Here is a 56793-nt window from a genome sequence, read left to right on the forward strand (position 1 = left end):
CCTCTCCCGCTTGCGGGAGAGGGGCCGGGGGAGAGGGCGGCGTTTGCAAGAGCGGGTCCGCCAAGTAACGATTGGTAGCCGTGTGGAGCGCCCCAAGGGCGGGCCACACCGTCCCGCGATGCGAAGCGAGCCGTGTGGGTGTACCGGCCGTATGGGGCGCCTCGGGATCCGGCGGAAAGAGCGGAAAAGAGGGACCCATGTTTGAGTATCGCCTTAAGGCGATGCGAGTTTGGGTCCCGGCCGCTCTTTTCGCCGGATCCCGAGGGGGTGTCGCCCCATCCGGCGCGCCTTTTTTGCCTACTTTTTTGGCAAGACAAAAAAGTAGGTCGCCCCCCGCAGGGGGGTGAAACCGCCTTTGACTTTAGGCTTTTGAAGTTGAAGTTGAAGTTGAAGTTGAAGTTGAAGTTGAATTTAAGCCCTCCTGAAGCCAGAGATCCTTTGACTTAACCCAAAACACCCCAATATCCCCCGGTACCCAGAGCCAAACCAAATTCCGCCAAACGGCAAAGAAACCACCCACCCCCAAACCGGCTCCAACAAGCCAAGCCCCCGAACAACCCTGTATCCCCATCATGCCCATCTTCCCCACCCTCCCTGAATGGCTATCCCATCTCGAATCCGCCCATCCGGTGGGCATCGACATGGGCCTGGCGCGTATCACCCGCGTCAAGGAAGCCCTGGGGCTGCGCATTGATGCCGTGGTGTTCACCGTCGGCGGCACCAACGGCAAGGGCTCCACCTGCGCCATGCTGGAGCGCATCCTGCTGGAGGCCGGCTACAAGGTGGGTTGCCATACCTCGCCGCACCTGATTTCGTTTAACGAGCGCGCCCGCATCAATGGCGAGTTCGCTACCGATGCGCAACTGCTGCCGCATTTCGAGGCGGTGGAGCGCGCGCGCACCAGCTTTGCCGATCCGGTGAGCCTGACGTATTTCGAGTTCACCACGCTGGCGATCATCCATGCCTTCGCCGCGGCAGGGCTCGACGCGATGATCCTGGAGGTGGGGCTGGGCGGCCGGTTGGACGCGGTGAACGTGATCGATACCGATTGCGCCATCTTGACCAGCGTGGACATCGACCATACGCAGTACCTGGGCGACACGCGCGAAAAGATCGGCTACGAGAAGGCCGGTATCTTCCGTCCCGGCGTGCCGGCCATCGTGGCGGACCCGATGCCGCCGAAGTCGGTGATCGAGCATGCCGAGGCCATCGGCGCGGACCTCTGGCTGGTGGGCCGGGATTTCCAGCATCAGGCTGCCAAGGGCCAGGAGCGCCAGCAGTGGGACTGGAGCGGCCGCGAGCGCAAGCTCAACGGGCTGGGTTATCCGGCCCTGCGAGGCGCCAATCAGTTGCTCAACGCCTCGGCCGCGCTGGCGGCGCTGCAGGCCATGCGTCCGCGCCTGCCGGTCAGCGCGCAGGAAGTGCGCAAYGGGCTGGCCTTCGTCGAACTGCCGGGGCGCTTCCAGGTCATGCCGGGACGCCCGGCGGTGATCCTGGATGTGGCGCACAATCCGCACGCAGCCGCCACGCTGGGGCAGAACCTCGAGAACATGGGCTTCTTCCGCTACACCTATGCGGTGTTCGGCGCGATGGAGGACAAGGATATCGCCGGCGTACTGCGCCATCTGGCCGACAAGGTCGACCACTGGTGCCTGTGCGACCTGCCGACGCCGCGTGCGGCCAGCGCGGCGGATCTGCTGGAGAAGCTGGAGGAGGGCGGTTTCCATCCCGGCCCCGATGCTACGGCGGCCTGCTTTCCCAGCCCGGAGGCGGCTTACCGGGATGCCCTCGGCAGAGCGACCGAGGATGATAGAATTCTGGTCTTCGGATCGTTCTACACCGTGGCGGGCGTGATGGCATATCGCGCTACCCGGGCAAATTGAGTCGCGCGGCCGCCGGGCAGTTTTCCGGGGCTAACACCGGGGCAAATCGCCGCGCAATCTGAGCGACAATTTCAACGGCCGGTTTCCGGCCGTCGCACCGAACCAATCTATGGGCCTGCTTTCGCTGTTTTCTTCCCGCAAGGGCAACGCCCCGGCACCGGAGCGCACTCGCCGCTCGCGTTCGGATCCGGGTGCAGGCATCGCTTCGTCGCGACGCCTGGCCGAGGAGTACGCAGACGACACGCTCGACCCGGAATTCCCGCAGAAGCAGCGGGCGCGCCGGCGCCTGATCGGCGCCGTGGTGCTGACGGCAGCTGCCGTCATCGTGCTGCCGATCGTATTCGAGACCCAGCCAAGGCCAGTCGTCGACAATATCTCGGTAAAGATCGATGGTGGCCCGGGCGGGGCCGGCGGCAAGGTGAAGCCCGATGCCCGCAAGGCGGATCCGTTGCCGCCCGCGCCGCAATCCAGGCTCGACAGCCAGGCGCTCGATGCCGGCGAGGAACTGGTTGCCGATGCGGCACCGGCCAAGCCTGCCGTCGCGGCAGCGGCGCCTGCCGAGAAGGCCGCGGACAAACCGGTTGTCCGCGCGGATGCCAAGCCCGGCAGCGGCAAGTTCCTGGTATTGATCGGCGCCTTTTCCTCCGAGGTAAAGGCCAAGGAGTGGCTGAGCAAGCTCAAGGCGGGCAAAGTGCCGGCCTACATCGAGAAAAAGACACTGGCCGACGGCGAGCGCGTGCTCTTGCGTGCCGGCCCTTTTTCGGATCGCGATGCGGCTGATGCCGCCGAAAAGCGAGTGCGCGCCGTGGGCCTGACCGCCAAGGTGGTCGAACAGTAATGCCAAGGGCGGGCTGGACCAAACGCCAGCCGCCATACCGGGGCACCGGGGACACCGTATTACGCATGCAGCCGACTTTTTTCGATTACAGCGTTGTTTTCATCCTGATTGCCTCAGGCCTGATCGGCGTGTTGCGCGGGCTGGTGCGAGAGGTGCTCTCGCTGATCGGCTGGGTGGTGGCGTTCCTGGTGGCCTACCATTTCGCGGGTACCGCGGCAGGCTGGATTCCCGAATCGGTACCGGGCGGTCAGCTGGCGCGCAGCGCACTGGGCTTCGGGGTGCTGTTCATCGGCACCGTGATTGCTGCGGCACTTGCCGGTACGGTGTTGGGCCAGTTGCTCGAAAGTACCGGGCTCAAGCCCGCCGACCGCGGCCTTGGGCTGGTGTTCGGGCTTGTGCGCGGCGCACTGGTGGTGATGTTCGTGGTGACTCTGGCCGGGCTCACCAAGCTGCCCGAGGAGGCGTTCTGGCGCGATGCGCTGTCCCGGCCCTACGTGATGGAGGCGATGGAGTCGCTGCGGCCGTGGCTGCCGCCCGAAGTCGCCAAATACGTCAAGACATGACATGAGGCCGGGCAGACCGTCCGGCTGGTAGTACGCAGGCTCTGCCCTACAGGGTGGGGCCGCCCCGATTCAAACGCCTTTCCTGGGAGCTTGGCATGTGCGGTATCGTCGGTGTGGTTTCCTCCACGCCCGTTAACCAATTGATTTACGACAGCCTGCTGCTGTTGCAACACCGCGGACAGGATGCAGCCGGCATCGCTACCGCAAATGGCAGCACCTTCCACATGCACAAGGCCAATGGCCTGGTGCGCGACGTGTTTCGCACGCGCAATATGCGCGGCCTGCCCGGTGCCGCCGGCATCGGCCAGGTGCGTTACCCCACCGCCGGTTCGGCCTCGAGCGAGGAAGAAGCCCAACCGTTCTATGTCAACGCGCCTTACGGCGTGATCCTGGCCCATAACGGCAACCTCACCAACTGGAAGCAGTTGCACGAGGAACTGTTCAGCCGCGACCGCCGCCACATCAACACGCACTCCGATACCGAAGTGCTGCTCAACGTGCTGGCTGACGAGCTGCAACGCGCCAGCAGCGGCCTTGCGCTGGACCCGGCCACGATCTTCAAGGCCGTGGCGGGCATGCACCGCCGTGTGCGTGGCTCGTACGCCATTGCTGCGCAGATCGCCGGCTACGGCATGCTGGCCGTGCGCGATCCGTTCGGTATCCGTCCGCTATGCCTGGGCAGCGTGGAAACGCCGACCGGCAAGGAATGGATGGTGGCATCGGAGTCGGTGGCACTCGAAGGCATCGGCTACAAGCTCGAGCGCGACGTGGCGCCCGGCGAGGCCATCTTCATCGACCTCGACGGCAATCTCTACACCCAGCAGTGCGCCGATAACCCGGTGCTGACGCCGTGTATCTTCGAGTACGTCTACCTGGCACGCCCGGATTCGTGCATCGATGGCGTGCCGGTGTACGACGCGCGCCTGCGCATGGGCGATTACCTTGCCGAAAAGATTCGCACCGAAGTCTCCGCGGGCGATATCGACGTGGTGATGCCGATCCCCGATTCTAGCCGTCCGGCCGCCATGCAGGTGGCCAACAAGCTGGGCGTGAACTATCGCGAGGGCTTCTTCAAGAACCGCTATATCGGCCGCACCTTCATCATGCCCGGCCAGGCGGTGCGCAAGAAGTCGGTGCGCCAGAAGCTCAACGCCATGGGTGTGGAGTTCAAGGGCAAGAACGTGCTGATCGTGGACGATTCCATCGTGCGCGGCACTACCTCTTTCGAAATCGTGCAGATGGCCCGTGACGCCGGCGCCAACAAGGTGATCTTCGCCTCGGCCGCGCCGCCGGTGAAGTTCCCCAATGTGTACGGCATCGATATGCCCACGCGCAGCGAGCTGGTCGCCTACGGCCGCAGCCACGAAGAGATCGCCAGGATCATCGGCGCCGACAAGCTGGTCTACCAGGATGTCGAAGCGATGAAGCAGGCGGTGCGCGACATCAACCCGGCGCTGAAGGACTTCGATGCATCGTGCTTCGATGGCCGCTACATCACCGGCGATATCGACGAAGCCTACCTGGAGCGCCTGGAAACCGCGCGCAGCCAGGCCGATCGCGACGGCACCGGTGGCCTCGGTGACGGCGAGCGCTCGCAGCTGCACTTGCAGCGCTCGGGCGGTAACGAGTAAGACGCGGCGCACCCGCGGCATACCCGCGGAGTTGACGCAGGGCGGGGCCCGGCCGTAACATTGCCGGGCGTCGATTTGATTGTCAGCTTGCGGACGCGGGTCCTGCCGGAGTTTGGTTCTTATCCCGGAACAGGAAATTGCCCGTCACAGGGAAATGCCCGAAACAGCTAAAGCGGAACACCGGCTTACCGGTTGTGCGCAGCAAAGGCACAATGGCAAGCCGGCTTCCCGCCGCAGCGCGGGGCCTATCCCCAGAACACAAGCAGCCCGTCGATTCGGCCCCCGGCCAATGATCGTACGGGCTTTTTTATTGCTGCCGCCAGTGCGCGGCCAGGCTCACCTCTTACACAGATAACCGCGCGGGTACTACCGCCTCCCCATCATGAACGAACCGCTTCCTCTCGACTCCCTCGACATCGATACGCTCGGCGTGCGCGCCGGCACCATGCGCAGCGAGTTCATGGAGCACTCGGAGGCGATGTACCTGACCTCCAGCTTCTGCTTCAACAGCGCTGCCGAGGCCGCCGAACGCTTCGCCAATTCGGAAACGGGATTTACGTACTCGCGATTCACCAATCCCACCGTGGCCATGTTCCAGAGCCGCCTGGCCGCGCTGGAAGGGGCCGAGGCCTGCATGGCGACCGCGTCCGGAATGAGCGCGATCATGTCGGTGGTGATGTCGTCGATGCAGGCGGGCGACCACCTGGTCAGCTCGCGCGCCATCTTCGGCTCGACCATGACGCTGTTCTCCAATATCTTCGCCAAGTTTGGCGTCGAGACGACCTTCGTCGATGGCACCGACCTGGCGGCTTGGCGCGCGGCGGTCAAGCCGAACACCAAGTTGTTCTTCCTGGAGACGCCGTCCAACCCGTTGACCGAAGTGGCCGACATTGCCGCGGTGGCGGACATCGCCCACAACGCTGGCGCGCTGCTGGTGGTGGATAACTGCTTCTGTTCGCCGGCCCTGCAGCAGCCGATGAAGTTCGGCGCCGACATCGTGGTGCACTCGGCCACCAAGCATATCGATGGGCAGGGCCGCGTGCTGGGCGGCGCGGTGCTAGGCACGCACGATTTCATCATGGGCAAGGTTTTTCCCTTCGTGCGCACGGCCGGCCCCACACTGTCGGCCTTCAATGCGTGGGTGCTGCTAAAGGGCATGGAAACGCTGGCGATCCGCATGGAACGCCACAGCGCCAGCGCGCTGGCGCTGGCCGAGTTCCTGGAGTCGCATCCGGCCGTGGCGCGCGTGTATCACCCGGCGCTGAAATCCCATCCGCAGTATGAAGTCGCCCAGCGCCAGCAGAGCGGCGGCGGTGCCATCGTGTCGTTCGAACTCAAGGGCGAGACGCCGGAGCAGCAGCGCGCCAATGCCTGGCGCGTGATCGACAACACCCGCCTGTGCTCGATCACCGGCAACCTTGGCGACACGCGTACCACCGTGACCCATCCCTACACCACCACGCATGCACGCGTCAGCCCGGAAGCCAAGGCCGCGGCGGGCATCGGCGAAGGGCTGATCCGGCTGGCGGTGGGGCTGGAGTCGGTGGCGGACCTGAAGGCAGACCTGCTGCGCGGCCTGCAGGACTGAGGCAGCCACGGCTGCCGCGATGGCGGCCGTGGCGATAGCAGATAGGCAAGGGCCGCCCAGGCGCCTTGGCGCGCCGGCGCCGCTGCTGTCCACTGGTGAATGCGAGGCGGCCCCGCCAATGCGACAGGATGGCGGTGACCGGCTGGGATGGCAGGACGTTCCCCGGCCGGCGTTCAGCGCAGCAAGCGCCGGCGTAGCAGCATCAGCGCGACCACCAGGGCCACTGCCGCGTAAGCGCCGAGCACAATCAGGTGCAGCGCCAGGTTGTCGATTGGACGCCCGAGCATGATGGGGCGGATCAGGGCCACCGCGTGCGCCAGTGGCAGCACCTGGGTGGCGGCTTGCGCCCCCGCGGGCAATTGCTCCAACGGGAAGAATACGCCGGAAAGCAGCAGCATCGGCGTCATCACCAGCGTCTGGTAGAACATGAAGAAGTCGTAGCTGGGCGCAAGCGCGGTGACGATCATGGCCAGGCTGGCGAACGCGATGCCGGCCAGCACGATCACGGGCAACGCCAGCAGCGCTCCCGGCAACCGCGCATAGCCGAGCGCGCCCGCCACCAGCATGATGGCAAGGCCCGACAGCACGGCTTTGCTGGCGGCCCACATGATCTCGCCCAGGACCACATCGCCCAGTGTCAGTGGCGCGTGCATGATGGCTTCCCAGGTGCGCTGCACATGCATGCGCGAGAAGGCGGAATACATGGACTCGAAGCTCGCCGACATCATTACGCTCGACGCCGTGGTGCCGGCCGCGAGGAAGGCGATGTAGGGCACGCCGTTGACCTGCCCGACCAGCAGGCCAAGACCGAGGCCGAGGCCGAACAGGTAGATCATCGGATCGGCCAGGTTGCCGATCATGGAGGGGATCGCCAGCTTCTTCCACACCATGAAGTTGCGGTACCAGACCATGGTCCAGTTGCGCATGTTCATCGGCAGCAGCGGCTGCGGGTAATGCTGCCGCTGCATGGGGGCATGCCGCGGCGCGGCGGCGGCCGGCGCGGCTGCGGGGCGGGGGTCTTGTTCGCTCATGTTCAGTCCGTTGTCGGTCCCGGGTCAGTCGCGCATCTCGCGGCCAGTCAGCTTGAGGAAGACGTCTTCCAGGTTGGCGGGTCGATGCAGGTAACGCACGCCGGTCCGGCCATGCAGGGCGGCCAGCAGCGGCGCCGGTTCCTTCACATAGCAGAACAGCGTCTCGCCGCTCATCTCGGTACGCGTTGCGAGCGGGTGCAGTTCGCCGCGCAAGGGGGCGAGGTTGTCGCCATACACTTCCACCACATCGCAGCCGATCTGGCTGTCGATCAATTCATGCGGCTTGCCTTCGGCGATCTTGCGGCCGCTGTCGATTACGCACAGGTAGTTGCACAGGCGCTCGGCCTCCTCCATGAAGTGCGTGGTCAGCAGGATGGTCTTGCCGCTGGCCAGCAGCGACTTGAGGCGTTCCCAGATCAGGTGGCGCGCCTGGGGGTCGAGCCCGGTGGTGGGCTCGTCCATCACCAGCAGGTCGGGGTCGTTGATCAGCGCGCGCGCCACCGTCAGGCGCCGGCGCATGCCGCCCGAGAGGTCCCGCACTTGCGCCCCGGCACGGCTTTCGAGCCGTGCGAACTCCAGCAGTGCGGGCACGCGGCGTTCGATTTCGGCGCGCTCCAGGCCGAAGTAGCGGCCAAAGATGCGCAGGTTCTCCACCACGGTGAAGTCGGGGTCGAGGTTGTCGAACTGCGGTACCACGCCCACGCGCATGCGGGCCTGCGGCGCGCGCTCCGGAATTGGCTCGCCGCATAGCGTGAGCGTCCCCGAGGCCGGCGTGGTCAGGCCCAGCAGCAGGCGCAGCGTGGTGGTCTTGCCGGCCCCGTTCGGGCCCAGCAGGCCGAAGCACTGGCCGCGTTGCACGCTCAGGCTGAGATCGTCGACCACGACCGTTTCGCCGTATTGCTTGCTTACATTGCGTAGTTCGAGAATGGCAGTCAAGGCAGGAACGAGGGTGAGGTGCGCCACGGGCGCAATATCCGCCATTATGCAGGCAGTGGCGCGGATGCTTTGTGGCGCATTGCAGCAAGAATTCGCGGATGCGGTTATCTTGCCGGTTCGCTGCCGCAGCGCATGGCCAGGGAACTGGCCGAGAGGGCAGGAGCGCAAGACAACGAACCGAAGCAAACCATGGAGACAAGACAATGAGTGCGCAAGACACACTGGCCCAGTGGCAGGAAGCTGAGCGCGTCGCGCGTGCGCGGCTGGGCGAGCCCGGCGTGGCGACGCTGGCGCAGTTGAGCGAGCGTGCCGGGCTGCAGTTTTTCGAGGATATGATGGCCGGCAAGCTGCCGGGCGCGCCGATCGCGCAACTGATGGACTTCGTCCCTGTGGAGTTCGAGGCAGGGCGCTTCGTATTCCAGGGCACACCCGGCGCGCAGCATTACAACCCGATCGGTAGCGTGCACGGCGGCTACGCCGCGACCTTGCTCGATTCCTGCGTGGGTTGCGCTGTCCACACCATGTTGCCGGCGGGCAAGGGCTATACCACCCTGGAACTGAAGGTGAATTATGTGCGCCCGCTGACTACCAAGACCGGTCCGATCCGCGCGGAGGGCAAGGTCATCAGCCTGACCACGCAGATCGGCATTGCCGAGGGCCGCATCATCGACACGCAGGGTAAGCTGTACGCTTACGCCACCACAACCTGCCTGGTATTCCCAATGCCGGCAGGCTGATGCGGGCAACAGCTACGCATGAATGCAAGGGGGGGCAAGGCGGAAGGGAATAGCACCATGCGCTAAAGACGTACGCATGCATTTCGCCGGCCGTACTCGATCCTGGCGGAAAGATGGGCAGGGCGGTATCAGGGCCGGTCGACGAATGTCGGGCCCGTTAAGGGCCCGACAGCCAACGGCGCTGCTAAAACGACAAAATCCGCCAGGCGTGGCTGGCGGATTTTATGCAGCCGGCGGCAGATCGCGTCTGAGCGCGTTCGCCGCTTGCGGTGCCGAAATCAGTACATCTTCTTCGGCAGCATCTGCATGCGCAGACGCTTGCGAAGGCGCGATTCCGCGGCTTTCTTCTTGCGCTTGCGCTCGGTCGTGGGCTTCTCGTAAGCGGTACGGCTCTTGAGTTCAACGATCAGGCCGGTCTGGAGGATGGCCCTACGGAAACGMCGCATTGCAACTTCAACGGGYTCACCSGGTTTCAAGACGATCTTAGTCAATTCTGTCCTTTAGCATTGCCGCAAAGCGGCGGGTTCAAACGGGGGAAACATTGGCCGCTTCAGGACCCTTCTTGCCCTGTTGCGACTGGTATTGCACTCGCTGGTTATCTTGCAGCGGAGCACCCCCGCGAACCTGAGAGATGTGGACGAACAAGTCCTTGCCACCAGCGTCCGGGGTGATGAAGCCAAAACCCTTCTGGGCGTTGAAGAACTTGACGGTACCAGTTTCCATGGAAAAATCCTTTTTTGAGCGCAAAGAATGCGCCCACTTGCTTTTACACGTTTACGTAAACGCTGTCAAGAAAGCTTGCTGAAAACGCTTTGCAAATCCACGAGAGTGGCGTATAGTACGCCCCTCTGACGCGGGGTGGAGCAGTTGGCAGCTCGTCGGGCTCATAACCCGAAGGTCGCAGGTTCAAGTCCTGCCCCCGCAACCAGGCGATATTCTACTCAAAAGTCCGCCAGTAGTCCGGCGGGCTTTTTTGTTTTGCGTGCCTGCGCCTTTTGCGTCACCGGGACGTCTACACGTATCAGTCAGTGCTAACAAGTGCCAACAGGCGCCATCAGGCGCCATCAGGCACAGACCATCGCCAGCCAGCCCGCCGCCGCACAGGCGCCCACCCAGGAAAGCACCACGGCCGCGATCGTCGACCACTTCATGGGCGGCCTTCCGCAGGCGAGGGATTTGTGGGTTCCGGACGTTTCATTACGCATCTCCTCAAGCCCCTTCAAGCCGCCTGCGCGCTGACGGCAACGGCTGGCTCATCCATGGCGGGCAACGTGATCACGAATCGCGCCCCCCCTGCACTGCCGCTGTCCAGCCCGACCTGGCCGCCATGCAGCAGCGCGATGCGCCGCACGATGGCCAGCCCCAGGCCGAAGCCGCCCGTGTGCCGATTGCGGCTGGAATCCGGCCGATGGAAAGGCTCGAAAATGCGGGCGCGTTCCTCCGGCACCACGCCGGGCCCGTCGTCCTCCACCGTCAGGCACAGGGTGCCAGCGGCATCCGTCTCGGCGCGCAACTGGATGGCGCTGCGCGCATAGCGGGTGGCGTTGCGGCACAGGTTGAGGAGCGCCCGCGCCACCTGCCGAGGATCGCAGACGTGGTGTGGCAGGGGACCACTGGCGAGCACGGACAGGGTCAGCTTGTGGTCGGCCACCTCGTTGGCGACGCTGGCCGCCACGCTGTCGATCAGCTCGCCGACCGAAACCCGCATCAGCATCATCGGGGCCGCACCCTGCTCGAGCTGGCCGAGCGTCAGCAACTCGGTGACCAGTTCATCAAGCTCGCGCACGTCGCGGCGCAGGTCTTCCAGGCGCTGGGCCTGACGTGCCTGCTCTTCCTCGCCGGCGCCGGCCGACTGCAACAGCGCAATGCCAAATTCAAGCCGGGCGATCGGTGTCTTCAGCTCGTGCGAGATGCCGTGCATCATTTCCCGCTGGTGCACGATCGACGCTTCGATCTGCTCCGCCATTTCATTGAATTGCATTGCCAGCTCCGAGATATTGGAGCGCCTGGGCAGGTCGGCGCGGGTTGACAGCTTGCCGCGGCCGAAATCCCTGGCCGCCTGCTGCAGCTTGTCCAGGTCGCGCCAGTGGTACCAGACCCATGCCACGATCGAGAGCAGCGTGGCGAAAGCAATCAATGCATAGGCCACCACGTCGACGTTGGTGTTGTCCACGTCCACGCTGTGCGCATGCAGTACCTGCCCGTCGCGCAGCGGCAGGTAATAGTCCTTGGCATCGTAGCTCAGCACCAGCTTGCCGTCGGCGATATCCTGGCGCTGGCGCGCATCCAGCCGGCTCAGTTCGGCGGCGTCGGCCAGCTTGAACCGTTCGAGCGCATGCGCCTGGAGCTTTTCCAGCGCGCCCTTGCGCAACTCGCCCGGGTGCTGGGCGAGGTATTCGGACAGGACGAACGCATAACCCTGACGATTCACGCGTTCGCTCTCGGTGAATTGCTCGTGGAACAGCGGAATGAAGGTGTAGTTGATGGCGACCACCGCCGCGGCGGCAGCCAGCATCACCAGCAAATAGAGCTTCAGTAGCGAGCGGACCATTCATTCCTCCCATGCCGATGGGCTGAACAAGTAGCCGCGGCCCCAGATGGTCTTGATCTTGTGCGGCTCGGGCGAAGCGTCCTCGAAGCGGCGGCGCAGCCGGGAGATGCCAGAGTCGACGGTCCGGTCGATGCCGTCGAATTCGATGCCGCGCAGCTCCTTGAGGATGTCGTCGCGGCTCAGTACGGTGCCGGCGGCGCGTGCCAGGATCAGCAGCAGGTTGAACTCGGTGGTCTTCAGGTCCACTTCCTGTCCGCGCCAGGTGACCTGCCGGTTAGGCGGTGAAATCACCAGCGCGCCGAATACTAGTTCGTGGTCCCTTTGCATTGGCGTGGCGGGCACGGCGACCCGCTCGGCGGCGGCGCGCCGCAGCAGGGCGCGGGCCCGCGCTACCAGCAGCCTGGGCTCGATGGGCTTGACCACATAGTCGTCGGCGCCGATCTCCAGCCCCGCCACCTGGTCGTAGGTGTCCACGCGCGCAGTCAGGATCAGCACGGGCACGCGCGAGAAGGCGCGAATGCCGCGGCAGACTTCCATGCCGTCCATGTGGGGGAGCATCAGATCGAGGATGACCAGGGCGGGCCGGTGGGCCTGGACGGCCGCTACCGCGATATCGCCGCGCCGCACCACCTCCACCGTGAACTCGTAATTGCTCAGGTACTCGCTGACAAGTTGCGCAAGGCGGTCATCGTCCTCGACCAGCAATACCTTGTACTTGGCCATGGCGTCGTTCATGACAGGCTTCCCAGGGGCCGAAAAACGCCGATTCTATCCGGCCAGCGGCCCGCGTTGGGGGCCGGAGACGCTTCCGGACAAATTTGCACATTTGAACAAGATTTCGCTCTATTTCAGGACAGACATCGCGGCGTGCCGTCCCTAATCTGCGTGCTTCGACATCAAGGCGGAGCATCGGTGGAACAGCAAACAAGACAACAGGGGCAAGCGCCAGGCAAGCCAGCGCGTTTCGGCATGAGTCCGGTCAACTACGCCTTCTGAGGAGAGCGCCATGATGTGGGATTGGCACGCCAGCCCGGCAGCGCGGGATCTTGCTGTCCGGCCGCATGTCTGCGACATACGCCTGCCCGGCGTCGACAGCCTGTTACTGACCGGCGCCACCGGCTTTATCGGCGGCAATGTGATGGTGGCCGCCATCAATGCCGGCCTTGCGCGGCGCTTGCTCTGCCTGGTGCGGGGCAGCGATACGGCAGACGCGCTGGCACGCCTGCGCGAGAACGCCGTCCAGTGCGGCCTGCTGCGCAGCCGCGTGAACTGGCTCACGGAGGATAACGTGCTGCTCGGCGCGCTGGACAGCGATTTCCCGCCCGCCGTCGTGGCTCGGCTGTCAGGTGTCTCGCAGGTGATCAACTGCGCGGCGATGGCCTCGTTCTCGACAGACCCGCAGGTCACGCGCATCAACGTGCGAGACACGCTGCGCTTTGCCTCTCGCTTTGCCGGCAGTACCGCCCTGCGGCGTTTTGTCCATGTCGGTACCGCGATGGCTTGCGGCACGCAGCGCGGTACCAGGGTTTCGGAGCAGGATGCCGGGCATGACGACACCAGCCACCTGGTGCCCTACACGCGCAGCAAGCAGGAAGTGGAGGTGCTGCTGCGCCGAAGCCTGCCGGACCTGCCGCTGGTGGTGGCGCGGCCCTCCATCGTGGTCGGGCACACCGTGCTGGGCACGCAGCCGTCGGCCAGCATCTTCTGGCTGTTCCGGATCATCCACCAGGCGCGCCGCTATACCGCCGGCCCGCATACCCGCATCGACGTGATCTCGGCGGACGACTGCGCGCAGGCCTTGTTGCGGCTGGCGGTCAAGCCCGGCCTGCGCTTCGATGCCTACCATCTTTCTGCGGGCGCGCGCGCACCGACCATCGCGCAGGTGGTAGCCGCCATGGATGAGGCCGCCGCGAGCGAGGACGCGCCGGCTTACCGCAAGTGCCCGGCCAGCGAGCTTCCGGCCCTGGCGCTGGATGTGGCGCGTACCGAGCGCATCAGCAACCGCCGCCTGATCGAACGTGCCCTGCGGCTGTATGCGGGCTTTGCCGAACTCGGCTATGTGTTCGACAACCGGCGCATCCGGGAGGAGATCAATTTCGAGCCGTTGTCGATTACCGATTACGTCAGCGAGTGCATGCGTACCTCGCGCGGGGTTGGCATCCTTGAACAAATGAGCTGGGACTTCAAGTCATGATTGCCGCGCGCTCCACGTTCGTCATGCTCTGGTGACGTGATTCAGGCGGTACTTGTCTGCGGCGGCTGCGTTTCGCCAACCCGGCTTCGCCGACTGCTTCAACTGTCGAACCTGCCCGGCACGCCGCCCGTGGCGTGCCGTACGATGCGGCGCCTGTAGAAGTGTTACTCTTTTGAGTGATACCCAACAGGAGATCACCGTGAGCCGCAAAACCCCCATCGAGCGCTATCGGAACATCGGTATCAGCGCGCACATCGACGCCGGCAAGACCACCACCACCGAGCGCATCCTGTTCTACACCGGGGTCAATCACAAGATCGGCGAGGTCCATGACGGTGCGGCTACCATGGACTGGATGGAGCAGGAGCAGGAGCGCGGCATCACCATCACCTCGGCCGCCACCACGGCGTTCTGGAAGGGGATGGCCGGCAATTATCCTGAACATCGCATCAATATCATCGACACTCCCGGACACGTGGACTTCACCATCGAGGTGGAGCGTTCCATGCGCGTGCTCGATGGCGCCTGCATGGTCTACGACGCGGTGGGCGGCGTGCAGCCCCAGTCGGAAACCGTCTGGCGCCAGGCGAACAAGTACAAGGTGCCGCGTATCGCCTTCGTCAACAAGATGGATCGCGTCGGCGCGGATTTCTTCCGGGTGCGATCGCAGATTGCCGACCGGCTCAAGGGCACGCCGGTGCCGATCCAGGTGCCGATCGGCGCCGAGGATGGTTTCCAGGGCGTGATCGACCTGGTCAAGATGAAGGCCACCGTCTGGGACGACACCAGCCAGGGGCTTCACTTCGAGTATCGCGAGGTACCGCCCGAACTGCTGGAGGTCGCCAGGGAATGGCGCGAGAAGATGGTCGAGGCCGCGGCGGAGGCCAGCGATGAACTCCTGCACAAATACCTCGGCGGCGAGCCGCTGACGGAAGACGAGATCAAGGCTGCCCTGCGCAAGCGCACCGTCGCCAACGAGATCGTGCCGATGCTGTGCGGCAGCGCTTTCAAGAACAAGGGCGTGCAGACGCTGCTCGACGCGGTGATCGACTACTTGCCGTCGCCGGCGGACGTGCCCGCGATTCTCGGCCACACCGTGGACGACAAGGAGGCGGAGCGCCATCCCAATGACGACGAACCGTTCGCCGCCCTGGCATTCAAGATCATGACCGACCCCTTCGTCGGGCAACTGATCTTCTTCCGCGTCTACTCTGGCGTGGTGAATTCGGGCGACACGGTGTACAACCCGCTCAAGGAAAAGAAGGAGCGGCTCGGGCGCATCCTGCAGATGCATGCCAACGTGCGCAGCGAAATCAAGGAAGTGCGCGCGGGCGATATTGCCGCGGCGGTCGGGCTCAAGGAGGCCACCACCGGCGACACCCTGTGCGACCCCGACCATGTGATCATCCTTGAGCGCATGAGCTTCCCGGATCCGGTGATCTCCCAGGCGGTCGAGCCCAAGACCAAGGCCGACCAGGAAAAGATGGGCCTGGCGCTGAATCGCCTGGCGCAGGAAGACCCGTCGTTCCGCGTGCATACCGATGAGGAATCGGGCCAGACCATTATCTCGGGTATGGGCGAGTTGCACCTTGAGATCCTGGTGGACCGGATGCGGCGCGAGTTCGGCGTGGAGGCATCGGTCGGCAAGCCGCAGGTGGCATATCGTGAGACCATCAAGCAGGCAGCGAAGGACGTCGAAGGCAAGTTCGTCAAGCAGTCAGGCGGGCGCGGCCAGTATGGCCACGTGGTGCTCGATCTGGAGCCGCAGGCGCCGGGCAAGGGCTACGAGTTTGTCGACGCCATCAAGGGCGGGGTGGTGCCGCGCGAATTCATTCCCGCCGTCGACAAGGGCATCCGCGAAACGCTGGCATCGGGCGTGCTGGCCGGCTACCCGGTGGTGGACGTGAAAGCCACGCTGGTATTCGGCTCCTATCACGACGTCGATTCGAACGAGAATGCCTTCCGTATGGCGGGCTCGATGGCATTCAAGGAAGGCATGCGCCGCGCCAAGCCGATCCTGCTCGAGCCGATGATGTCGGTGGAAGTGGAAACGCCGGAAGAATTCACCGGCAACGTGATGGGCGACCTGTCCTCGCGCCGGGGCATCGTGCATGGCATGGAGGATATCGCGGGCGGCGGCGGCAAGCTGGTGCGCGCGGAGGTGCCGCTGGCCACCATGTTTGGCTACTCGACGTCGCTGCGTTCGCTGACCCAGGGGCGCGCCACTTACACGATGGAATTCAAGCACTACACGGAAGCACCGGCGAGCGTGGCCGAAGCGGTCATCAACAGCCGGCACACGCGCTAGCTTGCGGTGGCCCATTGCCCCCTGGGAGGCTGTGCGGGGCAATGGGATCGATGCGCCGTCTTTCGCTTGCCGCTTGTGCCGCAGGCTTGAAATGGCGCGTGTCATTTGCGGCCGTCCATGCGGCCGGTTTGGATTTGCCGCGGGCAAGCCGCGGCAAGGTCGGGGCGGCCCATGTGTCACGCCCTGCGCAGCCGCGCGCCTCGCGGCATCCGTCCGACTCGATGGGAGAGTGCGATGGCTAAGCATTTGTTTCCTCAATTTCCCGCCGATGAGCAACGCGAGGTTGTAACCCTCTGCGAACGGCTCGGCTTCGCTCCGGAAGACTTCGAGATCAAGGACGAGGGTTCCGAGCCGGCCAATGGCGGCGTGAGGCGGCGGCAGGTCAGTGTCCGGCGGCTGGCGACGGAGGCCCAGAGCATGTATGACGCAAGCGAGGGTCCGGGCTGGATCGGGGAGTTCGAGAGCGACCTCGAGTGCGGCTTGTTCGGGCAGGCACCGAGGCAGGCGCGGGCATAGCCACCGCAGGCTCGCGCGCCGCATCTGTTGGCGAGGGCACAGACGCGTGTGGGGCGGATGGCGCATAAAGGGCGCTTCGGGCAGTGGGGAGACTGCAATGAAGCGCATGATCCGGATTGGGCTGTGGTCGTTGACGGGCGTCTGCGTCCTGGCGGCGGGCGTGGTGCTGGTGGGCGTGCTGGCAGGGGAGCGAAAGGGCGCGCGCATCGTGAGCGTGCCCGTCGTGTCCCTGGCTTATCGCGACGATGCCCAGGCGCTGGCGAGAGGCAAGTACCTGTATGAATCGCGGGGTTGCATGGATTGCCACGGCGCCAGCGGCAAGGGCCGTGTCTTTATCGACGATCCTGGCGGCCTGTATGTGCGCGCGCCCAACTTGACCAGCGGCAGCGCCGTCATCGGGCGCTATCGGGAAGCGGATTGGGTGCGGGCTATCCGCCATGGCGTGGCCCCGTCGGGGCGAGCTCTGATGGTGATGCCAAGCGAGGACTACAACCGCCTCAGTGATGACGACCTGGGTGCGCTTGTTGCCTATGTCCGCAGCTTGCCGCCGCTGCCGGGCGAGGTGGCGGAGGTGCGGCTCCCATGGATGGTCCGGGCGTTATATGGGTTTGGCCTCGTCAAGGATGCCGCCGAGAAGATCGATCATGGGTTGCCGCCCGCGCGGCCGATGACCGCTACGGTATCGCCGGAGTACGGCGCTTACGTGGCGAATGCCTGCCTCGGCTGCCACGGCGCAGGCTTGCGCGGCGGCAAGATCCCCGGGGCGCCGCCAGACTGGCCGCCGGCCGCCGACCTGACTCCCGCGGGCAGTGCGATGGCGCGCTATGACGCGCCGGAGAAGTTCGTCGGCATGATGCGCAGCGGCTTGCGTCCGGACGGGTCGCCGGTCAGCCGGGTCATGCCGTTCGATTCGTTTGGGCGCATGGACGATGTCGACCTGGGCGCTCTCTACCTGCATTTGAAGGCGCTGCCAGCGCAGAGTGCGAGCCGCTGAGCGCGGCGCCGGGAGGGGATTCCCGCGGTACAAATGGCGCCGTAAAAATGGAAAAGGCCCGCAATTTCTTGCGGGCCTTTCACATTCTTTGGCTCCCCGAGCTGGGCTCGAACCAGCGACCTGCGGATTAACAGTCCGTCGCTCTACCAACTGAGCTATCAGGGAACAGCTGAGAAAAGGATTGTAACCAGTTTCTCTTTTATTCGTCAACATCTGTGCAGTAATTTTTTACTGCCGGTGCTGCGAAACTTCTGGTTCCACCCCGGTGATCTGAGGCAGGGCCACATTATAGGTGGTGTTTTGGGTCTGTGCCATAAAAAATCGCCCCGGAGGGCGATTTTTTTGACGCTTGCTGCGTCCACCTGCGCGGCGCGGCGCCCGGCTTAGTCGAACACCGGCGAATCGACGCCGAGGATCTTGTGCAGCTTCGGCGAGGTAGTGGTGTACTGCATGTGGATCTTCTTCTCGGGGAAGATATAAGGCGCGGCGCCAAAGGCGGCCAGCGCGGCCTCGTGGAAGCCCGAGAGGATCAGCTTCTTCTTGCCGGGGTAGGTATTGATATCGCCTACCGCGAAGATGCCGGGGATGTTCGTCTCGAACTTCTCCGTGTCCACCTTGATCTGCTTGCGCTCAAGGTCCAGGCCCCACTCCGCAATGGGTCCGAGCTTGGGCGACAGGCCGAAGAACACCAGCAGGTCGTCCAGCGGCAGGCGGCGCGTGACGCCGTCTGCGCCCGTCACCTTGATCTCGGTCAGCAGGCCATCCTTTTCCTCGTAGCCACTGATCTGGCCCACGACGAATTGCATCTCCATCTGCTCGCACAATTCCTTCATCTTGGCGACGGAGGCGGGCGCGGCGCGGAAGCCGTCGCGGCGATGGATCATCACCACCGACTCGGCCTTGCCGGCCAGGTCCAGCGTCCAGTCCAGCGCGGAGTCTCCGCCGCCGACGATGACGAGGTTGCGGCCGTGGAAACGGCTCGGATCCTTGACGCGGTAGAACAGCTGCTTGCCGTCGAACTTGTCGATGCCATCCACCTTGACCGTGCGCGGCTGGAACGAGCCCACGCCCGCGGCGATGAAGATGGTCCTGGTGATGAAGCGGGTTCCCAGCGAGGTCTCGACGAAGAAGCGGCCGTCTTCGCGGCGCTCCACCACGGCGACTTCCTGGCCCAGGTGGAAGGTCGGCTCAAACGGCTCGATCTGCTTGAGCAGGTTGTCGGTCAGATCCTGGCCGGTGCAGATGGGCACGGCCGGGATGTCGTAGATGGGCTTGTCCGGGTAGAGCTCCACGCACTGGCCGCCGACCACCTTGAGGGAGTCGATCACGTGCGCCTTGATTTCGAGCAGGCCCAGTTCGAAAACCTGGAAGAGTCCGACCGGGCCGGCGCCGACGATCAGCGCGTCGATTTCCAGCGGCTGGCCGCCGCCGCCGTTGCCTGTGGCAACGTGGTGGGTGGCGTCGGCAACGGGGTTGGGGATACTCAAGTCCATATTCGTCCTGATACGTTGTGGGGCACAGGCGTGCCCGGCATTACGGGAAAGCGCGTGGGTGGGGACGGCTTTCTGACCTGTCTTTTTTAGGTCTTTTCAGCGCTGCAGGTATTGCAGCTTTTCGGCTGTGTCCTTCCATTCCTCGGCTTCGGCCAGCGGCGCCTTGGTCTTGGTGATGGACGGCCAGTTGCGAGCCAGTTCGGCGTTCAGGTCGATGAACTGCTGCTGGTCGGCCGGCACGTCTTCTTCGGCGTAGATCGCGTTGACCGGGCATTCCGCCACGCACACCGCGCAATCGATACACTCATCCGGGTCGATGGCGAGGAAGTTGGGGCCTTCGCGGAAACAATCGACCGGACACACGTCAACGCAGTCGGTATAGCGGCAACGGATGCAGGATTCGGTGACAACGTGAGTCATTTCGGTTCCAGAAAAACGGGATCGGCTTCGATGGGAATGTTGTTAGGCCTGTTGTGCCGTGCTCGTCACGCCGGTGGGGTTTCCAGTGGGTTCACCATACGCGGCGCGAGCGCTGGCCGTGGCCTTTCAAAGACCGATATTGTAGCTGAGCCTTTCCGCAAGGGTAGCGGCTCTATATAGCCGGATAAGATAGTTTTCTTATTTCTTTATGTGCATTTGATCCAAGACAGCCAGGGATGCACCCGCTAATGTGCTCTTCTGGCCGTTGCCGCGACGGCGTTGTAAGCTGGACGGGCCTGCGCGCGCGGTATCGCCGCGCGCTTACCTGAGGAGTGCGCCATGCCAATATCAGTCCGGGAGCTGCCGCGCGGCAGCCGTTCGAGCCGTATGGCGGCCGCCTTGCTTTGCCTGGCGGCGCTGGCCATGTCAGCCGCGCATGCGCAGACGCTGGCAAAGGCCGGCCCGCCGGATAGCGTGGTGGCCCGCCTGATGGCCTGGCGCATGATGAGCGACCAGCCAGTCTCGCTCACCTCGCTGGCCCGTTTCGACTGGGATGATTTCGGCGTGGTGATCGAACCCGCTGGGGAGGTCATGGCCAACTGCGGCCAGGCCGGTTTCCTGCCATGCGACGCCGAGCTGCAGCCGGAGCGCGGCGCGCCGGTCCAGGTACTGGTATTCCGCCGCGGATCCGAGCGGGTCTACCAGGAGCGCATTACAGCCCGCTCGGCGGCCTTCGCGGAGCCGCTTCCCGCCGCCGTGCCCCGGGCGCAGGCGACGCTGGTCGGCTGCCCAGGCTACCGCGGGCAAGTCTTGTGGTGCCTGCGCGGCAGCGCCCGTGGCCGTCAGCCCGATCCTTTTCTTGACGGCGCATGATCCGGCCATCGCCCGCCGCACTTTCGGTTAGCATGTCGCACTGACTCGGCACTGCCGTCTGGCCCGACATGATCATTACCTCATTGCTCGACACCGATCTGTACAAGTTCACCATGATGCAGGTGGTGCTGCATCACTTCCCCGCCGCACAGGTCGAATACCGCTTCAAGTGCCGCAACGTGGGGGTCGACCTGACCCCTTACGTGGACGAGATCCGCGACGAGGTGGCGCAGTTGTGCCAGCTTCGCTTTACGCCGGAGGAACTCCAGTACCTGCGCGAGTTGCGCTTCATCAAGAGCGATTTCGTCGACTTCCTCGGCCTGTTCCACCTGAACGAGAAATACGTAAACATCGCGCCCGCCGCCCCCGGCAGCGGCGAGATCGAGATCACCATCCGCGGGCCCTGGCTGCATACCATCCTGTTCGAGGTGCCGTTGCTGGCCATCGTCAACGAGGTCTATTTCCGCCGCACCCAGCCGCAACCGGACTGGGCCGAAGGGCGCCGGCGCCTGGAAGACAAGCTGGCCTTGCTGAAGATGCCGGCCCACGCCGACTGCGTGATTGCCGACTACGGCTCGCGCCGCCGCTTCTCGCGCGACTGGCAGGAAGAGGTGTTGCAGACCATGCGCAGGGTGCTGGGCCCGCAACTGGCCGGCACCAGCAATGTTCATTTCGCGCGCATGCACAACTTGACCCCGTTGGGCACCATGGCGCATGAATACCTGCAGGCCTGCCAGGCACTGGGGCCGCGCCTGCGAGATTCGCAGGTGTTCGCGCTCGAGGTCTGGGCCAAGGAGTACCGCGGCGACCTCGGCGTCGCGCTGTCCGACACCTACGGCTTCGATGCCTTCCTGCGCGACTTCGATCTCTATTTCTGCAAGCTGTTCGACGGCGTGCGCCACGATTCGGGTGATCCCTTTGCCTGGGGCGAGCGCATGCTGGCGCATTACGCCGCCAGCCGCGTCGACCCGCTGGGCAAGACGCTGATCTTCAGCGACAGCCTCGACATCCCACGCGTAATCGAGCTGTGCGAGCGCTTCGGCGGACGCTGCCGGCTGGCGTTCGGGGTGGGCACCAACCTGACCAACGATCTCGGCTACACGCCGCTGCAAATCGTGATCAAGATGACGCGCTGCAATGGACAGCCGGTAGCCAAGCTGTCCGATACGCCCGAGAAGACCATGTGCGATGACCCGGCCTACCTGACGTACCTGCGGCACGTGTTCGGCGTCCAGGCGCCAGCCTGACTGTGCGAAGCCATCTGATTCCCACGCATCCAACCCTCGGACATATCGGAAAGCAAGCCATGGATACCACTTCCGCCCGCGATCGTATCTTTGCCCGTATCCGCGCCGCACAGGGCCGCGCCCCCGGGGTCAGCAACGGCGAGCGCGCGGCGGTAGCCGATTACCTCGCGCGCCATCCCGCCGGTCCCCGGCCGCCGGCGCCGGCGCAGCGCATCGAAGCCTTCCAGGAACAGGCGCAGAAAATGGCTTCCACGGTCGAGCGGGTGGCCGCGCTGGCCGATGTGCCGGCCGCTGCGTCGCGTTACCTGGACAGCCTGGGCCTGCTGCGTCGCGCTGTCGCCTGGGATAGCCTGGGCGCGCTGGACTGGCATGCGCAGGGATTGGCGGTGGAGTGCCGCCCGCCGGTACGCGATGTCCAGGCCGATCACGACCACGGTGACATGGTCGGCATCACCGGCTGCTTTTGCGCGATTGCCGAGACCGGTTCGCTGATGCTGCTGTCCGGTCCGCAGACGTTCGCTTCGGCCGCGCTGCTGCCGGAGACGCATATCGCGGTGGTGCCGGCCTCCCGCATCGTCGACGGGATGGAAGATGCGTTCGCGCTGATGCGCAGCGAGCGCGGGGAGTTGCCCCGTGCTACCAACATCATCAGCGGCCCTTCGCGCACCGGCGACATCGAGCAAACCATCGTGCTGGGCGCGCACGGGCCTTACCGTGTGCACGTGATCCTCGTCGAGCGGGACTGAGCAGCTTCCCGCCCGCACCAGCGATCGCTCCGAGCCGCAGGGGCAGGGCGGCCGAAATGGGCTGAATCCTGCGGCGATTGCTTTACACTTGAGGGCCTCGCCGCGTGCCCGTGGCCCGCTGGGCGGGCTGAGCGGGCTCGTGCGCTTTCTCCGCCCGCGGCTGCTGCCAGTCTCGGGTGCAGCCATCCGAAACAAGGAGATCCCGCCCGATGCGACGTGCCCTAGCACTGCTGCCACCGCTACCTTCGCTGGCCCTGCTGTTGCTCACCCTTCTGCCCAATCTTGCCAGCGCCGCCGATCTCGAAGGCGCCACGCTGTCGCCGATGTGGGCCTTGCCGTTTGCCGGCACATTGCTGTCGATCGCGCTGTTCCCTCTGATCGCGCCGCGTTTCTGGCACCACCATTACGGCAAGATCATCGCCGGCTGGGCACTGGTGTTCCTGGTACCGTTCGCGCAGGCATTTGGTGTGCATGCCGCGGCCGCCAACGCCGTGCATGCGCTGCTGTCCGAGTACATTCCCTTTATCGCGCTGATCGCCGCGCTCTACATCGTGGCCGGCGGCATCTGCGTGCGCGGCAACCTGCACGGCACGCCGCGCCTGAACACCGGCCTGCTCGCACTCGGTACCGCGCTTGCCAGCCTGATGGGCACCACCGGCGCCGCCATGCTGCTGATCCGGCCATTGCTGCGCGCCAACGACAACCGCAGGCATGTGGCGCACGTGGTGGTGTTCTTTATCTTCCTGGCAGCCAATGCGGGCGGCGCGCTGACGCCGCTGGGCGATCCGCCGCTGTTCCTGGGATTCCTCAAGGGCGTGGACTTCTTCTGGACCCTGCGCAATATCCTGCCCGAGACGCTCTTTGTCTGCGGGGCGCTGCTGGTGATCTTCTATTTCGTCGATCGCTACTACTACCTGAACAAGGAAGAGGAGCTGCCGGCGGCGGCCGATCCCACGCCGGACTCGCCGGGCGTCCGCATCGAGGGCAAGCGTAATTTCGTGCTGCTGCTGGCGGTGGTGGGGCTGGTGCTGATGAGCGGGCTGTGGAAACCAGGCATCGAGTTCGACGTGATGGGAACCCACGTCGGCCTGCAGACGGTGGTGCGCGACGTGATGCTGGTGGCGGTGGCGCTGGTGTCCCTGTTGATCACGCCTGTCACCGCGCGCACCGGCAACGAGTTCAACTGGGARCCGATCCTGGAAGTSGGCAAGCTGTTCGCCGGCATCTTCCTTACCATCATCCCGGTGATCGCCATGCTCAAGGCTGGCACGGACGGCGCCTTCGCCGGCGTGATCCGTCTGGTGAGCGACGCGGGCGGCCAGCCCATCGACAGCATGTATTTCTGGGCCACGGGCATCCTGTCGTCCTTCCTGGACAATGCGCCGACCTACCTGGTGTTCTTCAATACGGCCGGCGGCGACCCGGCCACGCTGATGACGCGCAACGCTTCGACGCTGGCGGCGATCTCGGCCGGCGCGGTGTTCATGGGCGCCAATACCTATATCGGCAACGCGCCCAACCTGATGGTCAAGGCGATTGCCGAAAGCCGCGGTGTGCGCATGCCCAGCTTCTTCGGCTATATGCTGTGGTCGATCTGCGTGCTGGTGCCGCTGTTCCTGGTGATGACCTTTATCTTCTTCCGCGTGTGAGCATGACCAAGCCTTCCATCCTCGTAACCCGCGCCGTCTTTCCGGAAGTGATCGACCGGCTCGCGCAATATTTCGACGTCGACAGCAACCAGCAGGACGTGGCGCTCGATGGCGCCGCGCTCAGGCAACGCCTCGTGGGCAAGTCCGGCGTGCTGGCCAATGCCGCGGATCGTATCGATGGCGAACTGGTGGCCGGACTGCCGGCGCTGCGCGCGGTCTGCAATATGGCCGTCGGCTACAACAACCTCGATGTGCCGGCACTGACCGCCGCCGGCATCGTGGCGACCAACACGCCCGATGTACTGACGGAAACCACCGCCGATTTTGGCTGGGCCCTGCTGATGGCCACTGCGCGCCGCGTGACCGAATCCGAGCACTGGCTGCGCGCCGGCAAGTGGGAGCGGTGGAGCTACGACATGTTCCTCGGCATGGACCTGTACCGCAGCACGCTCGGCATCCTTGGCATGGGCCGCATCGGCCAGGCGCTGGCGCGCCGCGCTGCGGGGTTTGGCATGTCCGTGCTSTATCACAACCGCAGCCRSCTGCCGGMGGAGACCGAGYGCGCGCTCAATGCGCGCTAYGTCAGCAAGACGGAATTGCTTGCGCAATCCGATCACCTGCTGCTGGTGCTGCCGTATAGCGCGCAGAGCCATCACAGCATCGGCGCCGCCGAACTGACGCAAATGAAGCCGTCGGCCACGCTGGTCAACCTGGCACGCGGCGGCGTGGTAGACGACGCCGCGCTGGCCGAGGCGCTGCGCGAGCGCCGCATCTTCGCCGCGGGCCTCGACGTGTTCGAAGGCGAGCCGCAGGTCCATCCCGGCCTGCTGACCGTGCCTAACGTTGTGCTGACCCCGCACATTGCCAGCGCCTCGGAGAAGACCCGTCGCGCCATGGCGGATCTCGCCGCCGATAACCTGATCGCTGCGCTCAATGCAGGCCCGCAGGCAGGCCGTCCGCCTTCATTGATCAATCCCGAGGTGATGGCGCACCGCCGCTGATCCTCTCGCTGCACKCGTCGTGCCGCCTGCGCGCTGGTCTCTCCAGCTTGCCGGCGCGGCACGGCTTTTTGCGTACTTCAGACTTTCATGACCCTGATTCCCCTTTTGACCCTGGCTCTTGCGCTGGTAGCCGTGCTGCTGCTGGCGGTGCTGTTGCTGCGGCCACGCGTTGCACCGGAGACCGCCAGCCTGGAACTGCTGCGCCAGCTCGCCGAACTGCGAGCCGAAGGCGCGCGCGGCAATGAGCGCCTGGAGCGCGAATTGCGCACGGAGGTCACGGAGAGCGCGCGCGTCGGCCGCGGCGAGGCCGGCCAGCAGATGATGCGTTTCCAGCAGACGTTGTCTTCGCAACTCACCAGCATCGCCACGCTGCAGAACAACCAGATCGACATGTTCGCGCAGCAGCTTGCCAAGCTGACCGAGTCCAATGTCCAGCAACTGGAGCAGGTCAGGCAAAGCCTGCTGCAGCAGGGCCAGCAGGCACGTGACGAGCAGGGCAGCGCGCTGCGCCGCTTTGGCGACATGCTGCAGCAGCAGCTGGCGCAAATGTCCGAAGGCAACGAGCGCCGCCTGGGCGAAGTGCGCACCACGCTGGAACAGCGGCTCAAGGAAATCGAGGCGAATAACTCGGCCAAGCTCGAGGAAATGCGCCGCACCGTCGACGAGAAGCTGCACGCCACGCTCGAACAGCGGCTTGGCGAATCCTTCAAGCTGGTGTCGGACCGGCTCGAACAGGTACATCGCGGACTGGGCGAAATGCAGGCGCTGGCGCAAGGCGTGGGCGATCTCAAGCGGGTGCTGACCAACGTGAAATCGCGCGGGACCTGGGGCGAAGTGCAACTGGAGATGCTGCTCGAGCAGATGCTGACTGCCGAGCAATRCGCCAAGAACGTCGAGACGGTCCGCAATACCGGGGCGCGTGTGGAGTTCGCGATTCGCCTGCCGGGCAAGGATGCCGCCGGCGGGCAGGTTTGGCTGCCAATCGACGCCAAGTTTCCGAAGGAGCAATACGAACGCCTGCTCGACGCACAGGAGCGTGGCGATGTCGACGGCGTGGCCCTGGCAGGGCGCGAGCTGGAAGTGGCGATCAAGCGCGAGGCACAGACGATTTCCGAGAAATATGTATCGCCGCCTGCCACCACTGACTTCGCCATCCTCTTCCTGCCCACTGAGGGTTTGTACGCCGAGGTCTTGCGGAGGCCCGGGCTGGCGGACCTGCTGCAACGCAATTACCGCGTGACGGTAGCGGGGCCGACCACGCTGGCCGCCCTGCTCAACAGCCTGCAGATGGGATTTCGTACACTCGCGCTCGAGCGCCGCTCAAGCGAAGTGTGGGAGGTGCTCGGCGCGGTCAAGACCGAGTTCGGCAAGTTTGGCGATGTCCTGGCCAAGACCCGGGACACGCTGGAGCGTGCCGCCCGCAACATCGAGCAGGCCGAAGTGCGCACGCGCCAGATGGAGCGCAAGCTGCGCACGGTGGAGGCTCTGCCGGGAGAAAACGCGCAAGCGTTGCTCGGCCTTGCTGCCGTGCCGGACGAAGCGGCGCAAGAACGTCAAGAGGGTGAAGCGGGCTGAGGAGCGGGGAGGCCGGTGGCGCCGCAGATTGAAAAAAAGCGCATCGAATCGATGCGCTTTTTTACTTTGGGAGCAGGCAACTCAGGGCAGGTCCCGAATCGTCACCTCGATGCCGCCGAAACGCGCGGCCACCCAGTTGTAGGCCTTGCAGGCCAGCCAGAGCAGGCCGAAGCCGATCAGCGCATTGAGAATCAGTGCCGTGAAGACGGTGATGCCGGGCAGGTCGCCATAGCGGATGAAAGCCACGAACARCCCAAGCGAGACGATGGGTACCGAAAAGCACAGGTACACGAGCACGAGCGCGCGGGCGGTTTTGACCGGGTGGAGGTAGGCAATCTCCTGATTCATGACAGCTTGGGTAGTAGCAAAGTAATGTTGCGCAAGTGTATCGGTTGGGGGAGGCGGCGCATAGTCCGGCACTCGCGGGGTAAGGAAAACCGCCGATCTGCTTGCTAAACGCCGGCAAAACTGCTGCGCAAAAACGACACAAAGGTGCGGCCAACGTACCGTGGCAAGCTTTACAGCAGCCCGTCGAACAGCATGACTTCCACCTCGTCGCCGGCCGCCACCATGTCTTGCTCGTGGCCGAGCACGATAAAGCAATTGGCCTCGCTCATCGAGCGCAGCACGCCCGAGCCCTGCTGGCCGGTAATGCTCACTTGCCAGCCGCCATCCGGCGCTGGGGCCAGGATGCCGCGCTGGTACTCGGTGCGGCCTGGCTTCTTGCGGATCGGCTGCGCGCTGCGCACGCGCATCAGCGGCAGGGGCGCCACTTTCGCACCCATTTGCCGGTGCAGCGCAGCCCGCACAAAGTGATAGAACGTCACCATCACCGCCACCGGATTGCCCGGCAGGCCGAACAGCAACGCCTCGCGGCCATGGGAGACGATGCGGCCGAAGGCCATCGGCCGGCCTGGGCGCATGGCGATCTTCCAGAAGGTCACATCACCCAGCTGGGCCATGATCTGCTTGGTGTAGTCGGCTTCGCCCACCGACACGCCGCCGGACGTAATGACCGCATCGGCGTTTTCGCAAGCGGAGCGAAACGCCGCCTCGAGGGCTTCGGGGTCGTCCCGTACCACGCCCATGTCGATCAGGTCCACGTTGAGCCGCCGCAGCATGCCATGCAGCGTATAGCGGTTGGAGTCGTAGACGCAGCCGGCGTCGAGCGGCTCGCCGATCGAGCGCAACTCGTCTCCGGTGGAGAAGAAGGCCACGCGCAGGCGGCGGCACACCTTGACCTCGGCAACGCCCAGCGAAGCCAGCAGCCCGAGGTCCGCCGGTTGCAGGATGCGTCCGGCGGCCAGCGCCGGCTGGCCGATGGCGAGGTCTTCGCCTCGCAGGCGGCGGTTGTCGCCGGCACGCACCGCGCGGGCGTCAAAGCGAACCTGTTCGCCATGCGCCTCGACGAATTCCTGGGGAATCACGGTATCGCAGCCGGCCGGCATGATGGCGCCCGTCATGATGCGTACCGCCTGCCCGCGCGCGACCGGCTGCTCGCATGCTGTGCCGGCGAAGGCGCTGCCGACCACCGTCAGCGTGATATCGCCGCCGGCGGCAAGATCGCCGCTGGCAAACGCATAACCGTCCATGGCGGAGTTATCGTGCGCCGGGACGTCCAGCGTGGAGATGATGTCCTCGGCGAGCACGCGGTCGAGCGCCGAGCGGATGGCGAGCTGCTCGGTCCCACGTACGGGCTCGACCACCTCGCCGATGATCTGGTTGGCCTGCGCCACCGGCAACGCGCCGGGATCGTAGTCGGACAGGCAGGAAATGACGGAATGTAGTGATGGCATGGACCGTTCCCGGGGCAGCGGCCTGGCTTGGTTGTTCAGCGCGCTTCCAGCGTGCGCAACTCGTCCAGGGTATTGATATTGGCGAAGGCGCCGGCGTCGTCGAACAGGACTTCGGCCAGGCGATGAGAGGCGGCCCAGGTTTCGATCTTGCGGCCGCCGCCGTTGAGGAAAGCCAGCAGGCTATCGTGCGCGGTGACCGGCATCAGGCAAAACACCGGCTGGGCTTGCCGGCGGCCGTCCGCGTCGATGGTAACCGGGATGGCCATCTCCGCGCCTTGCTCGTCGATCGCGCTCGCCAGGCGCGCAGCCAGGTCGCTCGGCAGGAAAGGCGAATCGCAGGGGGCGCTCAGCATCCAGCCCGTCTGGCATTGCTCCAGCCCGGCCAGCATGCCGGCCAGGGGACCGGCGAAGTCCGGCACCGAATCGGTGACCACGGGCACGCCGAAGGACTCATACGCGGCCAGATTGCGGTTAGCGTTGATCAGCATGCCGCCCGTCTGCGGCGACAGGCGCATCAGCGTATGCATCGCCATGGGCGCGCCGCGGAAGGGCTGCAGGCCCTTGTCGGTGCCGGCCATGCGGCTGCCCCTGCCGCCGGCCAGGATCAGGCCGGTAATGTCGTCGCGTGAAATCATCGGAATACGGAATAGGTTGGTGGTTTGGCCGGCGCGGCTGCGGGGCGGTTGTGGTCAACCGCCGATATAAGACATTTCGATCTTGTTCTCGGCACGTGCCTGCCGCACCGCGGGATCGCTGCGCAGCTCGGAGTAACGATCGGTGCGCGCCTGCCAGACCCCGGCGATGGCATTGGAGATTTCCAGGTCGCTGTGGCCGCCGCGCAGCAGCGCGCGCAGGTCGTAGCCTTCGGTGGCGAACAGGCACAGGTAGAGCCGGCCTTCGGTCGACAGGCGGATACGGCTGCAGTCCCCGCAGAAGGCGTGGGTCACGCTGGAGATCACGCCGATCTCGCCGGCGCCGTCGCGGTAACGCCAGCGCTCGGCAGTCTCGCCGCTGTAGTTGGCGGGGATGGCTTCGAGTGCGAAGGCTTCATCGATGCGGCGCACCACCTCGGCGGAGGGCAGCACCTCATTCATCTGCCAATGGTTGCTGGCACCCACGTCCATGAATTCGATAAAGCGCACGATGATGCCGCTGCCGCGGAAATGCGCGGCCATCGGCACGATCTCGGCGTCGTTGGTGCCGCGCTTGACTACCATATTGACCTTGAGCGGCGCCAGGCCGACAGCCTGGGCGGTCTCGATGCCGTCCAGCACGTCGCGTACCGCGAAGTCGACATCGTTCATGCGGCGGAAGGTGGCGTCGTCGATGGCGTCCAGGCTCACGCTCACGCGCGACAGGCCCGCGTCGCGCAACGAGCGCGCCTTGCGGGCAAGCAGCGAAGCATTGGTGGTGAGGGTGAGGTCGAGCGGCTTGCCCGAAACCGTCTCGATGCGCGCGAGCATCTCCACCAGCTTCTCGATGTTCTTGCGCAACAGCGGCTCTCCGCCCGTCAGGCGGATCTTCTCCACGCCGTGCGCAACGAACAGGCGGGCGGCTCGCTCGATCTCCTCGAAGCTCAGCAACTCGGAATGCGGCAGGAAGGTGTAGTCCTTGTCGAACACTTCCTTGGGCATGCAAYACACGCAACGGAAATTGCAGCGGTCCGTGACCGAGATGCGCAAATCGTGCAGCGGCCTGCCGCGGGTGTCGGCAACCAGTCCGGACGGGGCGGCGAGCTCGTCCGGGATGCTGGGCGTCATCGAACGGTAGCGATGGTCGCGCAGATCGAAAATGGGAATGACGGATTCGGTCATGGCCTGGGACGTGGCAATGCGGTGACGGGCGGCTTTGGCGCGGTCGCGTGGGGGCAAGYAGCGCCCGTTCGGGGCACCATCGTGGCGGTGCCATCTAATTGTCATTCTAGCCGAGCCGGGCATGGTAGCGCCGGCGTCACCATGCGCAGGACCTGGAAATACGCGGGCGAGCCTCGCCGATCCGGCGCGGACACGAAAAAAGGGACGGCTGCGCCGTCCCTTTCCCTGGTACCCGCGAGGGTGCCGTTTACTTCTGTTGCGTCGCAGCCGCGTTATCGCCGGCGGTCTCGACCAGAATCATCGGACCTTCCGGCAGCGGCGGCAGGGGCTTGCGCTCCCGCACGACGCGCGGTGCCGGGGGGATGCTGGCGGCCGCTTCCTGCGCGGCGCGCAGCTTGCTGACGTCGGTGTTGACCCACTCGAGACCGGCCGAAGCCAGCATCGGTTGCAGGCTTTCCACGGCCACCGGCGCGGCGGCTGCCGCTACGACGGGGGCTGCAGCCGGTACCGGGGCCGGAGCTGCGGCGGGTGCGACCACCGGCACTTCGACAGCGGGTGCCACGACAGCAGGCGCCGGTGCGGCGGGTTCCGCCACGGCGGGTGCGGGTTCGTAGGCGACCGGGCTGGCAACAGCCGCTTCGACCACCGGTTCAGGTACCGTTTCGATGACCGGTTCAGCGACCGGCGCCGATACAGGTGTTGCAACAGGCGCGACCGGCTCCGGCATCACCACCGCAGCCTCGACAGGCTGGTAGGCCGGGACGCTGGGAGCGGATTCGGCGACCACCACGGTGGTGGCTTCCACCACGACAGCTTCAGCGACAACGGCCGGTGCGGCGATTTCACGGACTTCGCCCGAGTCTTCGCTTTCACCGCTTTCGTTGGCCTGGGCGCTATCGTCACGCTCGCGGCGGTAGCGATTGCGGCCACGGCGATTGCGGCGGCGGCGTTCTTCGCCTTCGCCATTCTCGCTGCCTTCAGTAGCATCCTGCAGGTCGGTGCGAACGTTTTCGGCGTCGTCGTGCGAGGCAACCGGCGCCGCTACGGCGGGGGCTGCCACGGCGGCGGCTACCGCTGCGGTGCCAAGGGCTTCGGCCGCCAGGCTTTCGCTGGCTTCGCCTTCGCGCGGTGCGTCGCCGCGCTCACGCTGGCGGTCGCGCTGGCGCTCGCGGCGTTCCTGGTTACGGTCACGGCGGCCTTCGCCACGGCCTTCCGTACGCTCGGCAGGTGTGCCCTCGGGCTGGCGGGCCGGCTGGACTTCCAGTGCAGCCTGGCGCGGGGCGCGGCTACTACGTTCACCGCGTTCGCCTCGCTCGCCACGTTCACCTCGCGCCTCGGCGCGTTCGCCCCGTTCGGTGCGCTGTTCACCACGTTCCGCGCCGCGTTCGGCGCGCTCACCACGTTCCTGGGGTGCGCGCTGGCCGCGGCCTTGGCGCTCGCCGCGTTCGCCACCGCGTTCGCCGCGCTGGCCACGCTCGCCGCGGCCTTCGCCGCGTTCACCACGCTGGCCGCGCTCGCGACGGCTCTCCGCGCTGCGTTGTTCCGCGTCCACCGGCTTGGCCGGTTCGGCGGCGGGCGCTGCCGGCTTGGCGCCGAACAGGCTCTTGAGCCAGCCCATGAAGCCGCCGCCGACCACCGGCTGGGTGGCCGGTGCCGGACGTGCGGGAGCGGCTTCCGGGCGCGGCGCGCGCTCGGCGCGCGGTACCGAAACCGGCGCTGGCTGTTCTGGGGTAATGCCCTTGACCGCAGCTTCCTGGCGCGGCTTGGCATCTTCCTTCTTGCGGCTGCTGTAGCTGGTGTCGGCTTCCAGTTCCTTGGCGGCAGCCTCGGCCATCTTGTAGCTGGCGGTGCTGTCTTCCAGGCGCGGGTCGTCGTGACGCAGGCGCTCCAGCTTGTAGTGCGGGGTCTCGAGGTGCTTGTTGGGGATCAGCAGCACATTGACCTTGAACCGCATTTCGATCAGGTTGATGTCCTGGCGCTTCTCGTTGAGCAGGAACGCTGCCACTTCCACCGGTACCTGGCAGTGGATGGCGGCGGTGTTTTCCTTCATCCCTTCTTCCTGGATGATGCGCAGGACCTGCAGGGCGGAAGATTCGGTATCGCGGATATGGCCGGTGCCGTTGCAGCGCGGGCAAGTGATGTGCGAGCCTTCCGACAGCGACGGGCGCAGGCGCTGGCGCGACAGTTCCATCAGGCCGAAGCGGCTGATCTTGCCCATCTGCACGCGGGCGCGGTCATGGCGCAGGGCATCCTTCAGGCGCGTTTCCACGTCCTTCTGCGCCTTGCTGGCTTCCATGTCGATAAAGTCGATCACGATCAGGCCGCCCAGGTCGCGCAGGCGCAACTGGCGAGCGATTTCGTCGGCGGCTTCGAGGTTGGTGCGCAGCGCGGTTTCCTCGATGTCGGCGCCCTTGGTGGCGCGGGCCGAGTTCACGTCCACCGATACCAATGCCTCGGTATGGTCGATCACGATGGCGCCGCCCGAGGGCAACATCACCATGCGCGAGTACGCCGATTCGATCTGGTGCTCGATCTGGAAACGCGAGAAGAGGGGGACATCGTCCCGGTACTTCTTCACGCGGTTCATATTGTCGGGCATGACCACGCTCATGAAGGCGCGGGCCTGCTCGTAGATTTCGTCGGTGTCGATCAGGATCTCGCCGATATCCGGCTGGAAGTAATCGCGGATGGCGCGGATCACCAGGCTGGATTCGAGATAGATCAGCAGCGGGGCCTTGTTGTCGCCGGCGGCGCCGTCGATGGCCTTCCACAGTTGCAGCAGGTAGTTCAGGTCCCACTGGAGCTCTTCGGCCGAGCGGCCGATGCCGGCGGTGCGGGCAATGATGCTCATGCCCTCGGGCACGGTCAGCTGGCCCATGGTCTCGCGCAGTTCCTGGCGGTCCTCGCCCTCGATGCGGCGCGATACACCACCGCCGCGCGGGTTGTTGGGCATCAGCACCAGGTAGCGGCCGGCCAGCGAGATAAAGGTGGTCAGCGCCGCGCCCTTGTTGCCGCGCTCTTCCTTTTCCACCTGGACGATCAGTTCCTGGCCTTCGTGCAGCGCGTCCTGGATGCGTGCGTTGCGCACGTCCACGCCTTCCTTGAAGAAGGCGCGCGCCACTTCCTTGAAGGGCAGGAAGCCATGGCGTTCTTCGCCGTAGTTGACGAAGCAGGCCTCCAGCGACGGTTCGATACGGGTGATGACACCCTTGTAGATGTTGCCCTTGCGCTGTTCGCGCCCGGCAGCTTCGATGTCGATATCGATCAGTTTCTGACCGTCGACGATGGCGACGCGCAATTCTTCCTGCTGCGTCGCGTTAAAAAGCATGCGTTTCATCGCATTACCTCACTCAATGCCGAGGATTGCACCGGCATGCGGTGCCCGCGGCGTTCCGTGGAGCACGCGAGGGAGCGAGTGAGGGCGCGAGAATTGCCGAAAGCGCCGGCGCGCAAATGGGCGCGGCCGGCTGGGCGCGGGTGAAAGAGAGGTAACGACGTCGAAAGCGCCGTCCGCATGGTCGGAGAGAACGCCGGCAAGCTGCTCTTCGCAGCGATCCGGCGGGTTTCCGGCTGGCATGGCGGCAACGCGGGCGCAAAGGGGCGCCGTCGCATCGCGGCCGGCCGCGGAAGGCCTAGACGCGTCAAAGAGCAAGTTTGTCGTCACGGCAATGCTGCTTCGCTACCTGACATCTCCTGGCGGGCGCACCTACTACTTCTTGGAGTTCTGCGACCGGGCGCCGGTATAACTAGTCAGGCGGCGTTGGAAGCATGCCGGCGGCACCGTTTCCCGGTGCGGGCGGGACTTCTCTCACCAGAGTGGATGCCGGGAGGGCATCCACTATCAAATTCTGTTCTACCTGAACACTACATTCCCACGTGACCGCCGTCAGCGCCGAAGTTGCCTTTGGGCGACTTCCTGCGCGGGCGATACCGTGCGTGCTGCGTTTTTGCTGCCATTCACCAGCCCGGGGCTCGCGTTGTACGCAAAGAAGCCGGAGGCTGGCAGGGCTGGCGGCAACCCGAAGTGTAAAATACGACGAATCGCCTACACCTGACTTGCGCTGCCGGTCTTTGGCCGGAACAGCGAGGAAATTATATTGAAAATGAATGAGTTACGCCATCAAATTGAAAAAGAGGTGCGGCCCGCCGCGGCCGGGCCCCAGGTGGCGTACGTAACAATCGGCGACGAGGCCGATGGCCAGCGGATCGACAACTTCCTGCTGAAGCTCTCGAAAGGGGTGCCGAAGAGTCATGTCTACCGCATCCTGAGGTCGGGGGAAGTGCGGGTCAACAAGGGGCGGGTCGATGCGACTTATCGCCTGCAGCTTGGCGATGTCGTGCGGATTCCGCCCATGCGGGTCGCGACTCCGGCACCTGATGGCGGCAAATTCGTGCCGCCGGCCAGTTTCCCGGTTGTCTTCGAGGATGATTACCTGCTGGTGATCAACAAGCCTGCCGGCGTGGCCGTGCACGGCGGGTCCGGCGTGGCGTTTGGCGTGATCGAGCAGTTGCGGCGGGCGCGCCCGCAGGCCAAGTTCCTTGAACTCGTGCACCGCCTCGATCGCGAGACCTCCGGCCTGCTGGTGCTGGCGAAGAAGCGCTCGGCGCTGGTCAACCTCCATGAACAGATGCGCGGCAGCGCGCTGGACAAGCGATACTTCGCGTGCGTGGCAGGGCACTTCGAGAATGCCCGGCAGCACGTGAAGCTGCCACTATTTAAATACACCACCGCCGAGGGAGAGCGGCGGGTACGCGTGCAGGACGACGGGATTGCCTCGCATACCGTGTTCAACCGGCTTGAAGTCATGCCGGGCTTCACCCTGCTCGAGGCCGAGCTGAAGACGGGGCGGACGCACCAGATCCGGGTCCACCTGGCGCATTCCGGCTTCCCTATCCTCGGCGACGAAAAATACGGCGATTTCGCCCTGAACAAGGCGCTGGCCCGCAGCGGTGCCAATCCCGGGCTCAAGCGCATGTTCCTGCACGCGCATAGCCTGACCTTTACACATCCGGTAAGTGGTGAAATCATCACTGTCGTTGCACCCATGCCGCCGGAGTGCGAAACCTTCCTGCAGCAAGCACGTAACCAGCGCGCCCGCGACTAAGGCGCCCATGAGGAAATCAATGGCCAGGCAACGCTTCGACCTGATCGTGTTCGACTGGGATGGAACCCTGATGGATTCCACCCCGACCATCGCCAAGTGCATCCAGCTAGCCAGCCGCGACCTTGGCCTGCCGGTACCCGACGACAGCGCGGCCAGCCATGTGATCGGGCTGGGGCTCAAGGATGCGCTGTCCTATGCGGTGCCCACGCTCGATCCCGCTGACTATCCCAAGCTGGCAGAGCGCTATCGCTTCCACTTCCTGACCCGCGACGCGGAACTGGTGCTGTTCGATGGGGTTCGCGAGATGCTGGAGGCATTGCACGCAGAGCACTATTTTCTTGGCGTGGCAACGGGCAAGACCCGCGTTGGCCTGCAGCGCGCCCTGGAGGCTACCGGCCTGGTCCGTCTGTTCGACGGTACGCGCTGCGCGGACGAAACCTTTTCCAAGCCTCACCCGGCCATGCTGCAAGAGCTGGCCAGGGAACTGGGGCAGGATATGGAGCGCACGGTCATGATTGGTGATACTACCCATGACCTGCAGATGGCGGCCAATGCCGGCGCGGCAGGGATCGGTGTCGGCTATGGTGCCCACCCGGCGGACGCCTTGCGTGCAATGGCGCCGCTGCATTGCGCATCCTCGATCGCCGATCTGCAAGACTGGCTGTTGACACATGCCTGACGCGGCGGTTGCCGGCATGTCCGGGCAGCGCCGCTTATGCGCAACTGAAGACCTGGCTGAAGGCGGCGCCGGGGTGCGCTTCATGGTCGAAATGGGTGGCCGTCCTGTTGGCGCGTTTGTCGTGCGCTTCGGGGGCGGTGTCCATGGCTACCTGAACCAGTGCGCCCACGTGCCGATGGAGCTCGATTGGCAGGAGGGACAGTTTTTCGAGTCCTCGGGCCTATACTTGATGTGCGCGACACATGGCGCGATTTATGCGCCGGACAGTGGCTTGTGCCTGGGTGGGCCTTGCCGGGGCGCTTCGTTGTCGAAGCTGCGCGTCGAGGAACATGACGGCAATGTGTACTGGTTCCCGGAAAGCCCATACGAAGTCCCCGCTGGCTAGCCGGCAAGCAGACGCCGACCTATTCCTAATCAAGAGCCAACTGCATGACTGAACAGCAAAAACCGCCTCAGGACGAGTCTGGCAAGACGCCGGATCCGGCTGCTCCTACCAGCGCCGGGGCGGAGGATCGGCTGGAGACCGCTTCCCAGGCTGATTTTCCGTTGGAGCAAGACTTGCGCGCCGGGGATGCGGCCACACAAAAAGAAGCCAGCCAGCGCAAGGAGCGCCTGGCCGGCCGCGAAGTCGGGCCAGTCCCGACTGGCACGGGCTGGGAGCGGGATGTGCTGGAAAAGGTGCTGATGGCGACCTTGCGCGAGCAGCGTGCCGCGCGTCGGTGGCGGATCTTTTTCCGTTTTGTCGGGTTAGCCCTGCTGGCGCTGCTCTTCTTCACCATTTTCGACTTCAAGGGCGACGGCGGCATCGCCACTAGTGGCCGCCATACGGCAATGGTGTCGCTCGACGGCGAGATCGCCGCCGGTACGCCAGCCAGCGCTGAATCGATCAACGCCGCCTTGCAGGCTGCATTCGCCGACACCAATGCCGCGGGCATCATCCTGAAGATCAATTCTCCGGGCGGCTCACCGGTACAGGCCGGCATGATCAACGATGAAATCCGCCGCCTGCGGACCCTCTATCCGTCCAAGCCGTTTTACGTAGTGGTGGAGGAAATCTGCGCCTCGGGCGGTTACTACGTGGCGGCGGCGGCGGACAAGATTTATGTCGACAAGGCCAGCATCGTGGGTTCGATCGGCGTGCTGATGGATGGTTTCGGCTTCACCGGCCTGATGGACAAGCTTGGCGTGGAACGCCGGCTTTACACCTCCGGCGCCAACAAGGGCATGCTCGATCCCTTCTCGCCGCAAGTGCCGAGGCAGAAACAATTTGCCGAGACCATGCTCAAGCAGATCCATCAGCAGTTCATCGATGTGGTCAAGGAAGGTCGTGGCGATCGCCTGAAGGAGGACCCGGATCTTTTCTCCGGCTTGTTCTGGTCCGGCGAGCGCAGTGTCGAGTTGGGCCTGGCCGACGGGCTGGGCAACGCCGACTACGTGGCGCGGGATCTGTTCAAGGCCGAGGACATTGTGGACTACACCGTCAAGGAGAACATCGCGGAGCGGGTAGCCAAGCGCTTCGGCGCGGCGATGGGTACGGCGGCGATGAAGACCATGTTGTTTGGCTCGCACGTGCAAGCCATTCGCTAATCGGACCTACCGCAAGAAATGTGGGGCGCTTGCGCCCCACATTTCGTTTCTCCGCCTTGTCTTCAGGCCGCCAGCAGCGAGAAGATGGCCGGCCGTCTGTTCAGTTCCAGCCGCTCAGGACGCCAATCGGAAATCGGCAGGGTTACGATCGTTTCGCTCGGCAAGGTCAGGTCCACCGCGATCGACAGCAGGCTGGTGCCGGCGCAATGCTGGCGCATGGCTTCAAGCAGGGGGCCATTGCGGTAGGGTGTCTCGATCCAGACCTGGGTCTGGTGTGCCTTGCGTGAAAGCTGCTCCAGTTCGCGCAGCCGCCTGGCGCGTTCGCCAGCGTCCACCGGCAGGTAGCCGTTGAAGGCAAAGCTCTGGCCGTTCAGGCCGGACGCCATCACGGCCAGCAGGATCGAGCTCGGCCCAACCAGCGGCCGTACGCGCACACCTTTGGCATGGGCCAGCCGCACCAGGTTGGCGCCGGGATCGGCCACCGCCGGCACGCCGGCTTCGGATAGCAGGCCACCGTCGCGGCCCGCGCGGATCGGGGCCAGCAGGTCGGCCAGGGCGCCGTCGCGCGTGTTGACGTTGAGTTCGCGAATCTCGATCTGCTGGATCGGCCTGGCCAGCGGGCAGGTCTCGCCCAGCTTCTTCAGAAAAGCGCGAGCTGTCTTGGCGTTTTCCGCCACCAGGTAATCCAGCCCCGCGGCGATTTGCTGAACGCCCGCCGGAATCACGTCCGGCAGGGGATCCGTCTCGTCGCGCTTTCCCAGGGTGTTGGGGATCAAATATAGGATGCCGCTCATGCTTGGGTTCTCGTGTTTCGTCTGTGTTGTCGGCGCGCGCCGGCTGAGAGCTTAGTCCAGGAAAAAGGGGTAGCCGGCCTGGCGCAGCATGGTCGTCAGTGCAATTAGCGGCAAGCCTACCAGCGCGGTGGGATCGTCCGATTCCATGTGCGAGAGCAGGGCGATGCCCAGGCCTTCGGATTTTGCGCTGCCCGCCACGTCGTAGGGGCGCTCGATGCGTAGGTAGGCGTCCAGTTCGTGGTCGGGAAGCTCACGGAAGGTGGCGCGGGTCTGGACATCCGCTAGCTGGGCTTCACCGTTGCGGCCGTCAAGCAGGCACAGTGCGGAATGGAAAGTGACGGTACGGCCTCGCATCAACTGCAATTGTGCCAGTGCCTGCGCGTGCGAACCGGGTTTGCCGATTTGCCTGCCATCCAGCGTGGCCACTTGATCGGAGCCAATGACCAGCGCGCCTGGATGCCGTTCGGCAATGGCCTGGGCCTTGCCGCGAGAGAGCCGCAGGGCCGTGGCTTCCGGGCTTTCGCCGGTCAGCGGGCTTTCGTCGATGTCCGGCGTCGCTACCTCGAAAGGGATGCGCAGGCGCTGCAGCAATTCGCGGCGATACGGCGAACTGGAGCCTAGGATCAGGGTGGGGCGGGAGGATTGCGACATAAGTAGTTGAGCGAAAAGGGAAAGCGGCGTATGGCCGTCTTCCAAAATTTTGACCGCGGCAGAAAAATCGACGTATAATCTCGCGTTTAGCCAAGCAAGTCCGGCGCAAATCCGTGTGTATACCGGTTTTGTGCGGCGCCCGGGTCACGTTTCGATGGTGTATGCGTCGAAACAGCGGTCGAAACCGCGATGCCCGGGATGCCCCGGCAAGACGGCACGATAAGACATGACCCAGCCGATTGACCCGCGCGCGCTCGATCTCTTCGCATTTTGCCGCGCTGGTGGCGAAGCCACCGGCGAAGTCGCGGCGCGCGATTTGCCGCGCATCATAGCCGAGACCGCCGCGCATGCGCCAGTGTCGGCGCCGGACGAGGTCTTCAGCTACTCGCTCACCGGCTTTGTCGAGGAAGAAGCGAGCGAACCCGGTACGCCGGCAACGCAGCACCTTTACGTCGACCTGACCGTGAATGGCCAGGTGTGGCTGGATTGTCAGCGTTGCCTGGGGATCTATGCTCAGGCGATCGCCACGGACATGTGCTTCGAGGTGGTCGCCAGCGAGGAAGAGGCCGACGCGGCACCCATGGACGACGACGAGATTGATGTGATCGTCGGTTCCCGGCGCTTCGACCTGCTGACGCTGATTGAAGATGAAGTGCTGCTGGCCTTGCCGGTAGCTCCCAAGCATGACGTTTGCCCCACGGTTCACGAAAGCCTTGTGACCGGGGTGGACGGACAGGCGGAACCTGAAGCCGAGGTCCCGCTGGAAGAAGAAAAACGGCCTTCGCCCTTTGCGGCGCTGGCCGGCCTGAAAACGAAGCACTGAAGCCGGTTCGCCGGCATCGGGCAGCGAGTTCAAGGCACCAGGATCAGCATCCGGCCGGGCCCGGCTACGCCTCGTGCGGGATGCGTGTGTTACCATTGAAAAATTCTCGAAGGAGTCATCATGGCAGTTCAACAGAACAAGAAGTCGCCCTCCAAGCGCGGCATGCATCGCTCGCACGACCATCTGACGGCGGCAGCGCTGGCAGTGGAGCCGACCACGGGCGAGACCCACCTGCGTCACCACGTGAGCCCGAACGGCTACTATCGTGGCCGCAAGGTCATCAAGACCAAGAACGACTGACAGATCGTTCGGCGTGACTTTGCGTCTCGTACGCGCACGTTGGTAGGTCAAAAACAAAAAAGCGGCAAAATCGTTGCCGCTTTTTTGTTGCGCGCTCGCAGCGCAAGCCGTAGCGCAGGCTTCCACCAGGCCGACTTGCGCCGCTTGCTCAAGCCGAGTGCCTGGCCGAGGCCATGTACGGCGGCCGGAGGGGCGTCAGATCTCGCCCGCCGTCGAGCGCTCCGGGAGGCGGTCGGGTTGCCGCCGGCCGGTCAGGGCGATGCCTCCGGCCAGGGAGCCAGGTCTTAACGTCACGCCGACAAGCGCTTCTGCACCAGGAAACAATGACGATCAAACTAGCTATCGACTGCATGGGTGGCGATCACGGTGTCTCTGTGACGGTACCAGCGGCGATCAGTTTTCTCTCCAGCCATAGCGACGCCGAAGTGGTGCTGGTCGGCTTGCGGGAAAGCATCGAGCCTCAGCTAAAGAAGTTGCACGCGCTTGATCACCCCCGTGTGCGCATCGTGACCGCGACTGAGGTCATCACCATGGATGACCCGGTCGAGGTGGCGCTGCGCAGGAAGAAAGACTCTTCCATGCGCGTGGCCGTGACCCAGGTGAAAGAGGGCCTGGCGGGCGCCTGCATCTCGGCGGGCAATACCGGAGCGCTGATGGCGGTGTCGCGCTATGTGCTCAAGACGCTCGAGGGCATCGAGCGTCCGGCGATTGCCACCACCATTCCCAATGAGCAGGGCTGGGGCACCACGGTGCTCGATCTCGGTGCCAACGCCGATTGCGAGCCCGAGCACCTGCTGCAATTCGCGCGCATGGCAGAGGCCATGGTTGCCGTGGTGGATCATAAGGAACGTCCCAGCGTCGGCCTGCTGAACATTGGCGAGGAAGTGATCAAGGGCAACGATGTGGTGAAGCGTGCCGGCGAACTGCTGCGCGCTTCGGAACTCAACTTCTACGGCAACGTGGAAGGCAACGACATCTTCAAGGGCACCACCGATATCGTCGTGTGCGATGGCTTCGTCGGCAACGTCGCGCTGAAGAGCAGCGAAGGGCTGGCCAAGATGATCGCCAACATGATCAAGGAAGAATTCACGCGTTCGTGGTTCACCAAGCTGCTGGCGGTCCTGGCTTTGCCGGTGCTCAAGCGGTTGTCCCGGCGCCTGGACCCGGCGCGCTACAACGGCGCTTCCCTGCTCGGTCTGCGCGGGCTGGTCATCAAAAGTCATGGTTCCGCCGACGCGCACGCTTTTGAGTGGGCTATCAAACGCGGGTATGATGCGGCCAGGAATGGTGTGATCGAACGCACCATTCAGGCTTTCGCCAACAAGTCAGGTAACAGCACTCCGGCTACCGGCCCGCAGTCAGGCGCCGAGGATTCCAGTCCAAGCCCGCACGCCGCCTGAGGTCTTGATGTAGATGCCGCGGGCGACGACCCGCGGCCAGACGATCGATCCGACATTACATGACAAGCTACGCAAAAATCATCGGGACCGGGAGCTATTTGCCTCCGCGGCGCGTCACTAACCAAGATATCGCGGCGCAACTGGCTGAGAAGGGCATCGAGACCAGCGACGAATGGATCTTTTCGCGCAGTGGCATCTCGGCCCGCCATTGGGCCGAGCCGGATGTCACCAGCAGCGACCTCGCCGTCAAGGCGGCGGAGCGTGCGCTGGAAGCTGCCGGCATCGATCGCCAGAGCATCGACCTGATCATCGTTGCCACTTCCACACCCGATTTCGTCTTCCCCAGCACCGCCTGCCTGGTGCAGCAGAAGCTTGGCATCACCAACAACTGCGCGGCGTTCGACCTGCAGGCGGTGTGCTCCGGTTTTGTCTATGCGCTGGCCACCGCCGAAAAATTCATCCGTAGCGGTTCGCACCGCAATGCGCTGGTGATTGGCTCGGAAGTGTTCTCGCGCATTCTAGACTTTAACGACCGCACCACCTGCGTGCTGTTCGGCGACGGCGCCGGCGCGGTCGTGCTGTCGGCTTCCGAGGAGCCCGGCATCCTGTCTTCGGCAATGCACTCCGACGGTAGCCACGTGGACATCCTCTGCGTGCCGGGCAATGTCTCGGGCGGCAATATCACCGGCAACCCGTTCCTGCATATGGACGGCCAGGCAGTGTTCAAGCTCGCGGTCACGGTGCTCGACAAGGTGGCGCGCGAAGCGCTCGCCGGCGCGCAGTTCCCGCCCGAAAAAGTAGACTGGCTGATCCCGCACCAGGCCAATATCCGCATCATGCAAAGCACCGCCAGGAAGCTTGGCCTGCCGGCCGAGCGCATGGTGGCGACGGTGCACGAGCACGGCAATACGTCGGCCGCCTCGATCCCCCTGGCACTCGATGTGGCGGTGCGCGATGGCCGCATCGGCGCGGGACACCACGTGCTGATGGAAGGCGTGGGCGGGGGCTTCACCTGGGGCGCGGTACTGCTGCGCATGTAAAATCCGGGCCGGCGCCGCGATGTTGTTTCGTCGCGCCGGTCCTGCGGTATCCATCTTTACGATTCGATTGCGATGAAATTCTCCTTTGTATTCCCAGGGCAGGGCTCGCAGGCAGTCGGGATGCTCAATGCATTCGCCGACAATGCGGTAGTCCGAGCCACTCTGGACGAGGCGTCCGCGGCACTCGGCCAGGACCTGGGCCACCTGATCGCCGAGGGCCCGGCCGAGGAACTTAACCTCACGACCAACACGCAGCCGGTCATGTTGACCGCCGCGGTGGCCATTTACCGTGCCTGGCTCGACGCTGGCGGTGCAGCGCCTGCCCTGGTCGCCGGCCATAGCCTGGGTGAATACTCCGCACTGGTGGCTGCCGGGGTGATTTCCTTTGCCGATGCGGTGCCGTTGGTGCGTTTTCGCGCGCAGGCCATGCAAGAAGCCGTGCCGGTGGGCGAGGGCGGCATGGCAGCCATCCTTGGTCTGTCCGACGACGACGTGCGCGCGGCCTGCGCCGAGGCGTCGGCTGCAGGAGCCGGCGTGGTCGAGGCGGTGAACTTCAACGCGCCTTCGCAGGTGGTGATCGCCGGCAACAAGGCCGCTGTGGAAAAGGCCTGTGAAATGGCCAAGGCGCGCGGCGCCAAGCGTGCGCTGCCGCTGCCGGTTTCGGCGCCGTTCCATTCTTCGCTGCTCAAGCCTGCTTCGGACCGCCTGCGTGAGCGCATGGCGGGCATGACGTTCGCCGCACCGTCCATTCCGCTGGTCAACAACGTTGACGTGGCCATCGTCAATGATCCGGAAGCCATCAAGGACGCGCTGGTTCGCCAGGCGGCAGCTCCGGTGCGCTGGGTCGAATGCGTGCAGAAGATTGCAGCCGAGGGCGTGACCCACGTGATCGAGTGCGGTCCGGGCAAAGTGCTGGCGGGCATGACCAAGCGCATCGACGGCAACCTGGTGGGCGGGGCGATCTTCGATCCGGCCTCCCTGCAGGACACGCTGGCGCTGCTGAAGTAAATAAGGACCAAGGCAATGACGAAATTTCTGGAAAACCAGGTCGCGCTGGTGACCGGCGCATCGCGCGGAATCGGCCGCGCCATCGCGCTGGAGCTGGCCGCCCAGGGCGCCACGGTGGTCGGTACCGCCACCAGCGAGGCGGGGGCCGCCGCGATCAGCGAATACCTGGCGGCAGCCGGCGGCAAGGGCCGCGGAGCCGTGCTCAACGTCAATGATGCGGCGGCTTCCGAAGCGCTGATCGACGAACTCGTCAAGACGCATGGCAGCCTCGGTATTCTGGTGAACAACGCCGGTATTACCCAGGACCAACTCGCCATGCGCATGAAAGACGACGACTGGAGCGCGGTTGTCGAGACCAACATGACGGCGGTGTTCCGCTTGTCGCGCGCCGTGCTGCGCCCGATGATGAAGGCGCGCGGCGGCCGTATCATCAATATCACCTCGGTGGTCGGCTCGACGGGCAACCCCGGGCAAATGAACTATGCGGCCGCCAAGGCCGGCGTCGAAGGCATGAGCCGCGCACTGGCGCGCGAAATCGGCAGCCGGAACGTGACTGTGAACTGCGTGGCGCCTGGCTTTATCGACACCGACATGACCAAGGTCCTGTCGGATGAGCAGCATGCGGCACTGAAGACCCAGATTCCCCTGGGCCGTCTCGGGCAGCCGGAAGATATCGCGCATGCGGTCGCCTTCCTGGCGGGCCCTCAAGCGGCCTACATTACAGGTACGACGCTCCATGTGAATGGTGGCATGTACATGAATTGATCGCCTTGCGTGGTGTCGGGTTCGAAGGAGAAGCCGACAAAAGCCGCGCGAAGTGGTTATTTTTAAAACTGATCGGGCGCTGTTCTTGCAATAGACGGCAGGGGGCATTTTTGTGGCCCAAACCTGCTAAAATGCGCCCACTTTTTGTCGAACTTCCCTGGAGGGTTACATGGACAATATCGAACAACGCGTCAAGAAAATCGTGGCAGAACAACTCGGCGTCGCCGAGGCAGACATCAAGAACGAATCCTCGTTCGTGAACGACCTGGGCGCGGATTCGCTCGACACGGTTGAACTCGTGATGGCGTTGGAAGATGAATTCGGCATGGAAATTCCCGATGAGGAAGCCGAAAAGATCACGACCGTGCAACAGGCAATCGATTACGCCACCGCACACGTCAAGGCCTGAGCCTGTCGTATCTGAATTCCGAGCCACAGAAGGCAGGCGCGAGGCCCATGGGCTCACCGCGCTGTTTTCTGTGGCTTTCGTTTGTTCGAAGAAGCACAATTGGTACGGCTACGCCGGCATCGGCGTAGCCCGGCGCCGGCCGTTGGCCAGTTCCGATTCATTTTCCAGTTCTGCTTCACGTACCCGTAGGAAATCATAGTGAGCCGTCGTCGCGTCGTCGTCACTGGGCTTGGCCTTGTGTCTCCGGTCGGAAACACGGTTGCCGAAGGCTGGGCCAACCTGGTTGCCGGCAAGTCTGGCATCGCCACCGTTACCAAATTCGATCATTCCGCGCTTGCCGTGCATTTTGCCGGCGAAGTGAAGGGCTTCAATGCCGAGGATTACATCCCGGCCAAGGAAGCCCGCCATATGGATACGTTCATCCACTATGGCATCGCAGCGGGCTCGCAGGCGCTGAAGGATAGCGGCTACGAAGTGACCGAAGCCAATGCAGAGCGCATCGGCGTGCTCGTTGGCTCGGGCATCGGCGGCCTGCCGATGATCGAGGACACCCACGCCGAGCTGACCAATCGTGGTCCGCGCCGGATCTCCCCGTTCTTCGTGCCAGGCTCGATCATCAACATGATCTCGGGCCACCTGTCCATCATCCATGGACTCAAGGGCCCCAACCTGGCCGCGGTAACGGCTTGCACCACCGGCCTGCACAGCATCGGCCTGGCGGCCCGGCTGATCCAGGCGGGCGATGCGGACGTCATGCTGGCCGGCGGCGCGGAATCCACGGTGTCGCCGCTCGGCATCGGCGGTTTCGCCGCGGCACGCGCGCTGTCGACCCGCAACGACGACCCCGCTGCCGCGTCCCGCCCGTGGGACAAGGATCGCGATGGCTTCGTGCTGGGCGAGGGTGCCGGTGTGGTCATGCTCGAAGAGTATGAGTCGGCCAAGGCACGTGGCGCCAAGATCTATGCCGAGCTGATTGGCTTCGGCATGAGTGGCGACGCTTACCACATGACGGCACCCAATATGGATGGCCCGCGCCGCTGCATGGTCAACGCCCTCAAGGACGCTGGCGTCAATGCGGACGAAGTCGGTTATCTGAATGCGCACGGTACCTCGACTCCGTTGGGCGACAAGAACGAGAGCGAAGCCATCAAGCTTGCCCTTGGCGATCACGCTTACAAGGTGGCGGTCAATTCAACGAAGTCGATGACCGGCCACCTGTTGGGCGGCGCCGGCGGCCTCGAGTCGGTGTTCACCGTACTGGCGCTGCACCACCAGGTGTCGCCGCCGACCATCAATATCTTCAACCAGGATCCCGAGTGCGACCTGGATTACGTGGCTAACACGGCACGCGACCTGAAGATCGATGTGGCGGTGAAGAATAACTTCGGCTTCGGCGGCACCAACGGCACGCTTGTCTTCCGGCGCGCCTGAACCCGGCGTGCGCCGGGTGGCGACACCATGGAGTTCAGTCAAGGCCCATCCTTTGCGGTGGGTTTTGGCGCTGTTTCTTGCCTGCGAGCTCGCAACGTTCGCGTTGCTTGCCCGGCAAGGGATGCACGAACTGGGGCGGTCTGCGCAAGGCTGGAGTTTGCCGCAATGGCTGGCGCTGCTCGGCATCGCTGCGTTGTGCGGTTGGCTCACATGGCACTGGCACGCACTTTGGTGCGGCGCCGCGTGTACCTACGACGGCCTGGCGCAAGGACGGGATCGCACGGGCCGGCCAGGCATCCTTGTTGGCTTGCCGGATGGCCGCCGCGCGGTGGCGCGTGTCGAGTCCAGTTGGGAATTGGGCGAGTTGGCCCTGGTGCTCGCCCTGGAACCGGTGACCGGACATCCCCCTCGGGTGCTGGTGGTCAGCCGTGTGCTCGTGGACACCGGCGCCTTGCGGGCGCTCAGACGTACTCTCCGCGTTGCGCAGCGTGACTGCCAGGCGACAGGCGAGGCCAGTTGATGCGCGGCTGTTTCGAGCATCCATCACAATATGCGTTGCACCGCACTGACCGTGCGCCGAGCTACGTAGGTAAAATACAACGTTTGTCGTGAAGACGATACCAAGAGATACACTGCAGGTGAAATATTCGTGAGCGAACGCGAAGCCGATCAGCTCCTCGTTGAGCGCGTCCAGCAAGGCGATAAGCGGGCCTTTGAATTGTTGGTGGTGAAATACCACCGCAAGATCATCAGGCTCATTTCGCGTTTGGTGCGGGATTCGGCCGAAGTGGAGGATGTGGCACAGGACGCCTTTATCAAGGCGTATCGTGCCTTGCCCCAGTTTCGCGGCGAGTCGGCGTTCTACACCTGGTTGTACCGGATTGCGGTGAACACCGCGAAGAACTATCTGGCGACCCAGGGGCGCCGGCCGGAGGCCTCCAGTGATATCGATGCCGAAGAGGCTGAAACTTTTGCGGACGGTGAGCAACTAAGAGATATCAATACGCCGGAGTCGATGCTCCATACCCGCCAGGTGGCCGAGACGGTCAACCGCGCGATGGAAGCACTGCCCGAGGAATTGCGCACCGCCATCACCCTTCGCGAGATCGAAGGCCTCAGCTACGAGGAGATCGCGGAAGCCATGGGGTGCCCGATCGGCACCGTCCGGTCGCGCATCTTCCGGGCGCGCGAGGCGATTGCCGAGAAATTGCGTCCGCTGCTGGGAACGGCAGAGGGCAAACGATGGTAGTAGTCAGCCGTCGTCAGTGGTAAAGAAAATGTCGTGCGGCCAGCGTTGCAGCCTATTCCTGCATCGATAAACGACAAGGCAGTGGACGGGATTGTCGGTGTTCAATGGTTTTTCTAGGGGTGGGAAATGGGTCAGGCTCACAAGCAGTCGGTTCATGTAGTGGAAGCGGCGGAGCAGATTTCCGTGCTGATGGATGGCGAGCTGGCGCCGCACGAAGTAAGCGCTGTGTTGGATCTCGCGAAGAGCGGGGCGGGCATGGCGAGCTGGACCTCCTATCAACTGATTGGCGATGCCCTGCGTTCGGAAGAACTGACGCATGCCGGCTCGACCGATGATTTTCTCTCCCGGTTTTCCGCCCGTCTCGACAGCGAACCGCATGTGCTGGTGCCCGCGGTCGCGAAGGCGTCGGGAGCACATCGCATGCTCTTCAAGCCGTCGTGGGTGCGCCGCGTGATGCCGGGTACGGCCATCGCTGCCGCGGTGGCGGCCGTCAGCTGGGTGGTGGTGCCGCAGATGCGCGGTTCCGCCGACCTCGGTACGCCGGATGCCGTGGTGGCACGCGTAGAGCAACCCGCCGTGCCCAAGGCCGGCGGCATCGTGACCGTGTCCGCGGACAGCGCGCAAATGATCCGCGATCCGCGTCTGGACGAATATCTGCGTGCCCACCGCGTATCGGTTGCAACTGATGCGGTAGTGCCCACGATGCGCACCGTTGCCAACAGCGCAAACTTCTCTCAGGACAATTCGCAGGAATAATGCCGGACATGCATAAAGGATGGTCGCCCGCCAACGTAGCGGGCGCACACAGAATTAGGGCCCTTCGCAGGTCCTTTTTTCTGGCCTTGTGTCTGACYGCKGCYGCMGCAACKGCGCAGCCGCCGGACAATACGCTGGCCCGTCGCGACGCAACGGCCTGGCTCAACAAGATCCACCGCGCGGCACAGCGCGAGAATTATGTTGGCACGCTGATTTATCAGCGCGGCAGCGTGATGCATGCGTCGCGCATTCAGCACTATAGCGACCTCGTCAACAACGAGTACGAACGGCTTGAGACGCTCGACGGCAAGCCGCGCGAGGTGCTGCGCCAGAACGATATCGTGCACAGCCTGATTCCCGAGGCCAAACTGGTGGTGGTGGAAAAGCAGGAAGCCAAGGATCGTTTCCCGGCCCTCCTGGCCACCAACAAGAGCGATGTGCTGGATATCTACGATATGCGCAAGCTTCCCGGCGAGCGCGTGGCCGGCGTTGAGTGCGAAGTGTTCTCGCTAGAGCCGCATGACGCCGCGCGCTATGCCGTGCGTCTTTGGGCCGAGAAGAATTCCGGCCTGCTGATGCGCGCCCAGACCCTGGGCGAGGGCGGCAAGGTGCTGGAGCAGGTGGCTTTCTCGCAAGTCGAGATCGGAGTGCCTTCCGAAAAGCAGCGCATCCTCACTGCCATCAAGAATTCCGGCGCCTGGAACCACTATGAGGTGACCAACCAGCCTGCCAATATTGCCGACGAGGGCTGGAGCATCGGGATCCCGGTCAAAGGGTTCATGAAGATCCGCGAGGTTCGCCGGCCACTTGGGGAGCTGCGCGCACCACAGGCCAACCCGCGCGGGAACGTCTTCGAAGTGCTCCAGATCGTCTACAGCGATGGCTTGACCGGTTTGTCCGTATTTATCGAGCCGGTTTCCGAGCAGCGCGTGCGCCGCGAAGGCGTGGCTTCGCTCGGTGCTACCCAGGTCGTGGTGCGCCGTGTGGCCGATTTCTGGATCACCGTGGTGGGCGAAGTCCCGCCGGCCACAGTAAGGCTGTTTGCCTCGGCGGTAGAATACAAACCACCGAAGGGCCACTAAGCCGGATTGCTGCGTGGAGGGGCGGCGAGAACGCCGCCCTGCATCCGCCGCCAGTCCGCTGCGCACGCTGCCCAAGCTTTTTTCCTCGTTTCGCTGATCTCCCGGGAGTCGACGATGTCACCAAGATCTCCAGCCTTGGCTCGGACCGTGCTCATGGCTGCCATTCTCGCTTTTGCGCCATTTGTCGCCGAGCTGAGCCATGCACAGGCGGCCGCGCCGTCCTATAACCTGCCCGATTTCACCGATCTGGTGGAAAAAGCCGGCCCGGCCGTCGTGAATATCCGCACCACCGAGCGCGTTCGCGCGCGCGGTACTCCCGGCAGCGAAGACGACGAGATGGCAGAGTTCTTCCGCCGTTTCTTTGGTGTGCCCATGCCGGGCGCGCCCACGCCTCCGGGCACCCCGCGCCGCGGCCAGCCGCCGCAAGGGCCGCAGGGGCCGCAGGGCGAGGAGCAGAGCCGTGGCGTGGGGTCCGGTTTTGTCATCAGCCAGGATGGCTATGTGATGACAAATGCTCATGTTGTGGCGGATGCGGAAACCATCTATGTCACGCTGCCCGACAAGCGAGAGTTCAAGGCGAAGCTGATCGGCTYGGACAAGCGTACCGACGTAGCGTTGCTCAAGGTCGACGCGACCGGCTTGCCCAAGCTCACGCTCGGCGATTCGGACAAGGTCCGCGCCGGCGAATGGGTGCTGGCGATCGGCTCGCCATTTGGCCTCGACAACACCGTGACGGCCGGCATTGTGTCGGCCAAGGGGCGCGATACCGGAGACTACCTGCCGTTTATCCAGACCGATGTGGCGGTTAATCCAGGTAACTCGGGTGGCCCGCTGATCAACCTGCGCGGCGAGGTCATCGGCATCAATTCCCAGATCTATAGCCGCAGCGGGGGCTATATGGGCATCTCCTTCGCCATCCCGATCGACGAGGCCATGCGTGTCACCGAGCAGCTCAAGGCGACCGGCAAGGTGACGCGCGGGCGTATCGCGGTTGCGATCGGCGATGTCACCAAGGAAGTCGCCGACTCGCTCGGCCTGGGCCGAGCCCGGGGCGCGCTGGTGGGTAGCGTCGAACCCGGAGGCCCTGCCGAGAAGGCGGGGATCGAAGCCGGTGACATCATCCTCAAGTTCAACGGCCGTGACATCGAGAAGGCGTCCGACCTGCCGCGCATGGTCGGCGATATCAAGCCGGGCACGCGCGTACCGCTGCAGCTGTGGCGCAAGGGCGCGACGCGGGAAGTTTCGATCACCGTGGCCGAACTCGACGCCGATGCCAAGGTGCGCACCCGTGGCGGCAATACACCGCGCGACGACGGCGCCGCGCCGGCGGCCAAGCCCAATGCACTCGGCCTGATCGTCAACGAAATTCCCGATGCAAAGCTGAAGGAACTCAAGATCAAGTCGGGCGTGGAGGTCGAGCAGTCCGACGGGCCGGCGATGCGTGCCGRCATTCGCCCGGGCGACATCATCCTGCGGCTGGGCGATAACGACGTGACCAGCCCGCGCCAGTTCAATGAACTGGTCAAGGGGCTGGACAAGGCGAAGATTGCCGCTGTGTTCGTCCGCCGCGGCGATGCCACCCAGGTGCTGACCTTGCGTCCGGGCGCAACGTCCTCGCGCTGATCGGCTCGCCATGGCCGATCTCACACTGTATGGCAGGGGGTATTGCCATCTGTGCGAAGACATGAAAATCGCGCTGGAACCGCTCCGGCGCGATTTTTCCTTTGTCCTGCACGAGGTGGACGTGGATACCGATCCCGCGACCGAAGCGCGCTTCGGCGAACTTGTGCCTGTGCTGATGGTTGGGGCCCCGGCTACCCCTGGCGAGGAACTGTGCCACTACTTTCTCGACGAAAGTCGGGTGAAAGCGTGGTTCGCCGCACATGCGGCCCCGCGAGTGGACGAACGGCCGGTCGAAGGCGCGCAAGTGCGCCCTGCGGGGCATGGCGTGGTGTGATGGCTTGATCCGCCGCCCATTTCGCAATACGGAAGTCCTTGAAAATACGGTAAAATTGCAGTTTGGCGCAAAGTCCGCGTCACCAACCTGCGACCGGAGCGGGGCCCGCCCGACAAGGCGCCAGTTCCAGGTCGTTCATAATTGCTGCGCCGCCAGGCGTGCCCATGCGGGCACCTCCTGGCCCGAACTGGCGCACCCCTGAACATCAGATGGACCATATCCGCAACTTCTCGATCATCGCCCACATCGACCACGGTAAATCGACCCTGGCCGACCGCATCATTCAACTCTGCGGAGGCCTGTCCGATCGCGAGATGGAGGCGCAGGTGCTCGACTCGATGGACATCGAGAAGGAGCGCGGCATCACCATCAAGGCCCAGACCGCGGCGCTCAGCTACAAGGCGCGCGACGGCAAGATCTACAACCTCAACCTGATCGACACGCCGGGGCACGTCGACTTCAGCTATGAAGTGAGCCGCTCTCTGTCCGCCTGCGAAGGCGCGCTGCTGGTGGTCGATGCTTCCCAGGGCGTGGAGGCGCAGACTGTCGCCAACTGCTACACCGCGATCGAACTCGGCGTGGAAGTGGTGCCGGTGCTCAACAAGATCGACCTGCCGTCGGCCGATCCGGAGAACGCGATCCGCGAGATCGAGGAAGTGATCGGGATCGACGCCCAGGATGCCACGCCGTGCTCGGCCAAGACCGGCCTGGGCGTGCAGGACGTGATCGAGGCGATGATCGCCCGCGTGCCGCCGCCCAAGGGCGACGCGGGCGCACCGTTGCAGGCCCTGATCATCGACTCGTGGTTCGACAACTACGTTGGCGTGGTGATGCTGGTGCGCGTGGTCAACGGCACCCTCAAGCCCAAGGACAAGGTACTGCTGATGGCCACCGGCTCGCAGCACCTGGTCGAGCAGGTCGGCGTGTTCTCGCCCAAGTCGCTGCCGCGCGAGTCGCTGTCGGCAGGGCAGGTGGGTTTCGTGATCGCGGGCATCAAGGAACTGAAGGCGGCCAAGGTGGGTGACACCATCACCACCGTGGCGCGCAAGGCGGCCGAGCCGCTGCCGGGCTTCAAGGAGGTCAAGCCGCAGGTGTTCGCGGGCCTGTATCCGGTGGAATCCAACCAGTACGAAGCACTGCGCGAATCCCTGGAAAAGCTCAAGCTCAACGACGCATCGTTGCAGTACGAGCCTGAAGTGTCTCAGGCACTCGGCTTCGGCTTCCGCTGCGGCTTCCTGGGCCTGTTGCACATGGAAATCGTGCAGGAGCGCCTGGAACGCGAGTTCGACATGGACCTCATCACCACCGCGCCGACGGTGGTGTACCAGGTGCAGATGCGTGACGGCACCATGCTGACGGTGGAAAACCCCGCCAAGATGCCGGATCCGAGCCGTATCGAGAATATCCTAGAGCCCATCGTCACCGTCAACCTGTACATGCCGCAGGACTACGTCGGCTCCGTGATCACGCTGTGCACGCAAAAGCGCGGCACGCAGATCAACATGAGCTACCACGGCAAGCAGGTGCAGCTCACGTACGAGATTCCGATGGCGGAAATCGTCATGGATTTCTTCGACCGCCTGAAATCGGTGTCGCGCGGCTATGCCTCGATGGATTACGAGTTCAAGGAATATCGCGCCGCCGACGTGGTCAAGGTGGACATCCTGATCAACGGTGACAAGGTCGACGCGCTGTCGGTGATCGTTCACCGCAGCAATTCGCAGTACCGTGGCCGCGAAGTGGTATCGAAGATGCGCGAGATCATCCCGCGCCAGATGTATGACGTAGCCATCCAGGCCACGATCGGCGCCAACATCATCGCGCGCGAGAACGTCAAGGCGCTGCGCAAGAACGTGCTCGCCAAGTGCTACGGCGGCGATATCTCGCGCAAGAAGAAGCTGCTCGAGAAGCAAAAAGCGGGTAAGAAGCGCATGAAGCAGGTGGGTACGGTCGAGATCCCCCAGGAGGCTTTCCTGGCAATCCTGCAGGTAGGCGACAAGTAAGCTGGCGGAGGCCGGCTCTCGCCGGCTGGCGAAGCGGACTCTAACAAAACAACACGAAGATCTAGCCGTCATGAATTTTGCACTGATCCTTTTTGTGCTGGTGGTTATCACGGGCGTTGCCTGGGTGGCCGACAAACTGGTGTTCGAGAAGCAACGGCGGCTTTCCGCACAGTCCGCGCTGGCGGAGTTCGATGCGCGCCGTACCGATCTGCAGGGGCGCTATGGCGCTGGCGAGGTCGATACCTCGCGTAGCCGCCTGGCGGAGGAAAAGCTGCGCCAGCCATGGTGGCTGGAATATTCGGCAAGTTTCTTCCCGGTGATCCTGGCCGTGTTCGTGCTGCGCTCCTTCGTGGTCGAGCCGTTCAAGATCCCGTCTGGCTCGATGATCCCGACGCTGCTGATCGGCGACTTCATCCTGGTCAACAAGTACGACTACGGCATCCGCCTGCCGGTGGTGAACAAGAAGATCATCTCGGTCGGCGACCCCCAGCGCGGCGACGTGATGGTGTTCCGCTACCCGAAGGACCAGTCGCTCGATTACATCAAGCGTGTGATCGGAGTGCCGGGCGATGTGGTGAGCTACCAGAACAAGCGCCTGACCATCAACGGCAAGCCAGCGGAGTACAGCCCGCTGCCTGACTACCTGGACGAAGAACGGCTTTCGTATTCGAAGCACTTCCGCGAGAAGCTGCCCGACGGCCCGGAGCACGGTATCCTCAATGATGCCGACAGGCCAGCCTATATTTCCGGCATGGATCCGGATTTCCCGTTCCACGAAAACTGCACTTACAATCAGCAAGGCGTAACGTGCAAAGTGCCGCAAGGCCACTATTTTGTGATGGGCGATAACCGGGATAACAGCCTGGATTCACGTTACTGGGGCTTCGTGCCCGATCAGAATATTGTCGGCAGGGCATTCCTGATCTGGATGAACCTCGGCAATATCGGACGCGTGGGGGCGTTCAAGTAAGCCTCCCGCGATGCGTATAAATCACTCCAGTCAAGCGAGGGAAAGCGCAACATGGGTCAATCGGGTCGAGTGGTTGGGGCAGTCAGGGGGCGGGCACGTTTGTCGGGACGCAGCAAGCCGCGTGGATTCTCCCTCGGCAGCTTGCTGATCGTCATACTGGTCGTGGGGGGTATCGTAATCCCGGCGGTCAGGGCGATCCCAAGCCTGCTGGAGTATTTCTCGGTCAAGCGCGCCATCAGTTATGCCAAGCAACAGGCATCCAGCAAGCGCGAAGTGGCCGATTATTTCAACAAGCAGGCGCAGATCGACCGTATCACCGCTGTGCGCAGCGACGATCTGGATATCAATGAAGATGACAATGGCGGGATCCGGTCGGTGGGGTTTTCCTACCGTAACGAAGTGCCGTTATACGGTCCTCTGAGCCTTTTGATTACCTATTCGGGAACGCAGTACTGACATGAACCTCGACGCCTTGCAGCAACGCCTCGGCTACCGCTTCAGCAAGCCAGAATTGCTGCAGCAGGCGCTGACGCACCGCAGCCACAGTGCCTTGCACAACGAACGCCTGGAATTCCTCGGCGATTCGGTGCTGAACTGTGCCGTGGCCGACATGCTGTACGGCATGTTCAGCAAGCTCGACGAAGGCGACCTGTCCCGCGTGCGCGCCAACCTGGTCAAGCAGCAGGCGCTGTATGAAATTGCGCAGATGCTGCAATTGTCCGAGGCGCTGCGCCTGGGCGAGGGGGAACTGAAGAGCGGCGGTTTCCGCCGCCCGTCGATCCTGGCCGATGCGCTGGAAGCGATCGTCGGCGCCGTCTTCCTCGATGCCGGCTTCGAGGGGGCGCGCACGCTGATCCGCAAGCTTTATATCCCCATCCTCGAGCAGGTCGATCCGCGCACGCTGGGCAAGGATGCCAAGACGCTGCTGCAGGAGTACCTGCAAGGCCACAAGATAGCCCTGCCGCAATATAACGTGATCGCCACACATGGCGCCGCGCATAACCAGCAGTTTGAAGTCGAGTGCACCGTGCCTAAACTGGAAGTGCGGGTGTTCGGTACCGGCGCGTCGCGCCGTGCCGCCGAACAGGCCGCCGCCAAGCTGGCGCTCGACGAGGTGCAGAAGCTCGTGCCCCAGTTGCTCAAGCGCAGCCGGGCCGAGCGCACCGGCAAGACGCGCAAGCAACCGGTGCCACCCGATCCCCAGTTGTCTCTCAGGTTGAAGGAATGACCGAATCTACCGATCCGCGGCAAGCCGCCGCGGGTACCCCATCCGCGGCGTTCCGCTGCGGCACCGTGGCCATTGTCGGGCGTCCCAACGTCGGCAAGTCCACCCTGATGAATGCGCTGGTTGGTCAGAAGATCAGCATCACCTCGCGCAAGGCACAGACCACGCGCCATCGCATTGTCGGCATTCAGACTACCGAGGATGCCCAGTATGTGTTCGTCGATACGCCGGGCTTCCAGACGCGCCATGCCAGCGCGCTGAACCGCTCGCTGAACCGCGCGGTCACCTCGACGCTGTCGTCGGTGGACCTGGTGCTGTTCGTCGTGGAAGCCGGCTACTACGGCGCCGACGACGAGAAGGTGCTTTCGCTGTTGCCGAAGAAGGTGCCGGTGCTGCTGGTCACCAACAAACTCGATCGCCTTGGCGCGGACCGGGCCGAGGTGATGATGCCCTTCCTGGAAAAGATGGGCCACCAGTTCCAATTCGCGGAAGTGGTGCCGATGTCGGCCAAGACGCAAGACCACATCGAGCGTCTGCTGGCGATCATCCGGCCGTACCTGCCGGAAGGCGAGCCGATGTATGACGCCGACTCCATGACCGATCGCAGCGAGCGCTTCATGGCCTCCGAGATCATCCGCGAGAAGGTGTTCCGCTGGACCGGCGATGAATTGCCGTACACCAGCACGGTCATCATCGAAAAGTTCGAGACGGAAGGCCGGCTGCGGCGCATCTTCGCCACCATCCTCGTCGAGCGCGACGGGCACAAGGCCATGATCATCGGCAACAAGGGTGCCAAGCTCAAGACCATTTCCACCGAAGCCCGCATCGACATGGAGAAGCTGTTCGACGGCAAGGTTTACCTGGAAATGTTTATCAAGGTAAAGAGCGGCTGGGCCGACAACGAAGCTGGATTGCGCGCCTACGGCTATGAGTGACAGAGCTGGCGGGCCTGCCTTGAAGGCCCGCCGCACAGACCCGGTGGTGGAAGAAGCGGCCGAACTGCTGGACAGCCATGCCGTGCCCGGCATGGAAGTGGCCGAGCAGCGCGCGATGATGGATCGCGCGCTGCGCATCGTGCCGGCGCGCACCGAACTGCGCGTGGCCAACCAGCCCGGCTTCGTGCTGCACGCCTGGCCCTACCGCGAGACCAGCCTGATCCTCGACGTGTTCACGCG

The 56793-nt window shown here is 64.2% G+C and carries 55 protein-coding genes and 2 tRNA genes (1 of these 57 only partly in view); 41 read left to right on the forward strand and 16 right to left on the reverse strand.

The window, feature by feature from the left end; translation table 11 throughout:
• Positions 1-572 precede the first annotated feature (572 nt).
• The 5 genes from folC to AC1DT6_RS07930 all read left to right on the forward strand — a co-directional run bounded on the left by folC (position 573) and on the right by AC1DT6_RS07930 (position 6503).
• On the forward strand, positions 573-1883 hold the full coding sequence (folC, locus tag AC1DT6_RS07910; protein ID WP_441634685.1) for a bifunctional tetrahydrofolate synthase/dihydrofolate synthase: 1311 nt from the start codon (positions 573-575) through the stop codon (positions 1881-1883).
• Positions 1884-1992: 109 nt separating this feature from the next.
• Positions 1993-2721, forward strand: a complete 729-nt coding sequence (locus AC1DT6_RS07915; protein WP_441634687.1) for an SPOR domain-containing protein — start codon at positions 1993-1995, stop codon at positions 2719-2721.
• A 65-nt stretch (positions 2722-2786) separates the two neighbouring features.
• Positions 2787-3284, forward strand: coding sequence for a CvpA family protein (locus tag AC1DT6_RS07920; protein ID WP_441634689.1), 498 nt, complete (start codon positions 2787-2789; stop codon positions 3282-3284).
• 95 nt (positions 3285-3379) lie between these two features.
• Entirely contained in the window at positions 3380-4915 is a 1536-nt protein-coding gene (gene purF, locus AC1DT6_RS07925; RefSeq protein ID WP_441634691.1) for an amidophosphoribosyltransferase, read from the forward strand.
• 382 nt (positions 4916-5297) lie between these two features.
• Positions 5298-6503 carry an O-succinylhomoserine sulfhydrylase gene (locus tag AC1DT6_RS07930; protein WP_441634693.1) on the forward strand — a complete coding sequence of 402 codons (1206 nt, stop codon included), beginning with the start codon at positions 5298-5300 and terminating at the stop codon, positions 6501-6503.
• 173 nt (positions 6504-6676) lie between these two features.
• Here AC1DT6_RS07930 and AC1DT6_RS07935 read toward each other — a convergent pair whose 3' ends face one another.
• Together AC1DT6_RS07935 and nodI are read right to left on the reverse strand one after the other, a co-directional pair.
• Positions 6677-7534, reverse strand: coding sequence for an ABC transporter permease (locus AC1DT6_RS07935; RefSeq protein WP_276289436.1), 858 nt, complete (start codon positions 7532-7534; stop codon positions 6677-6679).
• A 24-nt stretch (positions 7535-7558) separates the two neighbouring features.
• Positions 7559-8470 carry a nodulation factor ABC transporter ATP-binding protein NodI gene (gene nodI, locus AC1DT6_RS07940; RefSeq protein ID WP_441634732.1) on the reverse strand — a complete coding sequence of 304 codons (912 nt, stop codon included), beginning with the start codon at positions 8468-8470 and terminating at the stop codon, positions 7559-7561.
• Positions 8471-8673: 203 nt separating this feature from the next.
• On the opposite strand from nodI, the gene AC1DT6_RS07945 reads away from it, so the two are divergent.
• The gene (locus AC1DT6_RS07945; protein ID WP_441634695.1) at positions 8674-9207 is read left to right on the forward strand and encodes a PaaI family thioesterase; all 534 of its coding nucleotides are present in this window, start codon (positions 8674-8676) and stop codon (positions 9205-9207) included.
• Positions 9208-9485: 278 nt separating this feature from the next.
• Here AC1DT6_RS07945 and rpsU read toward each other — a convergent pair whose 3' ends face one another.
• Together rpsU and AC1DT6_RS07955 are read right to left on the reverse strand one after the other, a co-directional pair.
• Positions 9486-9698, reverse strand: coding sequence for a 30S ribosomal protein S21 (gene rpsU / locus AC1DT6_RS07950; RefSeq protein WP_006158571.1), 213 nt, complete (start codon positions 9696-9698; stop codon positions 9486-9488).
• Between the two features lie 34 nt (positions 9699-9732).
• Positions 9733-9930 (reverse strand): cold-shock protein, encoded by a 198-nt coding sequence (locus AC1DT6_RS07955; RefSeq protein ID WP_006158572.1) that lies wholly within the window; start codon positions 9928-9930, stop codon positions 9733-9735.
• 129 nt (positions 9931-10059) lie between these two features.
• Between AC1DT6_RS07955 and AC1DT6_RS07960 the strand changes: the two genes are divergently transcribed.
• Positions 10060-10135: transfer RNA gene (locus AC1DT6_RS07960), tRNA-Met, on the forward strand.
• A gap of 291 nt (positions 10136-10426) precedes the next feature.
• On the opposite strand, the gene AC1DT6_RS07965 is transcribed toward AC1DT6_RS07960, so the two are convergent.
• Positions 10427-11758 (reverse strand): ATP-binding protein, encoded by a 1332-nt coding sequence (locus AC1DT6_RS07965; RefSeq protein ID WP_441634697.1) that lies wholly within the window; start codon positions 11756-11758, stop codon positions 10427-10429.
• Complete coding sequence (locus tag AC1DT6_RS07970) at positions 11759-12493, reverse strand: response regulator (protein ID WP_441634699.1); 735 nt, start codon at positions 12491-12493, stop codon at positions 11759-11761.
• A gap of 271 nt (positions 12494-12764) precedes the next feature.
• Between AC1DT6_RS07970 and AC1DT6_RS07975 the strand changes: the two genes are divergently transcribed.
• The 4 genes from AC1DT6_RS07975 to AC1DT6_RS07990 all read left to right on the forward strand — a co-directional run bounded on the left by AC1DT6_RS07975 (position 12765) and on the right by AC1DT6_RS07990 (position 17770).
• Positions 12765-13952 (forward strand): SDR family oxidoreductase, encoded by a 1188-nt coding sequence (locus tag AC1DT6_RS07975; RefSeq protein ID WP_441634701.1) that lies wholly within the window; start codon positions 12765-12767, stop codon positions 13950-13952.
• Between the two features lie 199 nt (positions 13953-14151).
• On the forward strand, positions 14152-16260 hold the full coding sequence (fusA, locus tag AC1DT6_RS07980; protein ID WP_441634703.1) for an elongation factor G: 2109 nt from the start codon (positions 14152-14154) through the stop codon (positions 16258-16260).
• Positions 16261-16494: 234 nt separating this feature from the next.
• Positions 16495-16776, forward strand: a complete 282-nt coding sequence (locus tag AC1DT6_RS07985) for a hypothetical protein (protein WP_045235609.1) — start codon at positions 16495-16497, stop codon at positions 16774-16776.
• Between the two features lie 97 nt (positions 16777-16873).
• Positions 16874-17770, forward strand: a complete 897-nt coding sequence (locus tag AC1DT6_RS07990) for a c-type cytochrome (RefSeq protein WP_441634705.1) — start codon at positions 16874-16876, stop codon at positions 17768-17770.
• A gap of 89 nt (positions 17771-17859) precedes the next feature.
• Here the strand turns inward: AC1DT6_RS07990 and AC1DT6_RS07995 are convergent.
• The 3 genes from AC1DT6_RS07995 to fdxA form a co-directional block, all read right to left on the reverse strand.
• Positions 17860-17935: transfer RNA gene (locus tag AC1DT6_RS07995), tRNA-Asn, on the reverse strand.
• Positions 17936-18153: 218 nt separating this feature from the next.
• Entirely contained in the window at positions 18154-19263 is a 1110-nt protein-coding gene (locus tag AC1DT6_RS08000; RefSeq protein WP_441634707.1) for an NAD(P)/FAD-dependent oxidoreductase, read from the reverse strand.
• 96 nt (positions 19264-19359) lie between these two features.
• Complete coding sequence (fdxA, locus tag AC1DT6_RS08005; protein WP_045235607.1) at positions 19360-19683, reverse strand: ferredoxin FdxA; 324 nt, start codon at positions 19681-19683, stop codon at positions 19360-19362.
• A 339-nt stretch (positions 19684-20022) separates the two neighbouring features.
• Between fdxA and AC1DT6_RS08010 the strand changes: the two genes are divergently transcribed.
• From AC1DT6_RS08010 to AC1DT6_RS08035, 6 genes are all read left to right on the forward strand, one after another.
• Positions 20023-20556 carry a hypothetical protein gene (locus tag AC1DT6_RS08010; protein ID WP_477102352.1) on the forward strand — a complete coding sequence of 178 codons (534 nt, stop codon included), beginning with the start codon at positions 20023-20025 and terminating at the stop codon, positions 20554-20556.
• Positions 20557-20624: 68 nt separating this feature from the next.
• Positions 20625-21803 (forward strand): nicotinate phosphoribosyltransferase, encoded by a 1179-nt coding sequence (pncB, locus tag AC1DT6_RS08015; protein ID WP_441634712.1) that lies wholly within the window; start codon positions 20625-20627, stop codon positions 21801-21803.
• Positions 21804-21862: 59 nt separating this feature from the next.
• The gene (locus AC1DT6_RS08020; protein WP_477102353.1) at positions 21863-22549 is read left to right on the forward strand and encodes a LutC/YkgG family protein; all 687 of its coding nucleotides are present in this window, start codon (positions 21863-21865) and stop codon (positions 22547-22549) included.
• 209 nt (positions 22550-22758) lie between these two features.
• The gene (locus tag AC1DT6_RS08025) at positions 22759-24198 is read left to right on the forward strand and encodes a sodium:proton antiporter (protein WP_441634716.1); all 1440 of its coding nucleotides are present in this window, start codon (positions 22759-22761) and stop codon (positions 24196-24198) included.
• Positions 24199-24200: 2 nt separating this feature from the next.
• Positions 24201-25199, forward strand: coding sequence for a 2-hydroxyacid dehydrogenase (locus AC1DT6_RS08030; protein WP_477114585.1), 999 nt, complete (start codon positions 24201-24203; stop codon positions 25197-25199).
• Positions 25200-25286: 87 nt separating this feature from the next.
• Positions 25287-26774: a DNA recombination protein RmuC gene (locus tag AC1DT6_RS08035; RefSeq protein ID WP_477114586.1), complete on the forward strand. Its 1488-nt coding sequence runs from the start codon at positions 25287-25289 to the stop codon at positions 26772-26774.
• An 81-nt stretch (positions 26775-26855) separates the two neighbouring features.
• Here AC1DT6_RS08035 and AC1DT6_RS08040 read toward each other — a convergent pair whose 3' ends face one another.
• The 5 genes from AC1DT6_RS08040 to AC1DT6_RS08060 form a co-directional block, all read right to left on the reverse strand.
• Positions 26856-27122, reverse strand: coding sequence for a hypothetical protein (locus tag AC1DT6_RS08040; protein WP_043347933.1), 267 nt, complete (start codon positions 27120-27122; stop codon positions 26856-26858).
• Positions 27123-27292: 170 nt separating this feature from the next.
• Positions 27293-28570, reverse strand: a complete 1278-nt coding sequence (gene moeA / locus AC1DT6_RS08045) for a molybdopterin molybdotransferase MoeA (RefSeq protein ID WP_477102355.1) — start codon at positions 28568-28570, stop codon at positions 27293-27295.
• A 35-nt stretch (positions 28571-28605) separates the two neighbouring features.
• Positions 28606-29205: a molybdenum cofactor guanylyltransferase MobA gene (gene mobA, locus AC1DT6_RS08050; protein ID WP_441634724.1), complete on the reverse strand. Its 600-nt coding sequence runs from the start codon at positions 29203-29205 to the stop codon at positions 28606-28608.
• 54 nt (positions 29206-29259) lie between these two features.
• Positions 29260-30384: a GTP 3',8-cyclase MoaA gene (gene moaA, locus AC1DT6_RS08055; protein WP_477114587.1), complete on the reverse strand. Its 1125-nt coding sequence runs from the start codon at positions 30382-30384 to the stop codon at positions 29260-29262.
• A 247-nt stretch (positions 30385-30631) separates the two neighbouring features.
• On the reverse strand, positions 30632-33721 hold the full coding sequence (locus AC1DT6_RS08060; protein WP_477111508.1) for an Rne/Rng family ribonuclease: 3090 nt from the start codon (positions 33719-33721) through the stop codon (positions 30632-30634).
• Positions 33722-34487: 766 nt separating this feature from the next.
• Between AC1DT6_RS08060 and AC1DT6_RS08065 the strand changes: the two genes are divergently transcribed.
• The 4 genes from AC1DT6_RS08065 to AC1DT6_RS08080 are packed head-to-tail and all read left to right on the forward strand — an operon-like array spanning position 34488 to position 37755.
• On the forward strand, positions 34488-35489 hold the full coding sequence (locus AC1DT6_RS08065; RefSeq protein ID WP_441629792.1) for an RluA family pseudouridine synthase: 1002 nt from the start codon (positions 34488-34490) through the stop codon (positions 35487-35489).
• A gap of 19 nt (positions 35490-35508) precedes the next feature.
• Positions 35509-36168 carry an HAD-IA family hydrolase gene (locus AC1DT6_RS08070; RefSeq protein WP_441629794.1) on the forward strand — a complete coding sequence of 220 codons (660 nt, stop codon included), beginning with the start codon at positions 35509-35511 and terminating at the stop codon, positions 36166-36168.
• A complete protein-coding gene (locus AC1DT6_RS08075; RefSeq protein WP_276287877.1) occupies positions 36161-36553 on the forward strand; it encodes a Rieske (2Fe-2S) protein in 393 nt (130 codons plus the stop codon). The genes AC1DT6_RS08070 and AC1DT6_RS08075 overlap by 8 nt, the downstream gene beginning before the upstream one ends.
• A gap of 44 nt (positions 36554-36597) precedes the next feature.
• The gene (locus AC1DT6_RS08080) at positions 36598-37755 is read left to right on the forward strand and encodes a S49 family peptidase (RefSeq protein WP_428178781.1); all 1158 of its coding nucleotides are present in this window, start codon (positions 36598-36600) and stop codon (positions 37753-37755) included.
• Between the two features lie 62 nt (positions 37756-37817).
• On the opposite strand, the gene AC1DT6_RS08085 is transcribed toward AC1DT6_RS08080, so the two are convergent.
• Together AC1DT6_RS08085 and AC1DT6_RS08090 are read right to left on the reverse strand one after the other, a co-directional pair.
• Positions 37818-38549 (reverse strand): SAM-dependent methyltransferase, encoded by a 732-nt coding sequence (locus AC1DT6_RS08085; RefSeq protein WP_477102357.1) that lies wholly within the window; start codon positions 38547-38549, stop codon positions 37818-37820.
• A gap of 51 nt (positions 38550-38600) precedes the next feature.
• Positions 38601-39200, reverse strand: a complete 600-nt coding sequence (locus AC1DT6_RS08090; protein WP_441629799.1) for a Maf-like protein — start codon at positions 39198-39200, stop codon at positions 38601-38603.
• A 226-nt stretch (positions 39201-39426) separates the two neighbouring features.
• Here AC1DT6_RS08090 and AC1DT6_RS08095 point away from each other — a divergent pair, with 226 nt between their 5' ends.
• From AC1DT6_RS08095 to recO, 20 genes are all read left to right on the forward strand, one after another.
• Entirely contained in the window at positions 39427-40023 is a 597-nt protein-coding gene (locus AC1DT6_RS08095; RefSeq protein ID WP_441629801.1) for a YceD family protein, read from the forward strand.
• Positions 40024-40143: 120 nt separating this feature from the next.
• Positions 40144-40323 (forward strand): 50S ribosomal protein L32, encoded by a 180-nt coding sequence (gene rpmF / locus AC1DT6_RS08100; RefSeq protein WP_045235589.1) that lies wholly within the window; start codon positions 40144-40146, stop codon positions 40321-40323.
• A gap of 323 nt (positions 40324-40646) precedes the next feature.
• Positions 40647-41723, forward strand: coding sequence for a phosphate acyltransferase PlsX (gene plsX, locus AC1DT6_RS08105; protein ID WP_045235588.1), 1077 nt, complete (start codon positions 40647-40649; stop codon positions 41721-41723).
• 59 nt (positions 41724-41782) lie between these two features.
• On the forward strand, positions 41783-42763 hold the full coding sequence (locus AC1DT6_RS08110) for a beta-ketoacyl-ACP synthase III (protein WP_441629806.1): 981 nt from the start codon (positions 41783-41785) through the stop codon (positions 42761-42763).
• A 72-nt stretch (positions 42764-42835) separates the two neighbouring features.
• Positions 42836-43771: an ACP S-malonyltransferase gene (gene fabD / locus AC1DT6_RS08115; protein WP_441629808.1), complete on the forward strand. Its 936-nt coding sequence runs from the start codon at positions 42836-42838 to the stop codon at positions 43769-43771.
• A 15-nt stretch (positions 43772-43786) separates the two neighbouring features.
• A complete protein-coding gene (gene fabG, locus AC1DT6_RS08120) occupies positions 43787-44536 on the forward strand; it encodes a 3-oxoacyl-ACP reductase FabG (protein ID WP_441629810.1) in 750 nt (249 codons plus the stop codon).
• Positions 44537-44705: 169 nt separating this feature from the next.
• Positions 44706-44945 (forward strand): acyl carrier protein, encoded by a 240-nt coding sequence (gene acpP / locus AC1DT6_RS08125; protein WP_008644813.1) that lies wholly within the window; start codon positions 44706-44708, stop codon positions 44943-44945.
• A gap of 198 nt (positions 44946-45143) precedes the next feature.
• Positions 45144-46376, forward strand: coding sequence for a beta-ketoacyl-ACP synthase II (fabF, locus tag AC1DT6_RS08130; RefSeq protein ID WP_045235584.1), 1233 nt, complete (start codon positions 45144-45146; stop codon positions 46374-46376).
• A 64-nt stretch (positions 46377-46440) separates the two neighbouring features.
• Positions 46441-46896 (forward strand): hypothetical protein, encoded by a 456-nt coding sequence (locus AC1DT6_RS08135; RefSeq protein WP_441629813.1) that lies wholly within the window; start codon positions 46441-46443, stop codon positions 46894-46896.
• 129 nt (positions 46897-47025) lie between these two features.
• The gene (gene rpoE, locus AC1DT6_RS08140) at positions 47026-47625 is read left to right on the forward strand and encodes an RNA polymerase sigma factor RpoE (RefSeq protein ID WP_045235582.1); all 600 of its coding nucleotides are present in this window, start codon (positions 47026-47028) and stop codon (positions 47623-47625) included.
• Positions 47626-47751: 126 nt separating this feature from the next.
• Positions 47752-48381: a sigma-E factor negative regulatory protein gene (locus AC1DT6_RS08145; RefSeq protein WP_441629815.1), complete on the forward strand. Its 630-nt coding sequence runs from the start codon at positions 47752-47754 to the stop codon at positions 48379-48381.
• A gap of 8 nt (positions 48382-48389) precedes the next feature.
• Positions 48390-49463 (forward strand): MucB/RseB C-terminal domain-containing protein, encoded by a 1074-nt coding sequence (locus AC1DT6_RS08150; RefSeq protein ID WP_477102361.1) that lies wholly within the window; start codon positions 48390-48392, stop codon positions 49461-49463.
• Between the two features lie 153 nt (positions 49464-49616).
• A complete protein-coding gene (locus AC1DT6_RS08155) occupies positions 49617-51086 on the forward strand; it encodes a DegQ family serine endoprotease (RefSeq protein WP_477114588.1) in 1470 nt (489 codons plus the stop codon).
• 10 nt (positions 51087-51096) lie between these two features.
• Entirely contained in the window at positions 51097-51420 is a 324-nt protein-coding gene (locus AC1DT6_RS08160) for a glutaredoxin family protein (RefSeq protein ID WP_441629821.1), read from the forward strand.
• 209 nt (positions 51421-51629) lie between these two features.
• Positions 51630-53423: a translation elongation factor 4 gene (gene lepA, locus AC1DT6_RS08165; RefSeq protein ID WP_045235578.1), complete on the forward strand. Its 1794-nt coding sequence runs from the start codon at positions 51630-51632 to the stop codon at positions 53421-53423.
• A 70-nt stretch (positions 53424-53493) separates the two neighbouring features.
• Complete coding sequence (gene lepB, locus AC1DT6_RS08170; RefSeq protein ID WP_441629823.1) at positions 53494-54393, forward strand: signal peptidase I; 900 nt, start codon at positions 53494-53496, stop codon at positions 54391-54393.
• Between the two features lie 51 nt (positions 54394-54444).
• On the forward strand, positions 54445-54849 hold the full coding sequence (locus AC1DT6_RS08175) for a DUF4845 domain-containing protein (protein ID WP_441629825.1): 405 nt from the start codon (positions 54445-54447) through the stop codon (positions 54847-54849).
• A gap of 1 nt (position 54850) precedes the next feature.
• On the forward strand, positions 54851-55621 hold the full coding sequence (gene rnc, locus AC1DT6_RS08180; protein ID WP_020205117.1) for a ribonuclease III: 771 nt from the start codon (positions 54851-54853) through the stop codon (positions 55619-55621).
• The gene (gene era, locus AC1DT6_RS08185) at positions 55618-56553 is read left to right on the forward strand and encodes a GTPase Era (protein WP_045235575.1); all 936 of its coding nucleotides are present in this window, start codon (positions 55618-55620) and stop codon (positions 56551-56553) included. Before rnc ends, era begins: the two co-directional genes overlap by 4 nt.
• Positions 56546-56793, forward strand: partial view of a DNA repair protein RecO gene (gene recO, locus AC1DT6_RS08190; RefSeq protein ID WP_441629828.1) — the 5' portion only. The gene runs 631 nt beyond the window's last position; the window shows 248 of its 879 coding nt (coding positions 1-248); it begins with the start codon at positions 56546-56548; its stop codon lies off the right edge, out of view. The genes era and recO overlap by 8 nt, the downstream gene beginning before the upstream one ends.

The sequence above is a fragment of the Cupriavidus sp. 01L45 genome (assembly GCF_056399885.1).

Excerpts from the sequence above, each read along its gene's own strand:
- AC1DT6_RS07915 (WP_441634687.1), top strand. The coding sequence starts at position 1,993 with ATGGGCCTGCTTTCGCTGTTTTCTTCCCGCAAGGGCAACGCCCCGGCA.
- AC1DT6_RS07920 (WP_441634689.1), top strand. The coding sequence starts at position 2,787 with ATGCAGCCGACTTTTTTCGATTACAGCGTTGTTTTCATCCTGATTGCC.
- purF (WP_441634691.1), top strand. The coding sequence starts at position 3,380 with ATGTGCGGTATCGTCGGTGTGGTTTCCTCCACGCCCGTTAACCAATTG.
- AC1DT6_RS07930 (WP_441634693.1), top strand. The coding sequence starts at position 5,298 with ATGAACGAACCGCTTCCTCTCGACTCCCTCGACATCGATACGCTCGGC.
- AC1DT6_RS07935 (WP_276289436.1), bottom strand. The coding sequence starts at position 7,534 with ATGAGCGAACAAGACCCCCGCCCCGCAGCCGCGCCGGCCGCCGCCGCG.
- AC1DT6_RS07945 (WP_441634695.1), top strand. The coding sequence starts at position 8,674 with ATGAGTGCGCAAGACACACTGGCCCAGTGGCAGGAAGCTGAGCGCGTC.
- AC1DT6_RS07955 (WP_006158572.1), bottom strand. The coding sequence starts at position 9,930 with ATGGAAACTGGTACCGTCAAGTTCTTCAACGCCCAGAAGGGTTTTGGC.
- AC1DT6_RS07965 (WP_441634697.1), bottom strand. The coding sequence starts at position 11,758 with ATGGTCCGCTCGCTACTGAAGCTCTATTTGCTGGTGATGCTGGCTGCC.
- AC1DT6_RS07970 (WP_441634699.1), bottom strand. The coding sequence starts at position 12,493 with ATGAACGACGCCATGGCCAAGTACAAGGTATTGCTGGTCGAGGACGAT.
- AC1DT6_RS07975 (WP_441634701.1), top strand. The coding sequence starts at position 12,765 with ATGATGTGGGATTGGCACGCCAGCCCGGCAGCGCGGGATCTTGCTGTC.
- AC1DT6_RS07985 (WP_045235609.1), top strand. The coding sequence starts at position 16,495 with ATGGCTAAGCATTTGTTTCCTCAATTTCCCGCCGATGAGCAACGCGAG.
- AC1DT6_RS07990 (WP_441634705.1), top strand. The coding sequence starts at position 16,874 with ATGAAGCGCATGATCCGGATTGGGCTGTGGTCGTTGACGGGCGTCTGC.
- AC1DT6_RS08000 (WP_441634707.1), bottom strand. The coding sequence starts at position 19,263 with ATGGACTTGAGTATCCCCAACCCCGTTGCCGACGCCACCCACCACGTT.
- fdxA (WP_045235607.1), bottom strand. The coding sequence starts at position 19,683 with ATGACTCACGTTGTCACCGAATCCTGCATCCGTTGCCGCTATACCGAC.
- AC1DT6_RS08010 (WP_477102352.1), top strand. The coding sequence starts at position 20,023 with ATGCCAATATCAGTCCGGGAGCTGCCGCGCGGCAGCCGTTCGAGCCGT.
- pncB (WP_441634712.1), top strand. The coding sequence starts at position 20,625 with ATGATCATTACCTCATTGCTCGACACCGATCTGTACAAGTTCACCATG.
- AC1DT6_RS08020 (WP_477102353.1), top strand. The coding sequence starts at position 21,863 with ATGGATACCACTTCCGCCCGCGATCGTATCTTTGCCCGTATCCGCGCC.
- moeA (WP_477102355.1), bottom strand. The coding sequence starts at position 28,570 with ATGCCATCACTACATTCCGTCATTTCCTGCCTGTCCGACTACGATCCC.
- mobA (WP_441634724.1), bottom strand. The coding sequence starts at position 29,205 with ATGATTTCACGCGACGACATTACCGGCCTGATCCTGGCCGGCGGCAGG.
- AC1DT6_RS08060 (WP_477111508.1), bottom strand. The coding sequence starts at position 33,721 with ATGAAACGCATGCTTTTTAACGCGACGCAGCAGGAAGAATTGCGCGTC.
- AC1DT6_RS08065 (WP_441629792.1), top strand. The coding sequence starts at position 34,488 with ATGAATGAGTTACGCCATCAAATTGAAAAAGAGGTGCGGCCCGCCGCG.
- AC1DT6_RS08070 (WP_441629794.1), top strand. The coding sequence starts at position 35,509 with ATGGCCAGGCAACGCTTCGACCTGATCGTGTTCGACTGGGATGGAACC.
- AC1DT6_RS08075 (WP_276287877.1), top strand. The coding sequence starts at position 36,161 with ATGCCTGACGCGGCGGTTGCCGGCATGTCCGGGCAGCGCCGCTTATGC.
- AC1DT6_RS08080 (WP_428178781.1), top strand. The coding sequence starts at position 36,598 with ATGACTGAACAGCAAAAACCGCCTCAGGACGAGTCTGGCAAGACGCCG.
- AC1DT6_RS08085 (WP_477102357.1), bottom strand. The coding sequence starts at position 38,549 with ATGAGCGGCATCCTATATTTGATCCCCAACACCCTGGGAAAGCGCGAC.
- AC1DT6_RS08090 (WP_441629799.1), bottom strand. The coding sequence starts at position 39,200 with ATGTCGCAATCCTCCCGCCCCACCCTGATCCTAGGCTCCAGTTCGCCG.
- AC1DT6_RS08095 (WP_441629801.1), top strand. The coding sequence starts at position 39,427 with ATGACCCAGCCGATTGACCCGCGCGCGCTCGATCTCTTCGCATTTTGC.
- rpmF (WP_045235589.1), top strand. The coding sequence starts at position 40,144 with ATGGCAGTTCAACAGAACAAGAAGTCGCCCTCCAAGCGCGGCATGCAT.
- plsX (WP_045235588.1), top strand. The coding sequence starts at position 40,647 with ATGACGATCAAACTAGCTATCGACTGCATGGGTGGCGATCACGGTGTC.
- AC1DT6_RS08110 (WP_441629806.1), top strand. The coding sequence starts at position 41,783 with ATGACAAGCTACGCAAAAATCATCGGGACCGGGAGCTATTTGCCTCCG.
- fabD (WP_441629808.1), top strand. The coding sequence starts at position 42,836 with ATGAAATTCTCCTTTGTATTCCCAGGGCAGGGCTCGCAGGCAGTCGGG.
- fabG (WP_441629810.1), top strand. The coding sequence starts at position 43,787 with ATGACGAAATTTCTGGAAAACCAGGTCGCGCTGGTGACCGGCGCATCG.
- acpP (WP_008644813.1), top strand. The coding sequence starts at position 44,706 with ATGGACAATATCGAACAACGCGTCAAGAAAATCGTGGCAGAACAACTC.
- AC1DT6_RS08145 (WP_441629815.1), top strand. The coding sequence starts at position 47,752 with ATGGGTCAGGCTCACAAGCAGTCGGTTCATGTAGTGGAAGCGGCGGAG.
- AC1DT6_RS08160 (WP_441629821.1), top strand. The coding sequence starts at position 51,097 with ATGGCCGATCTCACACTGTATGGCAGGGGGTATTGCCATCTGTGCGAA.
- lepA (WP_045235578.1), top strand. The coding sequence starts at position 51,630 with ATGGACCATATCCGCAACTTCTCGATCATCGCCCACATCGACCACGGT.
- lepB (WP_441629823.1), top strand. The coding sequence starts at position 53,494 with ATGAATTTTGCACTGATCCTTTTTGTGCTGGTGGTTATCACGGGCGTT.
- AC1DT6_RS08175 (WP_441629825.1), top strand. The coding sequence starts at position 54,445 with ATGGGTCAATCGGGTCGAGTGGTTGGGGCAGTCAGGGGGCGGGCACGT.
- rnc (WP_020205117.1), top strand. The coding sequence starts at position 54,851 with ATGAACCTCGACGCCTTGCAGCAACGCCTCGGCTACCGCTTCAGCAAG.
- era (WP_045235575.1), top strand. The coding sequence starts at position 55,618 with ATGACCGAATCTACCGATCCGCGGCAAGCCGCCGCGGGTACCCCATCC.